This is a genomic window from Bacillus sp. 16GRE42 (assembly GCF_019837435.1).
GTDB lineage: Bacteria > Bacillota > Bacilli > Bacillales > Bacillaceae_G > Bacillus_A > Bacillus_A wiedmannii.
On sequence record NZ_JADAXF010000002.1, the window covers coordinates 345,248 to 402,918 of the forward strand.

General features: G+C 36.4%; 61 protein-coding genes, 1 tRNA gene, 1 pseudogene and 2 other annotated features (2 of these 65 running past the window's edge). Of the genes and pseudogenes, 21 read left to right on the forward strand and 42 right to left on the reverse strand.

The window, feature by feature from the left end; translation table 11 throughout:
- From ILS93_RS14090 to inhA1, 8 genes are all read right to left on the reverse strand, one after another.
- Positions 1-1,165, reverse strand: partial view of an MMPL family transporter gene (locus ILS93_RS14090; RefSeq protein ID WP_222660710.1) — the 5' portion only. Its footprint begins 1,028 nt before the window's first position; the window shows 1,165 of its 2,193 coding nt (coding positions 1-1,165); it begins with the start codon at positions 1,163-1,165; its stop codon lies beyond the left edge, outside the window.
- A 109-nt stretch (positions 1,166-1,274) separates the two neighbouring features.
- Positions 1,275-1,922, reverse strand: a complete 648-nt coding sequence (locus ILS93_RS14095) for a phosphatase PAP2 family protein (RefSeq protein WP_222660712.1) — start codon at positions 1,920-1,922, stop codon at positions 1,275-1,277.
- Between the two features lie 59 nt (positions 1,923-1,981).
- The gene (gene potD / locus ILS93_RS14100) at positions 1,982-3,031 is read right to left on the reverse strand and encodes a spermidine/putrescine ABC transporter substrate-binding protein PotD (RefSeq protein WP_222660714.1); all 1,050 of its coding nucleotides are present in this window, start codon (positions 3,029-3,031) and stop codon (positions 1,982-1,984) included.
- Positions 3,032-3,069: 38 nt separating this feature from the next.
- Positions 3,070-3,870 carry a spermidine/putrescine ABC transporter permease PotC gene (potC, locus tag ILS93_RS14105; protein ID WP_064476751.1) on the reverse strand — a complete coding sequence of 267 codons (801 nt, stop codon included), beginning with the start codon at positions 3,868-3,870 and terminating at the stop codon, positions 3,070-3,072.
- Between the two features lie 6 nt (positions 3,871-3,876).
- Positions 3,877-4,725, reverse strand: a complete 849-nt coding sequence (gene potB / locus ILS93_RS14110; RefSeq protein ID WP_000715495.1) for a spermidine/putrescine ABC transporter permease PotB — start codon at positions 4,723-4,725, stop codon at positions 3,877-3,879.
- Positions 4,722-5,705 carry a spermidine/putrescine ABC transporter ATP-binding protein PotA gene (gene potA, locus ILS93_RS14115; RefSeq protein WP_000720323.1) on the reverse strand — a complete coding sequence of 328 codons (984 nt, stop codon included), beginning with the start codon at positions 5,703-5,705 and terminating at the stop codon, positions 4,722-4,724. Before potA ends, potB begins: the two co-directional genes overlap by 4 nt.
- Before the next feature lie 236 nt (positions 5,706-5,941).
- Positions 5,942-7,309 carry an aldehyde dehydrogenase gene (locus ILS93_RS14120; protein ID WP_222660717.1) on the reverse strand — a complete coding sequence of 456 codons (1,368 nt, stop codon included), beginning with the start codon at positions 7,307-7,309 and terminating at the stop codon, positions 5,942-5,944.
- A 171-nt stretch (positions 7,310-7,480) separates the two neighbouring features.
- Positions 7,481-9,868, reverse strand: coding sequence for a M6 family metalloprotease immune inhibitor InhA1 (inhA1, locus tag ILS93_RS14125; RefSeq protein WP_064476753.1), 2,388 nt, complete (start codon positions 9,866-9,868; stop codon positions 7,481-7,483).
- 342 nt (positions 9,869-10,210) lie between these two features.
- Here inhA1 and ILS93_RS14130 point away from each other — a divergent pair, with 342 nt between their 5' ends.
- Entirely contained in the window at positions 10,211-10,345 is a 135-nt protein-coding gene (locus tag ILS93_RS14130) for an anti-repressor SinI family protein (protein ID WP_000276217.1), read from the forward strand.
- A gap of 79 nt (positions 10,346-10,424) precedes the next feature.
- The gene (locus tag ILS93_RS14135) at positions 10,425-10,748 is read left to right on the forward strand and encodes a helix-turn-helix domain-containing protein (RefSeq protein ID WP_000578867.1); all 324 of its coding nucleotides are present in this window, start codon (positions 10,425-10,427) and stop codon (positions 10,746-10,748) included.
- A gap of 74 nt (positions 10,749-10,822) precedes the next feature.
- Here ILS93_RS14135 and calY read toward each other — a convergent pair whose 3' ends face one another.
- Together calY and ILS93_RS14145 are read right to left on the reverse strand one after the other, a co-directional pair.
- The gene (calY, locus tag ILS93_RS14140; protein WP_064476754.1) at positions 10,823-11,416 is read right to left on the reverse strand and encodes a biofilm matrix protein CalY; all 594 of its coding nucleotides are present in this window, start codon (positions 11,414-11,416) and stop codon (positions 10,823-10,825) included.
- A 401-nt stretch (positions 11,417-11,817) separates the two neighbouring features.
- Positions 11,818-12,666, reverse strand: a pseudogene (locus tag ILS93_RS14145) (DUF4047 domain-containing protein).
- A 208-nt stretch (positions 12,667-12,874) separates the two neighbouring features.
- Between ILS93_RS14145 and ILS93_RS14150 the strand changes: the two are divergent.
- From ILS93_RS14150 to ILS93_RS14160, 3 genes are read left to right on the forward strand one after another with little or no spacing between them, the layout of a single operon-like run.
- Positions 12,875-13,171, forward strand: coding sequence for a transposase (locus tag ILS93_RS14150; RefSeq protein WP_222660719.1), 297 nt, complete (start codon positions 12,875-12,877; stop codon positions 13,169-13,171).
- An 8-nt stretch (positions 13,172-13,179) separates the two neighbouring features.
- Positions 13,180-13,545, forward strand: a complete 366-nt coding sequence (locus ILS93_RS14155; RefSeq protein WP_098101846.1) for an IS3 family transposase — start codon at positions 13,180-13,182, stop codon at positions 13,543-13,545.
- Complete coding sequence (locus ILS93_RS14160) at positions 13,520-14,041, forward strand: IS3 family transposase (RefSeq protein WP_222660721.1); 522 nt, start codon at positions 13,520-13,522, stop codon at positions 14,039-14,041. Before ILS93_RS14155 ends, ILS93_RS14160 begins: the two co-directional genes overlap by 26 nt.
- Before the next feature lie 71 nt (positions 14,042-14,112).
- On the opposite strand, the gene ILS93_RS14165 is transcribed toward ILS93_RS14160, so the two are convergent.
- The 4 genes from ILS93_RS14165 to ILS93_RS14180 all read right to left on the reverse strand — a co-directional run bounded on the left by ILS93_RS14165 (position 14,113) and on the right by ILS93_RS14180 (position 17,194).
- Positions 14,113-14,700, reverse strand: a complete 588-nt coding sequence (locus tag ILS93_RS14165) for a CalY family protein (RefSeq protein WP_064476756.1) — start codon at positions 14,698-14,700, stop codon at positions 14,113-14,115.
- A gap of 62 nt (positions 14,701-14,762) precedes the next feature.
- Positions 14,763-15,332, reverse strand: coding sequence for a signal peptidase I SipW (gene sipW, locus ILS93_RS14170; RefSeq protein ID WP_064476757.1), 570 nt, complete (start codon positions 15,330-15,332; stop codon positions 14,763-14,765).
- Between the two features lie 193 nt (positions 15,333-15,525).
- Positions 15,526-16,812, reverse strand: coding sequence for a D-alanyl-D-alanine carboxypeptidase family protein (locus tag ILS93_RS14175; protein ID WP_064476758.1), 1,287 nt, complete (start codon positions 16,810-16,812; stop codon positions 15,526-15,528).
- 154 nt (positions 16,813-16,966) lie between these two features.
- Complete coding sequence (locus tag ILS93_RS14180) at positions 16,967-17,194, reverse strand: hypothetical protein (RefSeq protein WP_000251865.1); 228 nt, start codon at positions 17,192-17,194, stop codon at positions 16,967-16,969.
- Positions 17,195-17,629: 435 nt separating this feature from the next.
- Here ILS93_RS14180 and ILS93_RS14185 point away from each other — a divergent pair, with 435 nt between their 5' ends.
- Both ILS93_RS14185 and ILS93_RS14190 read left to right on the forward strand, forming a co-directional pair.
- A complete protein-coding gene (locus ILS93_RS14185; protein WP_063260295.1) occupies positions 17,630-17,854 on the forward strand; it encodes a hypothetical protein in 225 nt (74 codons plus the stop codon).
- Between the two features lie 189 nt (positions 17,855-18,043).
- A tRNA-Val gene (locus ILS93_RS14190) sits at positions 18,044-18,116 on the forward strand.
- A 438-nt stretch (positions 18,117-18,554) separates the two neighbouring features.
- On the opposite strand, the gene ILS93_RS14195 is transcribed toward ILS93_RS14190, so the two are convergent.
- From ILS93_RS14195 to ILS93_RS14240, 10 genes are all read right to left on the reverse strand, one after another.
- Positions 18,555-18,743 (reverse strand): hypothetical protein, encoded by a 189-nt coding sequence (locus ILS93_RS14195; RefSeq protein ID WP_064476759.1) that lies wholly within the window; start codon positions 18,741-18,743, stop codon positions 18,555-18,557.
- Positions 18,744-18,782: 39 nt separating this feature from the next.
- Entirely contained in the window at positions 18,783-19,031 is a 249-nt protein-coding gene (locus tag ILS93_RS14200) for a DUF4176 domain-containing protein (protein ID WP_098101843.1), read from the reverse strand.
- A complete protein-coding gene (locus ILS93_RS14205; protein WP_001255351.1) occupies positions 19,032-19,229 on the reverse strand; it encodes a hypothetical protein in 198 nt (65 codons plus the stop codon). It abuts the gene before it with no gap.
- A 13-nt stretch (positions 19,230-19,242) separates the two neighbouring features.
- Complete coding sequence (locus tag ILS93_RS14210; protein WP_222660723.1) at positions 19,243-20,118, reverse strand: WXG100 family type VII secretion target; 876 nt, start codon at positions 20,116-20,118, stop codon at positions 19,243-19,245.
- Positions 20,119-21,218: 1,100 nt separating this feature from the next.
- A complete protein-coding gene (locus ILS93_RS14215; protein ID WP_222660725.1) occupies positions 21,219-21,764 on the reverse strand; it encodes a hypothetical protein in 546 nt (181 codons plus the stop codon).
- Positions 21,765-21,845: 81 nt separating this feature from the next.
- Positions 21,846-22,115, reverse strand: a complete 270-nt coding sequence (locus ILS93_RS14220) for a hypothetical protein (RefSeq protein WP_222660727.1) — start codon at positions 22,113-22,115, stop codon at positions 21,846-21,848.
- 18 nt (positions 22,116-22,133) lie between these two features.
- A complete protein-coding gene (locus tag ILS93_RS14225) occupies positions 22,134-22,493 on the reverse strand; it encodes a hypothetical protein (RefSeq protein WP_222660729.1) in 360 nt (119 codons plus the stop codon).
- Positions 22,494-22,618: 125 nt separating this feature from the next.
- Positions 22,619-22,801, reverse strand: a complete 183-nt coding sequence (locus ILS93_RS14230; protein WP_064476764.1) for a DUF3976 domain-containing protein — start codon at positions 22,799-22,801, stop codon at positions 22,619-22,621.
- 28 nt (positions 22,802-22,829) lie between these two features.
- Positions 22,830-23,207 (reverse strand): permease, encoded by a 378-nt coding sequence (locus ILS93_RS14235; protein ID WP_222660731.1) that lies wholly within the window; start codon positions 23,205-23,207, stop codon positions 22,830-22,832.
- 2 nt (positions 23,208-23,209) lie between these two features.
- The gene (locus ILS93_RS14240; RefSeq protein WP_064476766.1) at positions 23,210-23,419 is read right to left on the reverse strand and encodes a helix-turn-helix transcriptional regulator; all 210 of its coding nucleotides are present in this window, start codon (positions 23,417-23,419) and stop codon (positions 23,210-23,212) included.
- A gap of 824 nt (positions 23,420-24,243) precedes the next feature.
- Here ILS93_RS14240 and odhA point away from each other — a divergent pair.
- The 5 genes from odhA (at position 24,244) to ILS93_RS14265 (ending at position 34,053) form a co-directional block, all read left to right on the forward strand.
- Positions 24,244-27,111 (forward strand): 2-oxoglutarate dehydrogenase E1 component, encoded by a 2,868-nt coding sequence (odhA, locus tag ILS93_RS14245; protein ID WP_098275482.1) that lies wholly within the window; start codon positions 24,244-24,246, stop codon positions 27,109-27,111.
- A 133-nt stretch (positions 27,112-27,244) separates the two neighbouring features.
- Entirely contained in the window at positions 27,245-28,504 is a 1,260-nt protein-coding gene (gene odhB, locus ILS93_RS14250) for a 2-oxoglutarate dehydrogenase complex dihydrolipoyllysine-residue succinyltransferase (RefSeq protein WP_222660733.1), read from the forward strand.
- Positions 28,505-28,629: 125 nt separating this feature from the next.
- Positions 28,630-30,549 (forward strand): putative thiazole-containing bacteriocin maturation protein, encoded by a 1,920-nt coding sequence (locus ILS93_RS14255; RefSeq protein WP_098101837.1) that lies wholly within the window; start codon positions 28,630-28,632, stop codon positions 30,547-30,549.
- A complete protein-coding gene (locus ILS93_RS14260; protein ID WP_098101835.1) occupies positions 30,546-32,495 on the forward strand; it encodes a TOMM precursor leader peptide-binding protein in 1,950 nt (649 codons plus the stop codon). The genes ILS93_RS14255 and ILS93_RS14260 overlap by 4 nt, the downstream gene beginning before the upstream one ends.
- Before the next feature lie 16 nt (positions 32,496-32,511).
- On the forward strand, positions 32,512-34,053 hold the full coding sequence (locus ILS93_RS14265; protein ID WP_222660735.1) for a SagB family peptide dehydrogenase: 1,542 nt from the start codon (positions 32,512-32,514) through the stop codon (positions 34,051-34,053).
- Between the two features lie 30 nt (positions 34,054-34,083).
- Here ILS93_RS14265 and ILS93_RS14270 read toward each other — a convergent pair whose 3' ends face one another.
- From ILS93_RS14270 to ILS93_RS14280, 3 genes are all read right to left on the reverse strand, one after another.
- Positions 34,084-34,494 carry a DUF3908 family protein gene (locus ILS93_RS14270; RefSeq protein ID WP_222660737.1) on the reverse strand — a complete coding sequence of 137 codons (411 nt, stop codon included), beginning with the start codon at positions 34,492-34,494 and terminating at the stop codon, positions 34,084-34,086.
- A gap of 146 nt (positions 34,495-34,640) precedes the next feature.
- Positions 34,641-35,129 (reverse strand): GNAT family N-acetyltransferase, encoded by a 489-nt coding sequence (locus ILS93_RS14275; protein ID WP_064476773.1) that lies wholly within the window; start codon positions 35,127-35,129, stop codon positions 34,641-34,643.
- Positions 35,130-35,228: 99 nt separating this feature from the next.
- Entirely contained in the window at positions 35,229-36,563 is a 1,335-nt protein-coding gene (locus tag ILS93_RS14280; RefSeq protein WP_222660738.1) for an FAD-dependent oxidoreductase, read from the reverse strand.
- 199 nt (positions 36,564-36,762) lie between these two features.
- On the opposite strand from ILS93_RS14280, the gene ILS93_RS14285 reads away from it, so the two are divergent.
- On the forward strand, positions 36,763-37,194 hold the full coding sequence (locus ILS93_RS14285; RefSeq protein ID WP_064476775.1) for a hypothetical protein: 432 nt from the start codon (positions 36,763-36,765) through the stop codon (positions 37,192-37,194).
- A gap of 45 nt (positions 37,195-37,239) precedes the next feature.
- Here ILS93_RS14285 and ILS93_RS14290 read toward each other — a convergent pair whose 3' ends face one another.
- Positions 37,240-38,475: a TcaA 3rd/4th domain-containing protein gene (locus ILS93_RS14290; RefSeq protein WP_064476776.1), complete on the reverse strand. Its 1,236-nt coding sequence runs from the start codon at positions 38,473-38,475 to the stop codon at positions 37,240-37,242.
- 19 nt (positions 38,476-38,494) lie between these two features.
- Positions 38,495-39,280 (reverse strand): zinc ribbon domain-containing protein, encoded by a 786-nt coding sequence (locus ILS93_RS14295; protein ID WP_064476777.1) that lies wholly within the window; start codon positions 39,278-39,280, stop codon positions 38,495-38,497.
- Between the two features lie 196 nt (positions 39,281-39,476).
- On the opposite strand from ILS93_RS14295, the gene ILS93_RS14300 reads away from it, so the two are divergent.
- Positions 39,477-40,310, forward strand: coding sequence for a hypothetical protein (locus ILS93_RS14300; RefSeq protein ID WP_088048338.1), 834 nt, complete (start codon positions 39,477-39,479; stop codon positions 40,308-40,310).
- Between the two features lie 14 nt (positions 40,311-40,324).
- Here ILS93_RS14300 and ILS93_RS14305 read toward each other — a convergent pair whose 3' ends face one another.
- The 10 genes from ILS93_RS14305 to trpE all read right to left on the reverse strand — a co-directional run bounded on the left by ILS93_RS14305 (position 40,325) and on the right by trpE (position 49,510).
- Entirely contained in the window at positions 40,325-41,008 is a 684-nt protein-coding gene (locus ILS93_RS14305; protein ID WP_064476779.1) for a DUF2278 family protein, read from the reverse strand.
- 90 nt (positions 41,009-41,098) lie between these two features.
- Positions 41,099-42,598 carry an L-lactate permease gene (locus ILS93_RS14310; protein ID WP_222660740.1) on the reverse strand — a complete coding sequence of 500 codons (1,500 nt, stop codon included), beginning with the start codon at positions 42,596-42,598 and terminating at the stop codon, positions 41,099-41,101.
- A gap of 109 nt (positions 42,599-42,707) precedes the next feature.
- Complete coding sequence (locus ILS93_RS14315) at positions 42,708-43,067, reverse strand: DUF4029 domain-containing protein (RefSeq protein ID WP_222660742.1); 360 nt, start codon at positions 43,065-43,067, stop codon at positions 42,708-42,710.
- Between the two features lie 74 nt (positions 43,068-43,141).
- Complete coding sequence (trpA, locus tag ILS93_RS14320; RefSeq protein WP_222660744.1) at positions 43,142-43,918, reverse strand: tryptophan synthase subunit alpha; 777 nt, start codon at positions 43,916-43,918, stop codon at positions 43,142-43,144.
- A gap of 3 nt (positions 43,919-43,921) precedes the next feature.
- Positions 43,922-45,115 (reverse strand): tryptophan synthase subunit beta, encoded by a 1,194-nt coding sequence (trpB, locus tag ILS93_RS14325; protein ID WP_222660746.1) that lies wholly within the window; start codon positions 45,113-45,115, stop codon positions 43,922-43,924.
- A complete protein-coding gene (locus ILS93_RS14330) occupies positions 45,112-45,726 on the reverse strand; it encodes a phosphoribosylanthranilate isomerase (protein WP_064476783.1) in 615 nt (204 codons plus the stop codon). The genes trpB and ILS93_RS14330 overlap by 4 nt, the downstream gene beginning before the upstream one ends.
- A complete protein-coding gene (gene trpC, locus ILS93_RS14335; RefSeq protein ID WP_064476784.1) occupies positions 45,723-46,484 on the reverse strand; it encodes an indole-3-glycerol phosphate synthase TrpC in 762 nt (253 codons plus the stop codon). The genes ILS93_RS14330 and trpC overlap by 4 nt, the downstream gene beginning before the upstream one ends.
- A gap of 1 nt (position 46,485) precedes the next feature.
- A complete protein-coding gene (gene trpD / locus ILS93_RS14340) occupies positions 46,486-47,511 on the reverse strand; it encodes an anthranilate phosphoribosyltransferase (RefSeq protein WP_064476785.1) in 1,026 nt (341 codons plus the stop codon).
- Positions 47,508-48,095 carry an aminodeoxychorismate/anthranilate synthase component II gene (locus ILS93_RS14345; RefSeq protein ID WP_064476786.1) on the reverse strand — a complete coding sequence of 196 codons (588 nt, stop codon included), beginning with the start codon at positions 48,093-48,095 and terminating at the stop codon, positions 47,508-47,510. Before ILS93_RS14345 ends, trpD begins: the two co-directional genes overlap by 4 nt.
- Positions 48,092-49,510, reverse strand: a complete 1,419-nt coding sequence (gene trpE, locus ILS93_RS14350) for an anthranilate synthase component I (RefSeq protein WP_222660748.1) — start codon at positions 49,508-49,510, stop codon at positions 48,092-48,094. The genes ILS93_RS14345 and trpE overlap by 4 nt, the downstream gene beginning before the upstream one ends.
- A 52-nt stretch (positions 49,511-49,562) precedes the next feature.
- Positions 49,563-49,806, reverse strand: a binding site (T-box leader).
- Between the two features lie 42 nt (positions 49,807-49,848).
- Positions 49,849-50,086 (reverse strand) — a binding site (T-box leader).
- 306 nt (positions 50,087-50,392) lie between these two features.
- On the opposite strand from trpE, the gene putP reads away from it, so the two are divergent.
- The gene (gene putP / locus ILS93_RS14355; RefSeq protein WP_048561494.1) at positions 50,393-51,871 is read left to right on the forward strand and encodes a sodium/proline symporter PutP; all 1,479 of its coding nucleotides are present in this window, start codon (positions 50,393-50,395) and stop codon (positions 51,869-51,871) included.
- A gap of 157 nt (positions 51,872-52,028) precedes the next feature.
- Entirely contained in the window at positions 52,029-52,427 is a 399-nt protein-coding gene (locus ILS93_RS14360; protein WP_088048334.1) for an Ig-like domain-containing protein, read from the forward strand.
- Positions 52,428-52,451: 24 nt separating this feature from the next.
- Here ILS93_RS14360 and ILS93_RS14365 read toward each other — a convergent pair whose 3' ends face one another.
- On the reverse strand, positions 52,452-52,847 hold the full coding sequence (locus ILS93_RS14365; RefSeq protein ID WP_088048333.1) for a PH domain-containing protein: 396 nt from the start codon (positions 52,845-52,847) through the stop codon (positions 52,452-52,454).
- Between the two features lie 87 nt (positions 52,848-52,934).
- Between ILS93_RS14365 and ILS93_RS14370 the strand changes: the two genes are divergently transcribed.
- Positions 52,935-53,606 (forward strand): DUF4386 domain-containing protein, encoded by a 672-nt coding sequence (locus tag ILS93_RS14370; protein WP_088048332.1) that lies wholly within the window; start codon positions 52,935-52,937, stop codon positions 53,604-53,606.
- Here ILS93_RS14370 and ILS93_RS14375 read toward each other — a convergent pair.
- Positions 53,596-54,171: a Crp/Fnr family transcriptional regulator gene (locus ILS93_RS14375; protein ID WP_064476791.1), complete on the reverse strand. Its 576-nt coding sequence runs from the start codon at positions 54,169-54,171 to the stop codon at positions 53,596-53,598. The two genes, ILS93_RS14370 and ILS93_RS14375, sit on opposite strands and share 11 nt — an antisense overlap.
- A 69-nt stretch (positions 54,172-54,240) precedes the next feature.
- On the reverse strand, positions 54,241-55,152 hold the full coding sequence (locus ILS93_RS14380; protein WP_064476792.1) for a DMT family transporter: 912 nt from the start codon (positions 55,150-55,152) through the stop codon (positions 54,241-54,243).
- Positions 55,153-55,355: 203 nt separating this feature from the next.
- On the opposite strand from ILS93_RS14380, the gene ILS93_RS14385 reads away from it, so the two are divergent.
- From ILS93_RS14385 to ILS93_RS14400, 4 genes are all read left to right on the forward strand, one after another.
- A complete protein-coding gene (locus ILS93_RS14385) occupies positions 55,356-56,087 on the forward strand; it encodes an alpha/beta hydrolase (protein WP_064476793.1) in 732 nt (243 codons plus the stop codon).
- Between the two features lie 92 nt (positions 56,088-56,179).
- Positions 56,180-56,698, forward strand: coding sequence for a YjcG family protein (locus ILS93_RS14390; RefSeq protein WP_222660750.1), 519 nt, complete (start codon positions 56,180-56,182; stop codon positions 56,696-56,698).
- Between the two features lies 1 nt (position 56,699).
- Positions 56,700-57,122, forward strand: a complete 423-nt coding sequence (locus ILS93_RS14395) for a GNAT family N-acetyltransferase (protein WP_046957039.1) — start codon at positions 56,700-56,702, stop codon at positions 57,120-57,122.
- Between the two features lie 99 nt (positions 57,123-57,221).
- Positions 57,222-57,671: the beginning of an ATP-dependent helicase gene (locus tag ILS93_RS14400; protein ID WP_064476794.1), read on the forward strand. The gene runs 1,617 nt beyond the window's last position; only the first 450 of its 2,067 coding nucleotides appear in the window; the start codon lies at positions 57,222-57,224; the stop codon falls past the right edge of the window.

Sequence of the window (57,671 nt, forward strand, 5' to 3'; positions counted from 1 at the left end):
ACTGCAAATTAGCTGTACGTAACGGTAATAAGCAAATAACAATAAATGTTGTAACAACAATAATCATCGCAATTGGATGTTTCATTACAAATTGTGCAAACTTACGCCACGCCTTTGCCGGCGTATGCGCTACTTGATTCTTTTTTAATATTCGTTCCCCAATTAATGACAATAACGCTGGAAGAAGTGTGAGTGAGAATAAAATACTCATAATCACAACAATCATTCCACTAATTGCGACAGACTGAATATAATCGATTTTAAAGAAAAACAAGCCGGATAATCCAACAAATACACATAATCCTGAAAATACGATAGCGCGCCCTGCTGTTTGATATGTAATTGCTATCGCTTCTTTTACCGTTCGCTTTGCAACTTCCTCTCGAAAGCGATTTACAAATAATAGTGCAAAATCAATAGATAGCGCAAGTCCGATCATCGGTGCAACATTTAACACAAAGATAGATAGTTCCTTATCGCTACCTATAAAGTATAATATGCCCATCGTACTAATAACACTAAGTGCTCCATTTACAATTGGTAAAATAGATGCCAAAAGGCTACCAAATGAAAATAGTAATACGAGAAATGCAATTGGTAACCCAATCATCTCTGCTACTTTTAAGTCATTTTGCGTTCTTTCATTAATCTCTTGATTAATTTTTGGAAATCCTGTTGGCGTTACTTTTAACGCTGCATTACTTTCCTTTTCGACTTTATCAGCAAATTGTAACGTCTTTTCCATTCGTTCCTTATTTGTTTTCCCGGAAAATAAAATTGTCGCATAGCCAATATCATCTTGTAACATTTCTTTATTTTGTATCGGGTGATGGAAAGATTCATAAGTCTCTTTCTCTTGTACATTCTTTACAATTTCCTCTACTTGCTTTTGAAATTCCTCATGTGAAACACCCTTATTTTTTTCAAAAACGAGTAGCAGTGTGTCTTGAGACCTCTTAAAATCTTTATCTAAAATTTCTTTCGTTTTTTGATAGTCCCCTTCCGTTTGGAAACCATCACCACCTAATACTCCCGGCAGCTTTGGAGCGAAAATACCAAGTGCGATCGCAAGCAATAGTAATGCTACAATTACTGTATAACGAAACTGATACAAAAAAGCGCCTAATTTCCCCCACTTATCTACTTTATTTACATTTGTTTTCACACATTTTCACCTACTTTAAATAATTCAATTGTCATTTATACTGTATCACATCTTCGTACAAACAAAAAACGTCTGGAAACACTATATTGATAGTTTTTCCAGACGTTTTTTATCTCTCTTTATTAAGTCCCAATCTCTCCGTAAGTAAACGATGGCAGTAAATCGCTATAATTAGCAAAATACCACCTACGCAATAACCAGCTAAAATATCAGTTGGATAATGTACATTTAAAATAACTCTACTTAATCCAATCGATACAATTACGATTCCCATCAAAATCGTTATAACATATTTCCCCGTTACACTCTTCAAATTTGCCGCAATGATATAAGCAAGAAATCCGAATGTCATAATAGATAACATTGCATGCCCACTAGGAAAGCTATATCCAAGCGCATCCAACGCTTCATTTAACGACGGACGCTCTCTTTTCACAATTTCTTTTATCCCTTTATTAACAAGATGTGTTATTAAAATGCCCATTGGATACACGATCATCGCAGCATAATAACGTTTTCTCCAAAAAACAAGTAAACTTATAGCCAGCGTAGTTACAATCCCGATAGCAGAACCTAATTTTGTATAGTGTGAAAAAAATGTAAGCGAACCTTCTGTTTGTAATCCTTTTACTAATGCTCGGACATATGTATCCATCACTGTAACGCCACCCGCATGTACGCGCCAAGCAACAATGCCAAATATAGCAAGTAATAAAACGATACATACTACCTCATATTGATGCAACTTCTTTTTCAAGCGATTTCCTCCTACTATGAAAAAATGCGATTTCTACTTTAGAAACCGCATTTCCTTACTTATTTACCTTTTGTTTTTAACTCTGTCCAGTAACGATCATAGTCTTTTAGCTTATCGTCTACATCAACAAGCCATTCCGTACGATCTAATTCTTCTTTCGTTAAGAAGATCATATGATTATCACGATATTCTTTACTATGAAGAGGATGAGCTTTTTCATTAGGATTACTGTATCCAATTGACTCGTAGTTTTTCACACTTACTTTTTCATCTAATAAGTAGTTCATAAACTTCTCTGCAAGCTCTTTGTTTTTCGCACCTTTTGGAATTGCTAACGTATCAGCCCAAATTGTGCCGCCTTCTTTTGGTACAACATACTCTACATCTTTATTATCTTTTGCGATAAATGCTGCATCTCCAGACCAAACTGTTCCGATCCAAGCATCTTCTGTAATGAATTTTTGTTTAATATTATCTGTATCAAATGCTAATAAGTTTGGAAGCAGCTTCTTTAAATCATCTGCTGCTGTCTTTAACTGTGTATCGTCTTTCGTGCTGTTTGAGAATCCATGCTTTTTAAGACCCATTCCTAACACTTCACGAGAATCATTTAATAAAGTTACATGCCCTTTATATTTTTCATTCCATAGGTCAGCCCAGCTTGTAGGAGCTTCTTTCACATACTTTTTATTGTATGCAATACCTGTTACACCCCAAGTATATACTAAAGAATATTTATTCTCTGAATCAAACGCCGGTGTTTTGAAGTTAGAAACCATATTTTCGATATTCGGGATATTCTTTTTGTCTAACGGCGCTAATAAATCCATTTTCGCCATTGTTTTAACCATGTAATCAGACGGCTGAATTAAATCATACTTCGCGCCACCTGCTTGTAATTTCGCAAGCATTTCTTCATTACTTGCATACTTATCATAGTTAATTTTCACGTTATATTTCTTTTCAAAATCTCTTAGCACTTGCTCATCAAAATTGTCAGCCCAGCTATAAATATTTAACTCTTCTTTCTTTTCACCACAACCAGCAAGTACACCAGCAACAAGGCTAAAGCTAATTGCTGCGCCGGCTAATCTTTTTATTAATTTCATCGGTTTATTACCTCCTCGTACTTTCTATATCGTTCGTATTATAAAGGAAGGTGTCCTCCAGAGTTTTCTTCACCATCTGCACCTTTGTTACGGAAGATTTCAGATAGAACCATTAATCCTACGATAGCCACAATTAAAATTGTAGAAAGTGCATTAATTTCTGGTGATACTCCGCGCTTAACCATACTGTAAATGTATAATGGCAATGTTGTTGATCCTGGTCCTGATACGAAGAAACTAATTACAAAATCATCAATTGATAATGTGAATGTTAATAATGCGGCTGAAACAACTCCTGGTGCAATTGCCGGGAACGTTACATAACGAAATGTTTGCCACGGCGTTGCTCCTAAATCATTGGCAGCCTCTTCTAAATCACGTCCCATTCCAGAAAGACGTGCTGCTAAAATAACGACAACAAATGAAATACTAAATGTAATGTGCGCAATAATAATTGTTGTTTTGCCAAGCTCCATACCTAATTGACTAAATAAGATAAGTAAAGATAATCCCATTAAAATATCAGGAATTAAAATTGGTAAATACACAAGACCGTTAATAGCCCCTTCATAACGATATTTATAACGATGTAATGCAATCGCGAAAATCACACCAAGAACTGTCGTTACAACCGTCGTTACGATCGCAATCGTCATACTATTTACAAACGCATCAATAACATCTTGCTTTTGAAATAAATCTGTATACCAATGGAATGTAAAACCTTCCCATTCCGCATTAATGCGAGAATCATTGAAGGAATATACCATTAAAACCATCATTGGAAAATACAAGAACAATAAAATTAACCAAGAATAAGAAACTAAAAACTTCTTCATCTTTGCCTATTCCCCTCCGTTTCCATCATATTTATATACTTTCGTTGCACGATAATATAAGTAAATTAACAGAACAGAGAATAGAACAACAATCATAGATAACGCAGATCCAAACGGCCAGTCACGCGCTCCTAAGAATTGATTTTGAATTACGTTTCCGATTAATGCTACTTTCGATCCACCCATAACGTCTGATACAACAAACATTCCGATAGAAGAAACAAACACTAAAATAGAACCAGTAGCAATCCCTGACATCGTCATTGGTACTGTTACATTCCAAAATGCCTTTGCTGGTGTTGCTCCTAAATCATAAGCTGCTTCTAGCTTACGCTTATCAAGCTGCTCAATCGCTGCATACACCGGTAAAATCATAAATGGTAATAAAGAATAGACCATTCCGAGTATTACAGAAGGTGTGTTATATAGTAAATTTAAAGGTTCACTTATAATACCTAGTTTCAATAGCAATGTGTTTACAAGACCTTGTGAACGTAAAATAACAATCCATGCGTATGAACGAACAAGGAAGTTAATCCAAAACGGGATCGTTGCCAATAATAAAAGAATGGAACGGTATTTGCGATCAACAATTGTAATTGTATAAGCAAATGGATAACCAATTACTAAACAGATTACTGTTGTAATAACTGCAATCTTAACAGTTTCCCATAACGTTCCCATGTATAGTGGATCAAACACACGAGCTATATTCTCTAACGTAAATTGCATTTCCACTGTCCCATATGCCCCGCGCTGCATAAAGGCAAATGCCAATACAAACAGAAGGGGAATTAGGAAGAAGATTAACAGCCACGCGACTGTCGGTAGTGCGAGTAATTTCCCTTTTTTCAATTTAAGGTCACCTCGTCCTCTTGCTCCCAGCCTACGTATACATTATCTCCAATGCTCCACTGCGCTGCTTCTTCAGCAGTTTGATATGCCATTAGTAATTCTGATGTTTTCTCGTCACGTACATACAGCTTTTCCATATTTCCAACAAACTCAACGTCTTCAATATGTCCAAGATGGTATTCTTTTAAAATCGGCTCTTCAACCGAACGTACCTTTACGTTTTCAGGGCGAATTGCTACATAGCCTTCCCCGTTTTTCACAATATTATTTTCACCGATAAATGTCGCAACGAACATTGTTTTCGGCTTATTGTAAATTTCTTTCGGCGTTCCAATTTGCTCAATATGTCCTTTATTCATAACGACAATACGATCACTCATGCTCATCGCTTCTTCTTGATCGTGCGTTACGTATATGAATGTAATTCCTAAATTACGTTGTAAGTTTTTCAATTCACGTTGCAAATCTTTTCTTAACTTAAAGTCTAACGCCCCAAGTGGCTCATCTAGTAATAATACACGCGGGTTATTTACAATCGCTCTCGCAATTGCTACACGCTGTTGCTGTCCACCAGAAAGCTTTGCAGGTTTACGATTACGGAACTCAAGTAACTGCGTTAAACGCATTGCCTCTTCAGCACGCTCTTTCTGCTCTGCTGCCGGTACTTTCTGCATTTTCATACCGAAACAAATATTTTTCTCCACATTCATATGTGGGAATAGCGCATAATGTTGGAACACTAAGTTCATATGACGCTTATATGGTGGCAAATCGTTAATCTTTTCATCATCTAATAAAAGATTCCCTTTAGTTGGCGTTTCAAAACCTGCGATCATGCGAAGTAACGTTGTTTTCCCGCAACCACTCGGCCCTAAAATCGTTAAAAATTCCCCTTCTTTAATGTCTAAAGAAAGAGGTGGGATAATCACTTGATTTCCAAAATGTTTTTCTACTGCTTCAACTTTAATAATCTTTTTCATTTTCCCGTCCTATCTACCTTAAATTTTAATTTTTATATTCATGAATAAATATTTATGTTCTATAGACTATTTTTTGTTTCGATCCAAACAAAAATGGTTGTTTAGCAGCGTTCTCTTCTATTCTTTATGTAGTATGTTTGATTCATTTTTGCATGATACATATGTCGAACAGAAAAACCCCTTCCATTGCGAAGGGGCTATTATCATACGGCTACGCCTACTGATAAACACCATCATCATTTTAACAACTTTCGTATGAATTTTAAAGCACTTTTTGTAGAAGAGTAACGAATTTTCATATCGAATGCCGTAGATTGGGCTAAAATGCTTTTATAATGTGAAAAAGTCCGAAAACTTTCTTCCCCATGATAACTACCTAATCCACTACTTCCAACACCACCAAAAGGTAAATATGGCGTTGCAAGATGATAGACAACATCATTAATACAGCCTCCGCCATATGAAATATTACTCGTCACTTTCTTTTGTACTTCTTTATCTTCAGAAAATACATATAACGCTAACGGCTTTGATTGTTGCTGAATTGTTCCAATTACCTCTTCTATGTTGTCATATTCTACAATTGGTAAAATCGGACCAAAAATTTCATCTTCCATAACAGTACTTTGCCATGTAACATTCGTTAACACTGTTGGTTCTATATGTAAAGTTTCTTTTTTATAGTTCCCGCCGATTACCGTTTTACCATCTTTCAAAAATGCACATAAACGTTCAAAATGACGTTCAGTCACAATTCGTACATAATTGTCATTGTTTAGTGAATCTTTTCCATACTGCTCCGCAATTTCGTGTCGTAATGCCTCGATTAACTGTTCTTTCACCGAAGCATGCACATACATATAATCAGGCGCTACACACGTTTGCCCTGCATTTAAAAACTTCCCCCACACAATTCGTCTTGCTGTTACATCTATTTTTGCATCTTTATGTACAATACATGGGCTTTTTCCCCCAAGTTCTAACGTGAGTGGCGTCAACCGTTTCGCCGCTGCTTCCATCACAACTTTTCCAACACCGACACTACCTGTAAAGAAAATATAATCAAACGGTTCCTTTAACAATTCCGTACTCTTTTCTACACCGCCTTCTACTACCGCTACAAGCTCTTCTTGGAATAATTCCTCTAACATCCTCGTAAGCACTTTGGAAACGTTTGGCGTTAGCTCTGATGGCTTTAAAACAATTGTATTTCCAGCCGCCAACGCTCCTACAAGAGGTGCAATTGCTAATTGAAATGGATAGTTCCATGGTGCAATAATAAGTGTCACACCGTACGGTTCAGGAACTACTTTCCCCTTTGATCCAAAATGAGTGAGTGCTGTTCGAACCCGCTTCGGTTTACTCCACGATGAAATATGCTTCAATTGAAAGGAAATTTCTTTTAATACATATCCAACTTCCGTTGTAAACGACTCATGAACTGACTTATTTAAATCTAATTTCAATGCCTGAAATATTTCTTCTTCAAAACGCTGAATGCCTTCATAAAGCTTCTTCAAATTATTCTTTCTCACTTCTACACTTCTCGTATGGCCATTATAAAAATATGCTTTTTGTTTATTTACAATAGAAGAAACACTCATTCATTCACCTTCTCCCACTATTTTTATCCAATTCTTTCATTATTTATATAGACTTCATATATAATAAATTTCTATTCGTAAAGTTACATTATATATAATTTCTTCTTTTATATAAAATTCATTGCTCACAAAAAAACTACCGAAAGAAAATCTCTCGGTAGTTTTACTGTATTAACGATATAAGCGAACAGCACCTGCAGAATTATCATCAGCTTGTCCTACTACTTCAAACTTTAGGCCAAGGTTCGGTAAAATACGTCCTGCATCTGGAATCTGTTGATTAATATACGTTTTTGAATCATCAAACTTCGACACACCTGCTAAGCCGTTATACGTATACGTTCCACGAGTTGGAGATACAACTTTCCATGCTGGCGTTTTATCGAATGAGAACGCCGCATCAGCGATTTGGAATCGTGTACTACTGTCAATTGTCGGTTTACCATTTAAAGTTCCTACAATTGCTTCTGGATGAGAGTCAACTACACCAAGGAAACCATGTCCTGGATGTAAACCAACCCAGTTATCTGTGTAAGCTGAGTCTGCATACCATACAACCATACCAGAGTTATATTCTGGACCGCGAGCAAATTTCAATGCGCTATCTGATCCAGTATGATTTCTCCACTCTACATAGTAGTTATGTTTTTTCTTCTCAGTTCCGTTAGAAACTGCGAAACCATCTAATTTAAATTGTGGTGTACCTTCTGCATCATCAGAGAATACTACTTTGCCATCTACTGTTAATGAAGCATTATCAAGTAGGAAACCGTTTAATGCTAAACCACCATCTGTAATGTATTCAAATGTTAATTTTACTTTCTTACCTTTGAATTGGCTTAAATCATATGATTTATCAACCCATTTTCCATTTGTCGAATGTGCATTTCCACTATTTGCTTTCTCACCAAGTTTTTCAATTAGCGTTTTTTGCCCATCTTCTGTTACAGCATGTACTTCAAGGAAATCATACTCTGCTTCGATTTCATATAACGATTTGAAATCAAATTTCGCATTCGTTGCATTCGTTAAATCGAACAATGGTGTTTCTAACGTTGTATGAAGATTGTCACCTTTTGTGCTGTAGTAGTACTGCTTACCAAATGCTGGAGCAATCGTTTTTATATCTTTATCAGGTAAGTTTACACGAATCATACCTGGACGGTTCGTTTTCGTAACACTTTGGTCTAAATATGTTGCTAGACCGATACCTTTATTTAATTTCTCGTAATCTACTTCTACGATATTCGCCCAGTTACCACCAATTGTTTTTTGGAAAAACTCTTTATTTTGTGGTGAGAAACTCGTTGGCGTTGTTCCTGCAATCTTACCAGCCCAGCTTCCGCCACTCATAACAGACCAAGCTTGAATTGGCTCACCATGACCAGTATAGTCTGTATCATACTCATCTGGAAGGCCTAAATCATGACCATATTCATGCGCGAATACACCAACTGCGCCATCTTCTGGCTCAATTGTATAGTCGAATGCCGCTATCTTTCCGCCCCAATATGGAACTTTCGCTTGTGTACCTTCAATTGGGAATGGTTTTGGTCCAACTGTCCAGCGATGTGACCAAATTGCATCGTCACCTAATTTACCACCGCCCGCTTCTTGTCCAACACCTGCATGAATAATCATTAAGTGATCAATTAACCCGTCCGGTTGCTTTTGATTTCCATCACCATTTACATCGTATTGATCGAACTGATCAAACTCAGATAAATCAATACCGCTATCTACAGCTGCTTTTAATGCATCTTTTACTAAATCACGTGGTCCTTTTGGTCCTTTATTATCATGACCTGTAGCAGCATCCGCACCGTAATCAGCAGCTTTACCAGGAACTGTTAACCATTTTGTAACCGTTCCGTCTACTGTGTAACTACCACCAGATTGCTCTTCATAATATTGTTTAAACGTTTCGATTTTGCTTCCATCCTCTAACGCAAATGGCTCATTACCGAATAACATTTTTTCATAATGTTCTTTGTTAAAGTCTTCCGAATACATATAGCCAGGCTCTTTATCGATATTGTTATGTTTAAAGTCAGCGTACTCTACAAGTAAAACGAGTACTTTATCTTTACGAACTTCACCGTTATATTCTTTTCCCTTTGCTGGAGATGTTGGTACTTTACCATTTAGACCACCCTTAACTGGGCCTGTCGCTGCAGGTGTTCCTGTTGCTGGTTTGTCTAACTTTTCTTTCGTATCTGCTTTTGCATCTTTCACTTTCTTTAAAAAGTCAGATGCTTCTTTCGTAAGTGGGTCCCCATTTGTTACTTCTTTCCCAGGATTTTCACCCTTTTTGTTCTCTACGTATTTTTCGACAGCTTTCTTTGTTTCTTTCTCTGAAGCCTTCGAATCAATTACCCCACGTTTTTTTAGCGCATCCGCTAAACGTTCTTCTGGAATTAAATGATCATCAACTGGGCTCGTAGCTGTCTTATTCACAGGCGTTTCAGCATATGCAGATTGAGTACCAGCTCCGAACGAAAGACCTAATACAGCTGTCAAAGCGATTGATGACAAAACTTTGAACGGTTTCTTGTTCATCCCTTATTTCCTCCCCTAATAAATAATATGTATTACAAATTGAATTTTATTAAAAATTCAATATTTTTTCAATATTTAGTCATATTATGTAATGTTTTTAATACATTTGTAAAAATTCCATAGTTAGCATACGAATATATCACAATTCAACAATATTTTCTGAAAATATTGAAAATACTTGTCAGAAACTTTATAATTTCCATAGAGGGAATTTAATGGGGATTTTATCTTTGTTTTATCTACAAAATATTTGATAATTCACTATATAAAACACAAAATGCGATTGCATTATCATATATTCTGTAGCAGCAGTTATGACCGATAATTAGGGAGGAATTACATTTGTACAAAGATAAGACTGACGCACTGGACCAAGAATGGATTGATTTAATACTTGAAGCTCTAGATGCTGGTATCGCCCTGCAAGATATCGAACATTTTTTCCAACGTATGAAGCCATCCAGTCAGGCTCAATAGGCTTGTTCTTTTTAACGAAGTTTATGTTATAATAATGACATCATAAGACGACTACATATTGATAGAAAGGTGCGCAAATATGATTGGAGAACGTATAAAACGCCTTCGCTTACAAAAAGGTATTTCATTAACTGAACTTGCCGAAAAAGCTGGTGTTGCTAAATCTTACATTAGTTCTATAGAACGAAATTTACAAAAAAACCCTTCCATTCAGTTTCTTGAAAAAATTGCAGCAGTTCTACAAATTCCAGTTGATACTCTACTTCATGATGAAACAGCAAAGGAAAATCACTTAGACTCCGAATGGACACAACTCGTTAAAGATGCGATGAGCTCAGGTGTCTCCAAAGAACAATTTCGTGAATTTCTTGAATTTACAAAATGGAAGCACGATCAAAAATAATAAATAGAAAGAAGTGCTTACAACCAGCACTTCTTTTTTCTTTATAAAAAAAGCGGGGAATCCCCGCTTTTTAATTATTTTTCTTCGCCAGCTTCTTGGTTAGCATTGAATGTCCATTCTAAATTCAATGAATCACCTTGGAAGATATTTTGTTCTTTCCCATTATCTACAAATTCAAATTGTACCCACAGATAATCCTCTGTGCCTGCTTCTAATCCACCCTTTTCTCCCCACTCAGGAGCAAAGATGTCTTTAGCTAAAAGATCTGGATCAGCATTTTGTAAATCTGCTAAAGTTGTTTCATATACAGGCTCACTTTGTTTATCCCAGTTCCAAAGGAATTTCACTTTAACGTGCTTACCAAAGTCTTCACCAGCATTATCGCCTTTTGCATCTTTCACAGTATACTTTGTTGCTAGTTTAACGTCTTTAATTGTTAATGTACCGCTATTCTTTAATAAGAACTCTTTCTTAATAGAATCCCCTGGTTTTAAATCTTTAATATCTACAAGCGTTTTAGGGTCTAATGTAAGATCTAACGTCCCAGCTGCAAATGTATTGTTAGATACTTCTTTATCGCTAAAGTAAGCGAATGTTCCTCCACCAATTAAAGATAACCCCAATGCTGCTGATGCAACTCCCATACCTAATTTCTTTTTCAGACTCACAATCAATTCCCCCTAGCTGTTTTTTATATTTTTATTGCTATCTCTTATTTAAAATAAGAGATGTAACTAAAACTATATTAGCTTAGCTAATATTTGTTCTTTTTTAAAAACCTTATGTTCATTATAACGAACAAACCTATATAAATACAACACATATTTATTAATATTTTCAGTTATTTTTATTTCTCAATATTATTTTGATTTTTCAGTAAAATATCAAGAAATCAAGAAAAGATTTTGTTGATTTCTTGACCTATCTCCACTAATTAGTATCCCTCATCCATCTAACTACCTCTAGGTGGCTAAATAAGATGAGAAGGATACGAAAAATAGGCGAGTGATAGTGCCCTCCTCACCTATTTGTTTTATAATCCCTATCTGCTCTGGAATGTTACTATATTTTACTTGCTATCTTTATTTTTCTGTTCTTCTTGTTTCTTCTTCTCTTCTAGCTTTTTTGTTTCTTCTTGTTTCTTACTCTCTTCTAACTTTTTCGCTTCTTCTTGTTTCTTACTTTCTTCTAACTTTTTCGCTTCTTCTTGTTTCTTACTCTCTTCTAACTTTTTCGCTTCTTCTTATTTCTTACTTTCTTCTAACTTTTTCGCTTCTTCTTGTTTCTTACTCTCTTCTAACTTTTTCGCTTCTTCTTGCTTCTTCTCTTCTAATTTTTTCGCTTCTTCTTGTTTCTTACCCTCTTCTAGTTTTGCTGTTTCATCTACTAGTAACTTCTCAAAATCTTGAATTTGTTTATCAATCACCTGTAACTTTACCTCTTTATCAACATACTCACAATTGTCTTTCACTATATGGAAGCCCGCATTCACATACGAGAATACTTGCTTATTCGATTCGGTTGTATTACTTTTTAACTCTTCTTGCACTTGATTATAAAAACTCTCTATTGATACATATACTTTTTGTAACAATTCTCTTTCCGCAACTATTTTCTCACGCCCTTGCTTCCACGTAGTAAGCACCTGCTCTAACTCTTGAATGGAAGTAAAGGTTAATTTCAATTTCATCCCTTCATACTCACGCAAAATAACTTCCTTATGTTGCTTAGCTTGTTCTGTTAATTGATCAACTGTTTTTGGAAAAATACTTGCTGTAGAAATGGTAGCCGTTACTTTCGTTTCATGAACGAAAGCTGCTTCTGTATAAGTCATCATTTGAGAGCCTAAATAAAAAGTAATAGAACATAAACATGGCAATATAAGCATCTTTTTGAAATTGCTAGGTGGCTTCAGCATTTTAATCTCTCCTATCGAACAACTTGTTCTTTATCAAGAACTATATCTTTATTATAATAAAGTGAATTACAAAATGATATAAAAATTATGCTTCTTTTTACATTTCTCTTTTAACATAAAAAGAGACTACCTCTTTTGATATGATCTCCTTATAGTAGACAGGAAAAAGAAAGAACACTAACCTGTTTACTATGGAGGGGATTTTTTTATGGGAAAAATTAGAGTCACTTACGATGTAGAATTTAAGAAAAAAGCTATAGATTTATACTTAAAAGAAGGCATGAGCTATAAAACCATTGCGAAAGAATTAGGTATTCATCACTCGGTTGTAAGTCGTTGGGTGAAATACTTTGAAGCTGAAGGAATCAAAGGACTAGAAGAAAAACGCGGTAAAGCGAAAGGACCAGGTTTAGGTAGACCAAGGCTTAGACCCGAAGATTCTGAAGCTAAGATCCGACGATTAGAAGCGGAAAATGAAATATTAAAAAAGCTCTTAGGGATGTAAAAGGAGGAATGAAAGTCGTATCCAAAACGAAAAAATTCGAAGTTATCCATGAAATGAAAAAAACAGGTTATACAGTGACCATTCTATGCAATATTGCTGGTGTAACCAGAAGTGGGTACTACAAATGGATAAAACGGCATACGACGCCTTCAATAAAACAATCCGAGGATATCGAAATTAAGAAAAAGATATTGAAGTGTCATAAAAAATTAAGAGGAATTTATGGATATAGAAGAATACAAGTGTGGCTGAAAGCCACATATAACCTTCATTTGAATCATAAGCGCATCCAAAGATTGATGAGTGAACTAGGTATCAAAGCCGTAATTAGGAAAAAAAGAAGCTTATGTGATTTCAGAGAACCATCTAAATAGGGAGTTTCAAGCTTTAAAACCGGATGAGAAATGGGTAACCGATATTACCTATTTGATTTTCAATGGACAGCGCTTGTACTTATCCGCTATTAAGGATTTATATAATAATGAAATTGTTGCCTATGAAACCAGTCGTAGAAACGACTTAAAACTTGTGTTAGATACACTTAAAAAGGCAAAGAAAAAACGAAATGTAAAGGGAATCCTCTTACATAGTGATCAAGGGTCCCAGTATACATCTCGTCAATATAATCAATTACTTAAAAAATATCAGATGAAGGCAAGTATGTCTCGAAGAGGCAACTGTTGGGATAATGCTTGTATGGAAAACTTCTTCAGTCACTTTAAGGCAGAGTGTTTTCATTTACACTCCTTCCGTAAAGCGAATGAGGTCAAACTTGCCGTGCGTAAATATATGTACTTTTATAATCATCAAAGATTTCAAAAGAAATTAAATAACCTGAGTCCATATAAATATAGAACTCAGGTTGCTTAGTTGCGCTTTTTTAATACTGTCTACTTGACAGGGATCACTGCACTTTTGATAGTCTCTTTTTATTGTCCTTATTATTTTGCTTCAGCATCGCCTTGTTGTGCATCAAACGTCCAAGTTAATTGTAGTTTATCACCTTGGAATTCATTTTGATCTTTTTTATTATCAACGAACTCAAATTTCACTTTGAATTTATCAGATTTACCTGCAGAAATACCTTTTTCATCCCAGAACCAAGCAGCTAAATCATTATCTACTGCTGTAAGTGTATCACCCTTCAATTTATCTAATGTAGTTTGTTTCACAATCGTCTCATGCTTATCTACATTTTTTAAGAATGTTACTTTAATATGTTTACCAAAATCATCTTTATTATCTTTCTTCGTATCTTCTACACTATAGTCTGTTTTTAATAGAACTTTTTTAATATCTAATGTACCTTTATTTTCTAATTTAAATTCTTTTTCAACTGTATCACCAGGTTTTAAATTCGATACATTAACAACTGTTGATGGATTTAATGCTAAATCAAGCGTACCAGCCGCAAATGTATTGTTTGATACTTCTTTATCGCTAAAGAATGCAAATGTTCCTCCGCCAACTAATGCTGCTCCTAATACTGCTGATGCAATACCCATCCCTAATTTTTTCTTTAAAGTCATGTCCATATCCCCTTAATCTATATATTTGTCAACTTCCTAAACGGAAAGTATAACCAAAATAACTAGACGGATTGTTCTACTTTTTTCTCTTTCTTTTCTCCGTCAATGCTACGAATAGCGCTAAAAATAGAAATCGCGGAATAGCCTAGCAAAAAGACTCCTGGAATAATAAGAAGCAATGCCGCTCCCGCTTTTGAATTCGCATAATTTAATGCATACCCTGCATAAGGTACTGTTATATCCGCATATTTACCAATAACATTGTCCGCAAGCACCGGTTCTAAGTCTGGTCCGTTGTTGTTATCCCCTTTTGTTTCATACATTACTTTTCCATTTATATCTTTCACACCGATAATACGGTGGGTGATAATTTTTTCATCTTTCTCTTTAAAAGTAATAACATCACCTTTTTGATATTTAGAACCATCTTTCGTCGGCTCTATTGCAATGATTGATCCTGTTAAAAATGTTGGTTCCATTGATCCTGAAAGTACGCTCTTAAATTGATATCCCAGCACTGTTGGATCACCACCACTCGCTTTTGAAGAAATAACTATAAAAGCTAAACAAACCATCAACGCAAATAAAACGAATGAGATAACGTTGCTAATCACCTTCCAAATTAATTTCATCGTCTCTCTCCCTCTCCGTTGTTTTATATTATTTGAAGTATGCAATATTCACTATTGTTCTTTAACAAGAACACAAGTAAATAATATAACGAACAAAACAGAAATGCAATAAGAAAATTTACAATTATTAGTTATTTTTAATATATAAAAAAAGACTGTGACAAAGTCTCTTCACAGCCTTTTAACTAGTAATTTATTTTTCTTCTGATTTCATTCCTGTTGTATTTCGGCGTAGCACTACAAATAAAATAGCTCCAAATAATAGAGCGGCACCTATCCCAATGCTTATTATTTTTACATTTGATTCGTTTACTTCAGGCGTAGCCGTATCTTTTTTAGGCATCGCAAAAGTAACATCTTCTTTGGAAAGAACATTTATCGTCGCAATTGTTTGATTATTTTTCGTAATATCAACTGCACCAACTACCTCACCACGATGAATTCCTTTATGATACAAAGAATCTTTATCTAATGAGGCTGTACGGAAAATCGTCCTCACATTTTTCCCTTCATCTTTCTTAAGCATAAGTTCTGCACTTTTTTCAAGTTCGCTATCAATATTTTTATTTAAATACGTTGTCTTTTGATGCCAACTATGTTTATCTAGTACAGTTTGCTTTACAAATTGACCGAAAGAATAGTCCGCCATCTGCTTCAAATCTTCATAAATTTCAGGTCTTTGAGAAGCCATCACTACATTTATAATACGATTTCCATCCTTCTCATTTAATAAAACGAGCGTATTGCGCGCTTCATTTGTAAAACCCGTCTTCCCGCCAATGCTATATGGATTTTCAAAATAAGTAGACTTATTAAAAATAGAAACCGTCTGGCTAGATGTCGTAACCGTCGTCCTTTTCGTATTCATCGCTTGTAAAATCTCAGGATACTTTTGTACACCTCTCGTAATCATAGCCATATCATACGGCGTTGTATAATGGTTCGGATCATGCAATCCATTTGGCGTTACAAAGTGACTATCTGTAGCACCTAATTGCTTCGCTTTCTCATTCATCATATGAGCGAAATTCTCAACACTTCCGCCAATACGCTCCGCAATCGCATACGACACATCATTCGCACTCAGCACCATTAAAATCATAAGCGCAGTATTTCTATTAATCGTCTCACCAGGTTGAAACTCAATTTGATAATTACTCTTCTCTTGATCTAATGCTAATTGTGAAAACGTAAATTGATCCTCTGGCTTCGTATGCTCCATAAGTAAAATTGCTGTTAACACTTTCGTCATACTAGCTGGAAATGCACGATGATGTGCGTTTTTGTCATACAAAACATCTCCAGTTTTCGCATCAATCGCAGTTGCAAACTGACTAAAAACATTTGGCCCTTCCTTAGGTGGTGGTGCCACTTGCTCCGGATTCACTCCAATATTCGTCTCAGCACGTAACGTCATAGGTGTCAAAAAAAATAAACAAATAACGGTAATAAAAGCCAAAATTTTCTTAAAATTTACCATATGACTCTCCCTTTTCCTATACTCTCACAGTCTAAAAACTGAATCTACCAATCCATACGTAATTTGTATTAAATTGGAAGAAAGTTCACTGTTTTTTACTATATCATACTTTTACGATAAAGAACATAAATATACAATAAAAAATAAGAAAGAATTATTCTTTCTTATCCTTCTCATCAATTAATGAATCTATTAAATTTTGACTAGCTTCCTCAGGTGTAATCTCATCTGTCATCCCCATAAACGACCAACCTTTAGAATCGACCCACTCAACAAACTCTTGTAAAAACTCATCATGTGTAACATCCACATCAAGAATTGATCCATTAATCGAAATCGTTCTATTTCTAGATACACGCATCTTGAACGTTTTCCTTACCATTACAATAATTCTCCCTCTACTCTTGAATATTTATAAAGTGAAACTTTAATCCGTGGGGGTTTTCTTCATCTCCCACGGATTATTAGTTGAACCAATCGGGCTTTTACGGCAGTTAATCTCCCACCTAACTTCTTCGCTTTCGCTGAATTTTGAGCAGGGATCTTACTGCCCGTTAATGCGGGGTAAAATAATCTTGTATCTCTGTTATACATGATTTTAAGTAAATTGTAAAAAGGATATATTGGCCAGTTTGCATATTGAATCCAAAAACCTATCATCCTGCAAAAATATCAAACGATATGTAAATGATCATAAATGACTAAATAAATTCACATAAAAATAAAACAACTTACATTTTATCACACCAAATACAAATGACTTTCTTACAATAGAATGGAATATAATGGTAGAAAACTTAACATGAGGAGGAACTCTATGGCGCGTTGTACGTATTGTAAAACGAAGTGGACAATAAAAGATGTATGGTCAATACTCGTGACATTTGAAAAAGATTGTCCGTATTGTTTCGGAAGGCAGTATCTATCAAAGAAAACATTGAACGCTATGCCAGAACTTATTAGCTTACCTTTACACTTCTTATTCCCTTTTCTTGTTGATTTAAGTGATGAAGGTCCTTTAGATTGGTATCGAAAAAAATAATATAACCACTTTATTCGAATCGACTTTTCATTACATTCTCTACTTATATATTCCTTAATACACGACTAGCATCATTCCAACTACTTTCCCTTCAAAAGTTTAATATAAAAATATTGTAAAATTTCAGTCAATTATATATAATTACTTTAGCATAAAGATTAAAGTTGCTGGTACATACGCATTTTTGAAGATCCCGTAGCTCAGCAGGGAGAGCGCCACCTTGACAGGGTGGAGGTCGTGAGTTCGAACCTCTCCGGGGTCATAAAACCTAATAGTATCAAGGCTTGAGAGGGTATTCTCAAAAGCTAAAACTGTGGAGGTCTCCATCAGACACCACAAGTTAACAGAGGACTACTTCTAGTCAGCAAACAAGCTGGCTCAGGGGTAGGCCTCTTTTTTTGTTTCCATAAAACTGAGAAAGGACTGACAAGAAAATGCTACTTAAGTTTGTATAGTAATTAAAATTATAGTTTTTACACTCTTTGAAATCAGTGAGATAACTCTTAAGACTACTGTTTATTTAACTCAGATTCCCAGTTTCATCTACAGTAATCCCCCTCAGATATCCTAATTTAACGATACTCTACTTAGTAATTCTATACAAAAAATAAAGCAAGGATTTCTCCCTGCTTCTGTTAGCTTCTTTTATTGAGAAGATTAACCACCAATATTCTTATCTGCCATTCTATACAGTTTATATCTATTTTGCCCTCTTCTTTTTTCGATTTCTAAATATTACCTCTAACACTACTACTGCGATGAATCCTACAGTTAGTTGTAAACCTGTAAACAGAAGTTTAACATTTAGAGGAATGTCAGGTGCACTCCACATTAACGCTGGAGGAATAAGGATACCAATAATTACAATAATTCTCATTACCTTCCCCATTTTTTTCTCCTATCATATCTTTAAGATTTACGTTTCTTTTTACAATTCTACTAATTTCTCACGTAGAGCCAATTCACTCTCAGTCATATACCCTCTATGCATTTCTTCCACAATCTTATCGTGATTAAAGCATAATACTTTTTCCTCACCCAAATAGCCAACTGGATAAGGAACACCTATATAATCGAACTCACGATTATCCGCTGAAGTAACCATTCTTCCAATAATCATCACAAATTGTTCTATATCTTCTAGCTTCACAACTGTTCCAATCGGTAAAAGTTTCATTTATTTATTCCCCCTTTTTTTATTGACTTTTTCCATAAGATTTATAACAAATGAGTTCCACACTAGAGAAAATCCAGTAAATATAAGAACAGCCAGCGAAATAACAATTTTATCTTTCCACGTTTCTCCATTTATCATAGCTAGTGTAATTAATAGTACCGCTGCAATACATATTACTACTTGTGTGACTCTACGCATTTTAACCCCATCCTCACTCTTCCTTCTTAAATTTAAATGCGAATCCTCCACCATAACCATTAGGTGCTGTTGCGGAAAATCCTGATTCTTCACCTGCACGGATTTTATAACCATATCCACCCAGTATGATTTCACCTTTAACATCTATATCATAGTCACCTAATACAGGGATATAATCAGGGATCTTAATCTTCGTAATTTCCGCTTCGTATACTTGTAAAGCTATCATGTTTTCACTTTTAAAAGAAAATCCCTCAATCCCCTGTACATAAGAAGCTACTCCTTGTTTGCTAGTAAGAGTTAATTCCTCCCCAAAACCTTTAGAAGAATTATATTTATAGGCTATCGTCTCTTCTGCAACAGCGCCTTCTATTTTTACCCCTATAATATTTCGTTGTAAAACATCTTCTTTAGCAGCCTCGACCGTATATGGTATGTTGAATTCTGCTGAACCTTTTAATGCTTTAAAGGTAAAGTTTGCATTATCAAATAACTCATGTTCGGCATTCATCACAGTTCCACTACCTTTAATTGACACTCTACCATCACCAAAATTCGCGTCCATACTACCTTTTAAATATTCTACATTTTTTTGGGACTTCGCCTTCGCAATCATATAATTCATTTGATCTGCTTCACGGAATTTCTTAGCAGAATGTTTGAGTTCTTCTGAAATTTTATCCAATAGATTATTAACTTCAAAAATCTTTGGTTTAGCTTCATTAAACATTTGATAGAAATTCTGACTGGTTGCACCTGTCCACTGAGACGCTATGTACTCTGTTTGATTATAAAGATCTTTGTGCATATTGTCTAAAGTTTGTTTAACATCTTGTACCAACTTAGCTGACTGATCCAAACGTTCTGGAGTAATTTTTATTAAACCCATAGGCCCTTCCCCTTTTTAATTTTCATATAGAATATTTTATATAATCTTAAAAATCAGAAGTCTTTTTCTCCTCAGGGTTATCCTTATGGCACTTGAAATTATAACTTATGCATTCGTGCTATCTCTGTAATATCATCTAGTCAGATTATACGAAATTATTTCTACTATAAATATCTACTATCGGATACGTAGACCTACCCCCACCTTATCTCTCTAGGTAAAATTAAAGAGGTAGCTTGAATTACTACCTCACGAGACACAACCATCCAGTGTGATTTGCTGGAGGAATCTCAATTCAGCATCCTCCTCAGCTCTACCCGCTCGGTATTCTAACTCACTTACCTCAGTAACATTAATCCCCTCGAGGTAGACTAACTTATCAAACCGATTACTAAACATGTGTAACACATCATTTTTACCTTGCTGGAAATGCTCCTCAGGTGCCAACTCTCTATAGTGTGCCTGTTTGTACATTTCCCCCTCAGGTTTAAACTTATAAGCAACAGCTACTTTAATATATTTGTTTATATTAGCTTCCTCTCTTTCTATTCATCTCTTTTATTTTGTTGTGCGGCTTAAAGGCTTCTCTTTTGTATTCCAGTTCACTAATCTCCTTAACAATTACACCTAGTACTTTGCCCCCTATGTGCTTATCAACTGTTTCCTGCATAGTATCTCTATACAACTATTTCGTTTTCAAACTCATTTCAATCAAAATATAACAAGCTGCTACTAGTAACGATCTATATCTGCAAATCTTGTAAACTTTGAATTTTGTTGTTTTTCTACAGTTATTTGCAAGCCTAATGTTAAAGTTAATACTGTTATCATTCTCACCTTTCTTCAAAAGGGTCTTTAAATATTTTAAAATCAAAACCCATTATGAACTTGTTTTATATATTCATAATTACGTACATAACCCAAAAAATAAAAACAACCGGTATATGCCAAAACAATTACTCTCAATGATTTAACCGACAGAACTGGTAGCAAATGATAATAACTTTCGTATTACTACATTCTATTTCATTAAAGAATTTAAAATCTTCTTTCCCAAAAGACAAAGAGCCTTGTAATATTTCTGCAAGGCTCTTTGTCTCTCAATCCGTATCCGTAGCACAAACTAACCACATTTTCTGCTCCTTACTATCTAACACCATCCAAGTAAGATCCCACGCAACATCGTAAAACCAATCTGTCCAAGGGCGATAGCTTTCGAACACTTTAATATCTTCGTATCGATCTTGGAACACATATTGACATACATTGACTGCTAATTGCTTTGCGATAACTGGTCGCTCCTTAAACCCTTCATATGCGCCGCCCCACAAAATTTGAGCGGCAATGCTACCATCAAGCATGACTGCCAGCTGCTCTTTAAAATAAAACTTATATTTTTCTGACGTATGTATTTTTAACTCTTCTAAGCTATGTATTATATCTAAAGAGTTAACGATTCTTCTAAAGAAGTGTTCATGTCCCTCTTTCGAATGTGGTATTTCTTTGAAAAAATTTTCGTTATGTACTTTAAAACAGCTTATAACCGCTCCACCAATTACGTTTTGTTCCTTAAACGTGTTTATAAGTTGCTCAACAGATGAGTCATTCGTTTCTATTTTTTCAAACGTCCCCTCTTTCCATCTCATAACGCTCACTACTCTCTATTAAAAATTTGTTTCTTCATTATAAATAGCAAAATAAAAACCAGCAACTCTAAGGTTGCTGGCTTATCTATTATTCATATTCGAAAAAACAATAACAATTGCTCCAAGTACATAATGCCCTGCTACCATCCACATACTCCGATCAAAGATCATAAGTGATAACCAAAGCGATATATTAATAGCAGCAAATAATACATATAAAATGAAGTCTCTCTTTTGTAGTGCTTCTCTATTCATCAAAATATAAATTGCACCGATTGGCGGAAGGATGAAGCAAAGGAAAAAAACAAACATTTTTCTTAACGACCATGGATATGAAGTTACTGTCTGCATATGAGTCTCCTTTTCACTTTATAGTACATGTAACATCGGTCTTACTACTCTATATTCGTCACTATCATGCTCCTTTATGGTTAAAGGTGAGTGAGGATTTTTTTCTTCTTCTATCGTTGTGAATACTTCTGCTTTTTCTTGTAATATGTTGGATTCACTGTTTTTAGTAGTTTTTTTACTCGTTTCGATTTTCTTCGTTACTTCTCCGAGCCTTTGCCCGACTTCTTCTGCTTTGACAGGTTCATTCGTAACATAGTATTCTTGATCCTTCCATACTAACATCGGTGGCACTTGTTCTCGTTTGTTACATATTATATAAGTAATACTAGCTATAAGTAGTAGGCATGTTAATAAAAAGAAGATAGTTTTTTTATTCATATACTATGCTCCCTACCTATCATTTTATTAAATTATATAATACCCATTATATGTAGTAAATGGATATAGTGGGAATTTTCGGATTTTATATCAAAAAGAAAAACCTTACTCAAGTAAGGTTCATTCTATAGTGACTGATTTATTAAAACGATCATTACGATAATCGCTATAAACATAACAACTAAACAGCCGATCATTTTATAAAAGCCTCGTTTCGTTAACGTCCCACCTTGAACGTCTTTCCGAATAAATAAGAATACGGCTAAAAATAATACAATCCCAATGCCAAAAGCATACATCATTTGCATATATTAATCTTCCTTTCTCTCTTCCATCTTAATATCTTTTCGATAAAACAACAAATGAGATAAAAACTGTACTCATCGTAAGTGCCATTAGTATGTTTAATAGTTCAACCGCAGATAGTTTAATTACGTGTAGATTTAAACCGAAAGAGAAAAGAAGGTAATATGCCGTTAGCGCAAAAAAGCTGAAGAACATTCCTTTATAACGAATGAGTTTCATTCGCTCATCTTTTTCTTTAAATTGCGGATGTAAGTAACTTAAGCAGAAACACATAATCATCATCGCAAGTACTGTATACGTTGGAGCCGGTGGTGCGGAATGCGTCATTATGCCCGCTAATATCATGGTTCCACTCATAATAAAGAAAATAATTCCCATAATTAAAAAGTACTTTTGTGAATAATTCATCCCTATTCCCCCTCTACTTTTCCTGCATAAATAAATACATGTTCTATCGTTGTCTGAAATGTTTTCGCTATTTCAAATGCTAACGGAAGTGATGGATCGTATTTTCCCTTTTCAATTGAAATAATGGTTTGTCTGGAAACTCCAAGTTTCTCAGCCAATTTTTCTTGAGATAGTCCAAATTTTTTTCGGTATTCGACCATTTTATTTTCCAAGGAAATTTCTCCCTCCTCCCTTATCTCGAGTATATATGTAAAGCAAACTTTACATCAAGTTTCCTTTACATTTATTTTGTTTATTTTTCGTTCTATTTATATAGAAGAAACTTTTTCATTTTCAGCACGTCTATTTTGAAATGAAACATGGAACACTGTAATGAACCGTTACTATATCTCCTCCTCTCTATTTTTAAAATTTAATATCTCCCTATTTGTTTTATCCTTTTAAAATATTTCATTCATCTCTTTATTCCACGAAATGCGTTATTGGTTTTACGGTGTTTTTCGTCATATTTATAGAAACTAACTGTTTATGAAGCATTTTTTATGTTTAGCAACTTTTTTTGTAGAAATCCTTCACTTTCCTTTCAATATTTAACACTATCTAAATAAAGTTTACGATAAATTCATAATTTTTTATTTTTTATACTATATTCCGTTATATTGTTGTATAATATAAATGAAAGCGCTTATTATTTCAATATACATAATTCGAACTCGTTTTTATCGAAACATTCTAATTATTATACTTATATTTACATGCAACAATTTTAGTTATTCGTGTAGGTATACCAAATATATCCACCCCATTTTTCTGTAAAATTACTTTATAACATGAAAGATTAACTTGGGTGATAAGTTATTGTGAATGTTTTTTTACAAAACAGATAAGTAATAGTGTTTGGTATTATGTAAATTATTGTAATAACATAAGAGTAAAGAAAACATTTACATTGATTATTGGTTCATCAATTATTGAAAAGAGCAAAATGCACCTTTTGTATGGAAAAAGGATTATATGCATTGGGAGGTTTAAACAAATGACGAGGAAGAATACAACGACAAACCCTTGGGCCAAGTTCCATGGTCCGAACCTTGGTTATGTTATTGAGCAGTATGATCTTTACGTAACTGGAGCAGGTTCTGTTGATCCGGAATTACAAGAGCTTTTTGAAATTTTTGGAGCTCCTTCGTTTCAAGATGATGTCGTAACAGGGGACAACACAGCAACACATTTTTCTCCTCAAAACACAGGGAACATTGAAAAAATTCTTAAAGTCGTTCAGCTTGTTGAGCAAATTCGTTCATTCGGGCATACGTTGGCTCACATCAATCCGATGGAAGATGCTGCTAATGGACAATCTCTTCTTGAGAAAGCAATGAACGAACTGAGCGATGCTGACTTGAAAGCGATTCCAGCAAAAACAGTATGGCAAGATGCACCAGAAGGTATTCACACTGCACTTGATGTAATTCATAGATTAAAAGACGTTTATACAAAATCTTTAGCTTATGAATTTTCTCATATACAAGATAGTGAAGAACGCGCGTGGTTGCATCAAATGGTGGAATCAAATTCATTGCGTCAACCACTATCAAATAAAAAACGAACTGCTCTTTTAAAACGTTTAACAGCTGTTGAAGGTTTCGAGCAATTCTTGCATAAAACATTCGTTGGGCAAAAGCGTTTCTCTATCGAGGGCGTTGATATGCTTGTACCTGTTCTAGATGAAATTGTTCTAGAAGGTGCAAAGGGCGGCGTAGAAGATGTCATGATTGGTATGGCTCACCGCGGTCGTCTAAGCGTACTTGCACACGTATTAGAAAAACCATATAGTCACATGTTTGCTGAGTTCAAACATGCAAAAATAGAAGGCGCAGTGGCAAATTCTGGCTGGACTGGCGACGTGAAATACCATTTAGGTAGAGAACAAGTCGTTAGTAACGAAGAAGTTAGCACTCGCGTTACATTAGCAAATAACCCAAGTCACCTTGAGTTCGTTAACCCTGTTGTAGAAGGTTTTGCACGTGCGGCTCAAGAGAATCGTAAAAAATCTGGTCTTCCAGAACAAGATACTTCAAAATCATTCGTAATTTTAGTTCATGGTGATGCTGCATTCCCTGGTCAAGGTATTGTATCTGAAACGTTGAACTTAAGCAGATTGAACGCGTACCAAACAGGCGGAACAATTCATGTTATCGCAAACAATGCAGTTGGTTTTACAACTGATAGCTATGATTCTCGTTCTACGAAATATTCAAGTGACCTTGCAAAAGGTTTCGATATTCCGATTGTTCACGTGAACGCTGATGATCCAGAAGCTTGTCTTGCTGCTGCTAACCTTGCGATTCAATATCGTACATTGTTCAAAAAAGACTTCTTAATCGATTTAATTGGTTACCGCCGCTACGGTCATAACGAAATGGATGACCCAGCAGTTACGCAACCACAAGTGTACAAAAAGATTAAAAATCACCCAACTGTAAGAGCGATTTATGCAGATCAATTACAAGCTGCCGGTGTTCTAAATGCAGATGAGGTTGAAACAATGACTCAGTTTATACAAGAGCAATTAAAATCTGACTATGCACAAGTACCGCCAGCTGATACGAGCGCTGCAACAATTCACGTTAAAGTGCCAGATGTTGTTGCAAAAGGCATTCAGCCAATTGATACTGGTGTTGAGATTGACTCACTTCGTGCAATTAATGAAGGTCTACTATCTTGGCCAGAAGGCTTTAACGTATATCCGAAAGTGAAGAAAATTCTTGAGCGCCGTAAAGATGCTCTTGAAGAGAACGGTAAAATTGAATGGGCACTTGCTGAGTCATTAGCATTCGCTTCTATTTTACAAGAAGGTACGCCAATTCGTTTAACTGGTCAAGATTCACAGCGTGGTACATTCGCGCACCGTCATATCGTATTACACGATACTGATACAAATGAAACATATTCACCATTACATCGCTTACCAAACATTAATGCATCCTTCTCTGTTCATAATAGTCCGTTATCAGAAGCTGCTGTTGTTGGTTACGAGTATGGTTATAACGTATTCGCTCCAGAAACTCTTGTTATGTGGGAAGCGCAATATGGTGACTTCTCAAATACTGCGCAAGCATTATTTGATCAATATGTTTCAGCAGGAAGAGCAAAATGGGGTCAAAAATCTGGTTTAGTTCTTCTATTACCGCACGGTTATGAAGGTCAAGGACCAGAGCATTCTAGTGCACGTCCAGAGCGATTCTTACAGTTAGCTGCTGAGAATAACTGGACAGTTGCAAACTTAACGAGCGCGGCACAATACTTCCATATTTTACGTCGTCAAGCATCTATCTTAGGAACAGAAGCTGTTCGACCATTAGTATTGATGACGCCAAAGAGTTTATTACGTCACCCACTTACGCTTTCAACTGCTAGTCAGTTAAGCGAAGGACGTTTCCAACCTGCTCTAGAACAAGAAAACCTTGGTACAAAACCAACTAAAGTAAAACGTCTTGTTTTAAGCACAGGTAAAATGGCGATTGACTTAGCAGCAGAAATTGAGTCTGGTAAACATGAGTATAACTTAGATGAAGTTCATGTCGTTCGTATTGAACAGCTTTACCCATTCCCCGCTGAGAAAGTTCAATCTATTATTAAACGCTTTAAAAACTTAGAAGAAATTATTTGGGTTCAAGAAGAACCTCGTAATATGGGCGCATGGCATTACATGGCTCCAATTCTGTTCGAACTTGCTGGAGATAAAGTGAAAACAGGTTATATTGGACGCCCAGATCGCTCTAGCCCATCTGGTGGCGATCCATTCGCTCACAAAGCTGAGCAAGAACTAATTGTTGCACACGCTTTAGATGTGAAATATAACTTCCGTCAAGATAAACAAGAAATTGAAGTTTTCAGCAACTGAAAGTAACAATGAAGGTTTCTAGCCTGCTCCCCGGACAGATATTCTGCCCGGGGGGCAAGCTAACAAATGGAGATTACCGAAGACAAAAGAAGAAAAAACACACCGTTAGGCAAATAAGGGGAGGACATTTAAAATGATCGAAATTAAAGTACCTGAGCTTGCAGAATCTATTACTGAAGGAACTATCTCACAATGGCTTATCAACGTAGGCGACAAAGTTGAGAAAGGTGGCAGCGTTGTTGAGCTTGAAACTGATAAAGTCAATGTAGAAATCATTGCAGAAGATTCAGGTATTGTATCGAAGTTACTAGGCGAACCTGGGGATACAGTTGAAGTTGGTGCAACTATCGCAATTTTAGATGCAAACGGAGCACCAGTTGCAGTAAGTACACCTGCACCGGCTGCTGAACAGCCAAAACAAGAAACAACTGAAGCACCGAAAGCTGCGGCACCACATGCTGAGCAAACTACAACTTTACAAGGTTTACCGAATACGAACCGTCCTATCGCATCACCAGCTGCTAGAAAAATGGCTCGTGAATTAGGTATCGACTTAAACGATGTACGTAGCACAGATCCACTTGGACGTGTGAGACCACACGATGTACAAGCTCATGCTGCGGCACCAAAAGAAGCACCAGCTGCTCCAAAAAGTCCAGCTCCTGCTCCAGTTGCAAAAACGGAATTCGAAAAACCAGTTGAGCGCGTGAAAATGTCCCGCCGCCGTCAAACAATTGCAAAACGCCTTGTAGAAGTTCAACAAACATCTGCAATGTTAACAACATTTAACGAAGTTGATATGACTGCAATCATGGAATTACGTAAAGAGCGTAAAGATGCTTTCGAGAAAAAACATGATGTACGTCTTGGTTTCATGTCATTCTTCACAAAAGCAGTTGTTGCAGCATTAAAACAATTCCCATTATTAAATGCTGAAATTCAAGGCGACGAGCTTATCATAAAAAAATTCTATGATATCGGTATTGCAGTAGCAGCTCCAGATGGATTAGTTGTTCCAGTTGTACGCGATGCTAACCAATTGAACTTCGCTGAAATTGAAAGCGAGATTCGTAATTTAGGTATGAAAGCACGCGATAACAAACTTTCATTAAAAGAGTTACAAGGTGGTACATTCACAATTACAAACGGTGGTGTATTCGGTTCTCTAATGTCAACACCAATCCTAAATAGCCCACAAGTAGGTATTCTAGGAATGCATAAAATCCAAGTACGTCCAGTTGCGATTGATAACGAGCGTATGGAAAACCGTCCGATGATGTACCTTGCACTATCTTACGATCACCGTATTGTTGATGGTAAAGAAGCAGTTAGCTTCCTTGTTGCTGTTAAAGATATGCTTGAAGATCCAAAATCATTATTATTAGAAGGTTGATAGATTAATAATCTATTAAAGGCTGTAGAATGAATTATTCTACAGCCTTTTTTTATTGCATTCATACGGGACAAATTTCATAACATAAGCTAATAATGTATGCCTAAAACGTAAGGAGGATTAAAATGAATAACCTTCCAATTGATGCAAAACTTAAAGCCAATAAGGATACTTTTTTCCTTCCCGACTCAAACGGGGGTGTCTATTTTCGAAATAATGCCAGTTCATTTCGTATGGACGGTGATGGAATTTACAACTGGATTGAAAAATTAATGCCAATGTTTAACGGGAATTATTCTTTAGCAGAAATAACCGATGGTCTCCCTCTCCCCTATCAAAATCGTGTATTTGAAATTGGAGAGATTTTATATGAAAATGGTTTCGTTCGGGATGTAAGTCAAGATGCACCTCATGCATTAAATAGCGCATTACTTGATAGATACGCTTCACAAATTGAATTTTTAGAAGCTGATTCTCATTCAGGCGCTCTAAAATTCGAAACGTATCGCGCGGCAAACGTCCTTATAATTGGTTCTGGAGATATGCTTACTTCCTTAGTTTCTTCTTTATTAGAATCAGGATTACCTACCTTTCATTACCTTGTTACAGATTATGAGGAAACAAATTACGATCGCATTCATGAGCTAGTAGAACTTGCACATGAAGTTGATGATCATGTCCTTGTTCAGGAAATAGATACGACAATTGATCGTCCCCTGCATGAAGTGTTCGAGCCTTTCGACTGGATTTTGTATGTTTCTCAAAATGGAGATATTGAAGGCCTAAGAGCAGTTCACACGATTTGTAGAGAAGTAGGAAAGAACTTCATACCTGCCGTCTGTTTATCAGCACTTGGTATAGCCGGCCCTATCGTAATAGCTAATCGTGAAGAATGCTGGGAATCCGCATGGCATCGGCTACATGAAACGACTTTACAAAATGAACATTCATCAGCATCATTTTCACCACTTCCATCTGCAATGTTAGCAAATATAATCGTATTTGAATTACTTAAACATGTCGCTGATGATTCTTACCGGGAAAAAGAACCACAATTCTTTTTATTAAATTACGAAACACTCGAAGGAGCATGGCATCCTTTTATAAAACATCCTCTCGCAACTGATGAAAGTTTTACAATTGATACGATAGAAAACCTTTCTGAACAACTTGAGCAGCGTTCCAACCAACATACCTCAACTGATTTATTCCGCTTTTTCGACTCATTAACTTCTAAAGAAGCTGGTTTATTCCATGTATGGGATGAACAAGATTCATATCAATTACCGTTATCACAATGCCATATTCAAGTAGCTACTCCACTATCAGATGGCCCTGCTTCCCTCCTGCCTCTTATGACTTGTGGTGGTTTAACTCATAATGAAGCGCGCCGAGAAGCTGGTTTAGCAGGAATTGAAACATATGTAGCGGAAATTATGCACCGCCTTATTCCTGAACATAATGATATCGGTATTGGCGCTGGAGAAACGATGACAGAAGGTGTATACCGGGCGCTACAACAACATTTAAATAATAAATTGTATGAGCGGCAGTCACATATGCTAGAAGAAATTACGACGATTGATTTAACTGAAATTCATGATAAACATTGTAGATTTTATTACGATGCTCTCTCTACAATTCATGAAACACCTAAAATAGCAGTAAGCGAAGAGATTCTCAGCTTCCCTGTCGTTTGGGTCGGTATAAATGATCGCTGGTACGGTGCATCTAATATTAATATGACGTTAGCCTTACGAAACGCACTACAACTATCACTTCTTCATATTCAAAATGAAGAGACTCCTTACAGAGCTAATATCTTGCCTGAATCCTCTATTATTTTATATGACACGGATTCTTTTAGAGTGGAAATACAAGCGGAAGAAGAAGTTCCAGGTGTGCAATCTGTGCGGCTTGCCTTGCAACATTTAGAAGAACATAATTTTTATCCATTCGTGTTTGATTTAGCCATTGAATCATTTTTGAAAGAAAACTTAGATGGTGTGTACGGTGTATTAATTGCAAAGGAGGACAGTCTATGACTCAAAATATATTGCTTATAGGAGATGGCTTACTTGCAAACTATGCACATGATCAACTATGCAAACAATATTCTATCATTCGCCAACATAGCCTTACAGAAGAACTCCCTGAAAATATTCATCTCGCTCTCGTATTACATGATGGCTCTCCTTCTACTATTCATCATGATGCCGAGCTAATGTTTCGGTCAAATCATATTCCATGGCTACGTGCATTCACTTCATTTGGTGAAGGTATTATCGGTCCTTACATTCATCCTCTTGCAACTGGCTGTTCCAACTGCTCTGATGGACGCCGCTTTATCGCCGGCTTTGATCAACAAGAAATGTGGGAACTACAGCGGAAATATACGTTAAAGGCAGATAATGTAACAAGGCGTGATGTACGTGCCACCCAAAATGGTATGTTACAAATGTGCCATCTTATTCGTGCAGAAACAGAGAAAATATTAAATCATAGCCATTCTTCTTTAGAAAATGAACTCATTTTACTAAACTTACAAACACTGCAATGTACACGGCATTCTTTTCTTCCCGATCCGCTCTGCCCTGTATGTAGCAATTTGCCTGATGATACGGCGGATGCAGCAGCGATTTCGTTACAACCGAGCTTAAAAGCAAGCGAAGCAGCATATCGCTGTCGTTCCATTCATGAACTAAACACATTTTTAACGAGAGATTATTTAGATTATCGCGTCGGTATGTTAAACGGAAAAATGCAGCACTCTTTATTACCATTTGCTGACGTTATTATAAACATGCCATTAATGTTTGGAAATGAAGGTGTTGCAGGCCGAACTCATTCATTTGCAATAAGTGAAGCGACTGCTATTTTAGAAGGTTTAGAACGATATTGTGGTATGTCACCTCGAGGAAAAAAGACAAATGTACACGGCAGTTTTCATGAGTTAGAGGATCATGCACTTAATCCCCTCTTACTCGGTGTACATACAAATGAACATTATAATCGTAATAGTTTTCCGTTTAAACCGTTTGATCCTGACTATGAACAAAACTGGGTATGGGGCTATTCTTTATTACAAAACCGACCACTTTTAGTTCCTGAATCAATTGCTTATTATAGTCTCGGTCATCGAGATGCTTTCGTGTATGAAACATCAAATGGATGTGCAATTGGTGGTAGTTTAGAAGAAGCAATTTTTCACGGCATTTTAGAAATTGTAGAGCGTGACGCCTTTTTGCTCACTTGGTATGCCGAATTACCTCTCCCCCGCCTTGATCTTAGTTCAGCAAATGATACGGAATTACAATTAATGATTCAGCGACTGTACACGATTACTGGGTATGAGTTACATGCTTTTAACGCAACGATGGAACACGGTATCCCAAGCTTATGGGTAATTGCGAAAAATACGCGTGAAAATGGAATGAACGTTGTTTGTGCGGGAGGCTCTCATTTAGATCCTGTCCGTGCTTTAAAGAGTGCCATCCATGAAATAGCTGGCATGTTACTAATAGCAGACGATGAACTCGAACAAAAAAGAGAGCACTACGAAAACTGCTTACACGATCCTTATCTCGTTAATAAAATGGAAGACCATAGTATGCTGTACGGATTGCAAGAAGCAGAAGAACGGCTTCACTTCCTTTTACGTGACGATGCCCCTGTGCAATCGTTCCAAGAAATGAATGCATTACAATCAGTTAATATAGATTTAACATCCGATCTTCATCAACTTTTAAACCGTCTGCAGCAATCTGGACTTGAAGTAATCGTTGTAGATCAAACAGTACCTCTTATAGAAAAAAACGGATTACATTGTGTAAAAGTCATTATTCCAGGCATGCTCCCGATGACGTTCGGTCACCATCTCACTCGGGTTACAGGACTAGATAGAGTGTATACTGTACCGATGACACTTGGATATAGCGCTGAGCCTTTAACGAATGCACAATTAAATCCACATCCGCATCCGTTTCCATAGTAAAGGAGGGGATTCTATGCAGCTGGATACTTTTTTACATCATCTCCATTTTTCTATCGATGAAATTATGCCGAATCATGAAGTGGACTGGGCAGATGCACCACTTCCTTATAAATTATATCGAAATGTACCTGTCATCCCTCTCTCTTTAGAAATTTCATTATCTTTACCTAACTCTTCTACTACACCTACTTTAAAGAAGATTGGTCATTACCTTGGGTACTCATTCGGTTTAACTCAGTTATGTCAGCTAAATAGCGAAAAAATTTTATTCCGAAGATCTATCCCTTCAGGTGGTGCTTTATATCCGAATGAATTGTATATATATTTAAAGATTGACGATTATCCAGACGGCATTTACCATTACGATGCCGCGCATCACCGGCTTGTTTTACTTCGTGAAGGAAATTTCGATTCTTATCTTTCGGAAGCACTTGGCAACCGTTGTAACATACAGTCTTGTTTTGGCGCTGCATTCGTATCCACTATGTTTTGGAAAAACTTCTTTAAATACAATAATTTTTCGTACCGGCTTCAAGGCTTAGATAGCGGTGTTCTCATCGGACAATTACTTGCATGTGCCAAACAATTTGGCTACACAAATGGCGTATATTTTCAGTTTTTAGACCGCGCAATCAATCATTTACTCGGACTGCCAGAAGGCGAAGAAAGCGTGTATGCTGTTGTTCCTTTAAGTACAGAACCGCAAACTGGTTGGTTTCACAATGATTACCATGAAAATAAAACAGTTACTTCTCATGAGTTGTTGCAACAAATTCCGCCGTTAGCACACGAACATTTCGTTCGATCAAAGCAAGTAGATAAACATCCTATGATAACCAAAATAAATGAAGCTTCTATGATCGAATCGACAGCACACTTCCACACACTACATCATGAAGAGCACTATCAACATCATGCGCACGCTGTACAGTTGCCGCAAGTAGAACGGTTATCGTATGATTTCTTACAACTTTGTAAAGAACGGTATTCCCCTGATGCTGACTTTACTTTCACGAAATGGGATGCAGCCGAGCTCGCTACTTTACTACAAGAAGCGCGCCTCTCCTTCCCTTATTACAACGACCTTGATGGTCAGTATGTAAATGAAAATGCGCGCGTCTCCTTATATGGATGTTTTTATAACGTAAAAAATATAGAAAACGGTGCTTACGCTTATAACAGTAAAACGCATTCCATACAACCACTTCGATATGGAGACCTTCGTTATCCCCTTCAATCTAGTATGACGATGGATAACGTGAATCTTTTTCAAGTACCGCTTTGCCTACATGTAGTCGGAAAGAAAGATTACTATACACGTGCATTAGGCTATAGAGGGTACCGTATTCACCAAATGGAAGCTGGCATACTCGTCCATAAACTCGTTTTCGCCGCAACCGCGATGGGGATGGGCGGTCATCCATTACTAAGTTTTGATACAAATTCATGTGATCAGTTATACGGGATAGATACTGGAAATGAAACGTCTCTTATTCAAATTCCTGTTGGGGCGTATCGAGCGCGGAATTGGTTAAAAGGGGATTTGCGTAATTAGAAGCACGCCGGTGGACGGCGTGCTTTTTTACTAGATTAATTTAAAAATACTCTTAATTTGTCTAGCAAATAACCAATTTTTCGTACCGTAGTTATCATTTAAACTATCTAAATTAATAGATTGTCCGTTAGCAAACTTTAATTCTAACGTTGTATTTTTGTCATTTGTTTTTAAATTACTATTTGTAATGGCATCATACTTTAATTTTTCAATCTCAATATATTCGTCTTTTTCTTGTCCGATCACGACATGGTCTTGGAAGAAGAACAATACTTCTACTTTCTTACCGAAACAAAATACATTTTTCGTATAAATTAATGTCGCATTATCAAGTCCGACGCATACTTCTTTCATCTCTTCAACAACGTTTCCAAAGTCTTCTTCCTGTCTTGCGTTTGATTCAGCAATCCATTCTTCGATTGTTTTCATGTTAATTGCCATACTGTGCCCCCTGGTTCGTTCAATGCTTTATTAAAAAATAAATACTATATGAAAATATAAGCGATAAGTACTATGTTTTCAAGGGTGAACGGTATATTCAAAATAAAGTTAAATTTCAAAGTAATATACTAGGAGCATCGATTTCATTATATTTTAAACGTTTGAACGAGACATTCTTCATCATCAATTAACTGTGTTTTCTCATCAAATGTGATGTTTAGCTCCCTATATACTTTCTTCCAAAAAGAAACAGCTGGTACATTTTTCACAAGTTCGATAACGAAATACTGCCCTCGTTTCTCTTTTAGTACATTCGCAATAACTTGTTTACCGATTCCTTTCCCCTTGTACTGATTCAATATGAAAATGTCATTTATACCAAAGTCGTTTTCCTTCTTCAAAAAAGGACGTTCCAGTAGTAATAAAAATCCTACAATCTCATTATCACTTTTAATAAAATACGGAGTGATTCCGTCATTTTCCCAAAACATGTGCAAATCTTCGTATTCAAAAAATCCATTTGCCCCAATCTTTATATTAGGAGTGAATGTAGAGAGATCATGAAGATATAGTGCGTACAGATTACGTAATATTTCTTTTTCAGATTCTTGAACGGTTTGAAGTGCTACAAACATTTTTAATAATCCCCTTCCCTATATGTAACTGTTTCTCCCTCTTTATTATTCGCTAAAAAAGTTTACCTACCTTTGCAAAAAAATAGCACTTAAAAAGTGCTATTCCGCTCGTCTTGCCGCTTGCTGAATTGGATCCCAAACGCTGTTATATGGTGGTGCGTAACTTAAGTCGACATCTTCTAAATCGTGAATGCTCATTTTATTGAAAAGCGCCATTGCAATCACATCAATCCGTTTATCTACACCTTCTTCTCCAATTACTTGTCCGCCTAATAATTGTTTCGTGTCAGAACGATATAGTAATTTCAAATAAAGTGGTTTCGCATTTGGATAATAGCCCGCCATATTTGTTGAATCTACTTTGACTGTTTTATATGGGATATGTAGCCCTTTTGCTTCTTTTTCATTTAAGCCTGTTCTTGCGAGCGTCAAATCCATAAATTTAATAATACCTGTACCTAACGTACCCTTAAATGCTCTTCGCTTATCAAGCATATTCAGTCCAGCAAGTCGCCCTTGTTTATTTGCAGTCGTTCCGAGCGGGATATGATCATGAATTTCCTTTATAACGTGGTAATGTGTTGCGCAATCACCAGCTGCATATACGTCCTGCACATTCGTTTGCATATATGTATTTACTTCGATTGCCCCTTTATGATTTGTACGTATATTTGTTCCTTCAAGAAAATCAGTATTCGGCTTCACTCCAACAGATACTAAAACAAGATCCGCTTTATACGTACCTTTATCCGTTTCAATTTGTTCCACTCTTTCGTTTCCTTTAATCGCTTTTACATTTTCATTTGTTAAAATTTCAATATGATGTTTATCTGCTTCTTTATGTATATACTCCGCCATATCTGCATCATAAATTGTACCGATATGATCATTTCTCTCAATCATTCTTACTTTCTTACCAAGTTCGACGAATGTTTCTGCCATCTCAAGTCCAATTGCACCGCCGCCAATAATCGTTACATCTTCAACTTTATTCGTCTCTAACGTTTTTAATATGCGCTCAGCATCCGGAATTGTTTTTAAAAGATGAACGCCTTGTAAATCTCGTCCTTCCCATTCCGGCATAACAGGGCGTACTCCAGTTGCAACTAGTAAACGGTCATATGGAAATTGAAAAATATCTTTCGTCTCTGTATGCTCTGCGTACACCATTTTCTTTTCCGTATCGACTTTCGTTACTTCATGACGCACTTTCGCATCAATTCCGTATTTATCACGAAACGCCTTTACATTGCGCGCGATTAATTTTTCTGTTGAAGCGATAGCACCACTAATGACATACGGTAATCCACACTGCGCGTACGAATAAATTTCACCTTTTTCTAATGTTACAACATTTGCATTTTCATCGTTTCTAACAATTTGCATAGCTGCACTCATACCAGCTGCATCTCCACCAATAATGACATAGTTCACTTTACCACTCCTTATTTTTTACATACTCTTTACGTTTTCCATATTTTATAGAAATAACACCTACTCCCATTGTAAAGAAAGAGAATTCCATCTTCAAATTTGGTGCACGAACCTATGCCTTAATAGGTAATCGTCGTGTCTTAAAAACAACATGTTTAATATGCTATAACAGTTACTATTGAAAGTAGGTGAAACATACATGTGCGCCGGCCTTCTCGCCCAGCTTCCAGAGGAACCACAAGAACCAAAAGAACCGAAACCCGCTCTCTCACTTGACCAAGAATTTTCCATTAATGCAACAATATATAGTGCCCGTGCTTGGTTATCTAACGATGATACGTTTGCGCAAGATATTTGGAAAGCTACCCAATTCGCTTCAGCATCACATGCTGGCAAGTCCATCTTTCCAGTCGGTTCTGTTAAAATTATGAACTTTTCTGATGATACAATAACCGTTACTGCCTCACCAGAATCAGATCATGCGCTCAAAATAGTCGTGCCACCCCATTCCGAGGCAGCTCTAACGTCTGGTCCTTTATCCCATATACAAGCTAGTACATCAGGAGGATCAAGCAAAGTCACATTTCTCTTTCACATCTTTTTCTCAAGGGATCCTGGTTCAGATAAATAACCATAAAAAAGGTACAGTTATGCACTGTACCTTTTTTCACGTGTTCTATTCTCTTGATTTGATGAGTTCAACATTATAAGATTCAATATCTGTTAGCTTTCCTGTAAAATACGGATTTTCTCTATACCAAGACTGTTTTGAGAAATACGCTTGCATATCTTTCGTTTGAAACATGTGTCCATGTCTTGCGTATATTTCATTTCTCGCTATTTTCAATTGTTCTTTCGATAAATATGTTAAGTCTGCACTCGTTAGTTTTCGAATATCACTATCCGGTAAGATGAAACCATTATATACATACCGAGTCGCGGAGGGAGGAGTAACATTATAAACAACTGTTTTTTCTGTACTCTTCTTGTGGAATGGAAGATTATAAGACGGTAGTGCCGTTACCGTTTCTACCTTCGTCGTCTCCCTTCCATTTTCTCCATTTCGTTCTAAATAAATCGTCGTACTTCCATCAGTTGCTACCGGTCCCCACTTAATTTCTTCTCCAGCCAGAGCTGTAACTGGCTTTTGATTCACATACAATGTTGCACCAGGTGCATTCGTTTGGACAGTAATATATTGCCCTTGCAACGTTAAATCTATCGTTACATTATTTTGACCTTGTTTTATAAGTACAACCTTTTCTTCACGTGATAGTTTTACATAGTCATTTTTATATTCTGCTTGAAACACTTGAGCCCCTGGAAGAAACGGTCCATATTGCTTCTCAAACTTTTTGTCATCAGACTTATCAATTTCTTTTCCGTTCATTTTTAAAGATGTACCTTTTTCATTTGTAAGCACCGTCGTATAATACGTCTTCGCTTTCAATTTATACCGATCAAAGATAAAGAAATACTTTCCGTCTTTCGTTAACGAAAAGTCTGCTCTTTCAATTCCATTCCCTTGTTTTTCACCTATCCTCAACTGTTCTTTCAATTCATTCAAGTAAGATGGATTTTCTTTTATATACGAAAATAGCGGCATTAGACTCTCTCTCGTTGCAATAACTGATGGATCATCTGCCGTGACGATTTCAGCTAACTTCTCCCCGTCCCTCTCTTGTACAATAGTAATCATTCGATCTACTTGTGCCGCCTGCTTATAATACGATGATCCGTACAAATACAGTCCCACAATCACTACAGCAAGTAATGTTAAGAGTGTAATGCCAAATTTTGTACCGCTGCTCATTGTCTTCTTTACTACAAGACTTTCCCTCTTCTGACCGCAGTTTTGACAAAATTGCACACCGTCTTCAAAATGAGTCCCACACTTTGTACATACATTCATCCATTCAACCACCTTTTCTTTAGAGGCCAGTTAATCCCTGAGTAATGGTTTGAATTATCGTGCTAATGTAAGACCAAAGTACAATGAATGTTGCGATTCCAATTAAAACATTTGCGATAATAAGTGTGTAAACAAGATCTAATCCGCCGTTGTCTAATTTTAATATGGCAACAGTTACACTAATCCCTATATAAGTTGTAGCTACAGATAATAATATTGGTAAGAAAAAGATTAATAGAAAACTAAAAAGAAAAGTAAGAACTAATATAGCGATAGCCGGCGTTGCTATCGTTCCCCATACGCCAAATACTTCAAGAAATGAAAAAGAAGATTTCATCATCTTACCACTTACAAAAATAATAAATCCGACAAACAAAGTTAAAATCAATAAAAAGAAAAAGACCGTTACAGCTTCTCCAAAAAATGTAAGAGTAGAAACATCTGGCACTAACGTTCTCGTAACTGCTGCCCCAGCACTCATCATTCTATAAAAAATACATGCCCCTAAAAAACAAATAAGAACAAGACTTACAATTCCATTTCGTACTTCAACCTTGCCGCTTTTCATAATCGCTGTCGGTGCTTTGAAAGCATGTTTAAAGAACTGAAAATAGCCACTTGCAAACCGCTTCGCTTGCTCTACTGTTTCATTTTGTCGAGTTTCCTTTTTTGGTGCTACGCGTGCTTGTTGCTCACCTTCTTCTTGTGCACCACTCGCTACTGCTTCCTCCGTCAACGAATGTCCACACTTTCCGCAAAATTTTGCCTCTGCTGCATTTTCCGTCTGACACGCTGGACATTTCATTCTCTCATTCCCTCCTTAAGCAGATACCATATAGGGTGTTACAAGTTCAATATATGACTTTGTACATAAAACATGACTACAAGAAAAAGATTATGAAATCCTTCTTTCAAAAGAAATATATGTGCTAGCAATCTTGAAAAATAATGCTATTATGAAACAGAACAAATAACATTTTTAACAGATTGGATGACTGGCAATGGAATTGGTAAACTCAATTTTTCAAATACTCCTTACAAGCGTAATCCAATTATTTTCTTTAATTGGCGTTATCATTGTAATTGGATTTCTATTAGGCTATTTAGAATCTCTCACACGCATGTATTGGTCGAGAGCTTTCGGAAGAAAAGGATTCCTTTTAACGGCGTGGATCGGTGTTCCTATTCATGAACTTGGACATGCCATTATGTGTGTACTATTTCGTCATAAAATTGTAGCAACGCAGTTTTTCCCAACAGATACAAGTCAAGGTGCTTTAGGCTACGTACAGCATCAATACAATCAAAAAAGTGTATATCAACGAATTGGGAACTTCTTCATTGGAATCGGTCCTATTATTTCTGGTATTACTGCACTAATCCTTTTAATGCGCTATTTCGTACCAAATTCATATTTCTTATTTAGTACCACTCTCGAAAAAACAATCGCTTCTACTTCTATTAATATAGAAATGGTTCAAAACATGCTCTTGTCGACGTTCGTATTATTGAAAAGCTTATTTACAATAAGTAATTTATTGAATCCTTCCTTTTGGCTATTTTTATTTATCGCCATTTGTATTTCTGCACATATCGCTTTAAGTAAACCAGATATTAAAGGATCAATAGACGGTGTCATCGTCATGTTTATCGTATTATTTTTATTCAACATAATCGCAGGACTATTTCAGTACGACAGTAACCAGCTAATCGGCAAAGTGATAAAGTATAATATGTACCTCATCGCATTTTCTAGTGTGGCACTACTGTTCTCTTGTCTTTCTACACTTGTTAGTTTTGGGTTTTATAAAATAAGAGGAGGGCGTTCTTTTTGAACGCCCTCCTCTCATCACTTATTGTTCTTATAATCACAATGCTCAACCGGAACACGAGCGTGCCCATCTTCATCTGTACACCATGACTGCGACTGGAAGGCAAGAAAAATACCGATCCATGATTCTTCCTTTTCGAAGTGAATGAGTATACCTCCGTCTTGCCATATACCATTATCACCTTTCCATTTCTCTACATTCCCTTGGTTCATATGAATATCGTGTATACCGTTTCCTGGTTCGAAATGGAAGTAAGAATCCGGTGTATTTTCTTCTGGCCCCCATCTTTCACCAAATGCGTAAATAATCGCTTTTTCTTCTATCGCTCGTTTTATATAACGTTCTATTTTTTCATTTAAATCATTATCAACACCTGCTTTTTCAGCAGGTAAAGGAATCATTTGTTTCGATTCAAATACATTACCTCTTACGTAGTCTAAAGCTACTTTCGGTTCATTGTTTTTTATTTCTGTAAAACCGAATGGTAATGTCGGTAAAATATTAATTGCTTCTGACCGAATATTGTCGCTCGCAAAATATAAAACTTCTGACGGATAACTTTGCGATTTGACGTTAATTGCAATACGATAATCTACTTCTGCTTCACCTTGTAAATGAACTTGATAATGAGGTGTTTTCCCTTTTCCAATCTTTGATTGTATAACTGTACCTTTTAACACGCCGTAGTTTTTTAGGGGCATACATTTCATCTCCTATTCATTTAGTAGAAGCTTTTCATATTTAAAACATTATCCAATCATAAAGAAAATCCTCCTATGTTAGGAGGATTTTTAATTTCTCAACATATACCAAACAATAACCTCTACCACTACTAGCAAAATTGCACCAAAGATCATTAACGTCGTCTTCTTTAACAATTCATTTTCACGATAAGGAATGTTACATAAATACGCCCCTAGTGTAATCCGTGACGGGCAAGCGATTGTCGCTACTGACGATGCGGTGTTTTGCAGTGTTGTGACGTATTGCCACGGAAGCGCTACGTTTTGCGCAGTTTGCATTTGTAGTTTTATAAACATCGCATTTGATCCGGCGTTACTACCTGTTAAAAAGCCACCGATTCCGCCGATAAACGGGGCAACGAAAACGAAAAACGTTCCAAATGTTTCACCAGCTGTTTTTGCCAGTAATGAATGCATGCCAGATGCACCCATTAGTTCTGAAATGGCGATAAACATCGTCGTTGTAATCGCAAAAGGAATCCATTGTTTTATCGTTTGCGAGAGTGATTGTTTAATAATATGAGATGGAATACGGAAGAAGATAATAGTAAATAAGCATGTCATACCGAGCCAAAATCCTGGTGAATATAGTAGCTCTAGCTTGTAAGAGTATGATTTCAAATCAAGAACGGCATATGATCTGAATACATCATGTAATGCTGGTACGAGGCGAGAAAGCAAAATACAAACAGTTAAGAATATATAAGGGCTAATAATTTTTATAATAGATACTTCTATCTCCGTTGCTGCAGCATGTTCTGTTATTAAATTTTGCTCACTTTTTCCTTTTAATTTAATGATAAGAAAGCCAAATGTAATTGTAACGATAGAACTTAATATACCTGCTAGTTCAACACTTACGTATGCGTTAGAAAGATAGATTCCGAGAGAAAATAATAGAAAGAAACCGAATCCTTCTTTCCACTTTTCAATTACGGCCCGCCAGCCACCAACAACGTGTAAAGAAAGAATGACGAAATAAGCAAACATCGGAATACTTAGTAGTGCCGTATTTGCACCAAGTGTTGTAAGCGGCATATTTATTAGCTGCGAACCGATAATCGTACCAGTTGCCATTGCGCCCCACGAACTAGCTAGTAAGCCGATAAATGAAAGCAGTACAGCCTGAAACGGTTTATAGCCCAATGATAGAAAGATAGGTGCTGCAACCATGAAGCCAATTCCGAACCCACTTACTGATTCGATTAGCGGACAAATACCAAAACACATAAGGAGCATTTGTAATAAACGATCGTGCGTCACTTCTTCTAAAAAACGCGCTACTTGATCGATGTACCCCATTTTGTTCATGAGGTGAAATAAAAAAATACCGAAAAACAAAACGTACCCAACAATAAAACAAATTAACCAACCTTTAATCGTTGCGTGCACAGTTTCACTTATCCCTAGTTGAAACGTTGGCGAGAGTAAAACGATTCCAACAGACACAACGTAAGCAATTAAAGAGGATCTTAATGACGTTTGTTTAAATAAAAATAAACAAATGAAAATCATCATAATTGGGATAAGTGCCAACAATATGGCCATGTTATCATCTCTTTTCATTAAAAATACAATTTTTAACTATTATATAACAGATGTCATAATTTTCAATTGTTTTTACAACAGGTTCAAAAAAGGAGCCAAATGGCTCCTTTCACTCCCATTTTCTTTTATCCTGAAAAACGCTCTGCTGTCTGACTATTTTATCTAACAAAACAAACACAATATAAGCACATATTACTTGCAATACAACATTTCCAAATTTCATTAATTCAAATGAATGGATCCATCGAAATAATTCGTTTAATAATACAATCGAAACGATACTAAATAGTTCTATACTAATCGAAAATATACATATTTCTAAAATAGATTGCTCTTGAATGCGATTTAAGTTGGAAAAGATAAATACATATCCTATAAATAGAGCCATCAATTCTATTTTCGTCATGCTAATGAGCCAAGCGTATAGTGGTACAGTTAAAAGAAGATATAGTAGTTTTCGTCTTAGCATGCTTTCTCACCCTCTAAGTTATATGTATTTTCTGTATATTTTAACATTTATTACGTAAAACAAAAAGAAGAGACTTATGCCTCTTCTTTTTGTTTTGTTGCCTGTATTAATTCACATATTTCTTCTCGCTTTTCATTTTCTAACAGCTCAATGACTTTACTTCCAACGACTACTCCATCACATATTGTAATCATTTCTTCTACATGTTCCTTCGTTGAAATACCGAACCCTGCCACTACCGGTAAATGCGTATGTGATTTTACTTTTTCTAAGTAACTATGAATCTCACCTTTAAAGTTTTGACGTACTCCTGTTACGCCTGCTACTGTAACGGCATAGACGAATCCTTCTGATTCACTCGTAATTTTTTCGATTCGCTCAATTGGGCTCGTTACGGTAACGAGTGGAATTAGCGCAATGTTTGCCTCTCGAAGTAACGGAGCAATAATATTTTGCTCTTCATACGGTAAGTCTGGAACGATGATGCCGTCTACACCTGCTTCTATACAGTTTTCGATGAATCGTTCTTTTCCGAATGCGAGTACTGGATTTAAATATGTCATGAGTACAAACAGAATTTGCACTTCTTTCCTTACCTCTATCAATGCTTGAAAAATACCTTTTACTGTTACACCGCTATCTAGTGCTCGTTTCCCTGCTCTTTGAATCGTTGGACCGTCTGCGACTGGATCTGAAAACGGGATGCCAATTTCAACGATGCTCGCTCCTGCTTCATCTAGAAAACAAATTCTTTCTTTTAATTTTTCAAGGCCACCATCTCCGCCCATTACGTACGGAATAAATGCTTTCTTACCATTTTCAAACGCTGCTTTAATTTTTTCTACTCCCATTTTTTACACCTCTTCCATATAACGTTTTATACTCTCTACATCTTTATCCCCGCGACCAGATAAACAAATGACAAGTCCTTTGTCTTTCTTCATTTGCGGCGCTAATTTTAATGCGTATGCGACAGCATGTGAGCTTTCTAACGCCGGAATAATCCCTTCTTTTTTCGTTAATAATTGAAATGCTTCTAACGCTTCTTCGTCTGTTATTGAATGATACGAAACGCGTCCAATATCTTTTAGCAAGCTATGTTCTGGCCCAACACCTGGATAATCGAGTCCCGCTGAAATAGAATGCGCTTCTTGAATTTGTCCTTCTTCATTTTGCAGAAGGTACATCATTGATCCGTGTAAAACACCAACGCTTCCTTTCGTTAAAGTAGCTGCGTGCTTTTCTGTATGAACACCTTTCCCAGCTGCTTCTACGCCGTAAAGAGCGACTTCTTCATCGTGTAAGAACGGATAAAACATGCCCATCGCATTACTACCACCACCAATACATGCAACGACTGCCTCTGGTAATTTCCCTTCTAACGCTTCATATTGTTTTTTCGTTTCTTTCCCAATTACACTTTGGAAATCACGAACAATTTGCGGGAATGGATGTGGTCCAAGAACGGATCCCATAATGTAGTGTGTATCGTGTACATGTGAAACCCAGTAGCGAAGCGCCTCGTTTACCGCATCTTTTAATGTACGGCTACCTGCCGCTACGCTTTCTACTTTCGCTCCGAGTAATTCCATTCGGAACACATTTAATTTTTGACGTCTCACATCTTCTTCTCCCATAAAGATGACGCATTCTAATCCGAGTAGGGCACATACAGTAGCTGTTGCAACTCCGTGTTGTCCTGCTCCTGTTTCAGCGACAACTTTTTTCTTGCCCATTCGTACTGCAAGTAGTGCCTGACCGATTGTATTGTTAATTTTATGAGCTCCTGTATGGTTCAAATCTTCACGTTTTAAATAAATCTTTGCACCGCCGCAATACTTCGTCATATTTTCAGCGAAATAAAGCGGTGTTTCTCTTCCAACGTACGTTTTTAAATAATGATTTAATTCCTTTTGAAACGCTTCATCTTGCATCGCTTCTTTATACGCTTCTTCTAGTTCTAATACAGATTGCATTAACGTTTCTGGAACGTATCGTCCTCCATATATACCGTAGTGACCTTTTTCATCTGGATATGCGTAGTTCATTTGGAACACTCCTTCGCTTTTATAATAAATTGTTTTATTTTCTTTAGATCTTTCTTTCCTTCTGTCTCTACTCCGCTACTTACATCGACCATGTATGGCTGAATAGTTCGAATCGCTTCTTCTATATTAAGTGCATTTAATCCACCAGCTAATATCGTTTTCTCTCGCAACTCTTTTGGCATATGCACAAGTAGTTCCCATGAAAATTTCTTTCCATTTCCTCCGTGAAACTTTTCTTTCGGGCTATCAAACAATATATAATCCGTTTCATATGTTTGAGCATCTTTCATATCGTCCTCCGAAGTCACTCCGAGAGCTTTTATAGACGGAATATTCAATCTTCTGATTTGGTGATTATCTTCATCCCCATGTAGTTGCACATGCGTTAACCCGCATTCATCTGCAATTTTCTGTATTTCTTCTACTGATTCATTTACGAAAACACCGACCTTTAACACGTTTGCTGGAATCTCCTCAATGATTTCTTTCGCTAGCCCTGGAGTGATTTTCCGCTTACTTTCTGCAAAAACAAATCCGAGTGCATCTGCTCCGTATTCACAAGCACGCTTTGCTGTTTCAACATCAGTGATGCCGCAAATTTTCACTTTCATATGTTCACCTTACAGTCTTCGAAAAAGGTACTTATAGAAGATGATGTCATAATTGCTTCTCCAACTAATACACCTTTTGCTCCCGCTTTTTTAACACGGATAATATCTTCCTTTGAATGGATCCCGCTTTCACTAATCCAAAGTAATTTCTCCTCGTTTAATCGTTTTCCAAGCTTTTCTGTTTGGCTTAAATCAACTTCGAATGTTTTTAAATTACGGTTGTTAATACCGATAACGTGCGGATTTAATTGGATTGCAATTTCTAATTCCTGTTCATCATGAACTTCAACAATCGCTTCTAATCCTTTTTCTAGTACGTAGCTGTACAGCTCTTTTAATTTTTCTTTCGTTAACGCCGCTACGATTAGTAAAATAATATCTGCACCAGCTTCATACGCTCTATCAATTTGAATCTTATCGATTATGAAATCTTTACATAAAAGCGGAATGTTACTTTCTCTTCTTGCCGTTTGTAAATCATGAAACGATCCTTTAAAAAATTGACCGTCTGTTAAAACAGAAACTGCTCCTGCGCCGCATTCTTCATATGTTTTCACTTGTTTTCGTACATCAACGTGTAAATTAATATCTCCTTTTGATGGTGATGCTCGCTTTACTTCTGCAATGACAGTAAACTGCTGTAACGCTTCTACAAGTGAATGTGTCTTTCTAATTTCTTTTAATGGTGTATACGTTTCATATAATGCCGCAACTTCCTTTTTCTTTTGGTCTACAATTTTGTCTAAAATCGTCCCCACTTTAATTCACCCTTTCTAATTTTTCATTGCTTGCTGCAATTAATAAGTTTAGTTTGGCTAATGCTTTTCCAGAGTCAATGCTATGTGCCGCTAGTGTAATTCCTTCTTCGATCGTTTCTGCTTTTCCATTTGCGAAAAGGGCTAGACCTGCATTGAATAAAACTGTATCGCGGTAAACACTCTTTTCTCCTCTTAATACGCCGAGCGTAATCTTTGCATTTTCTTTCGAATTCCCGCCTCTAATCTCTTCATTGTTCACTATTGAGAAACCGTATTTCTCGGGTTCAATACTCGTTTCTACTATTTCATTATCTTTTAAAATGACAACATGATTTTCTCCTTGCAATGATGCTTCATCTAAAAATCCACTTCCGTTTACAACAAGCGCCTGCTTCCTTCCTAGTTTCTGTAATACTTGCGCAACTGGTAGTAACATATCTCGTTTATAAATGCCGACAAATTGTGTTTCTAAATTCACCGGATTTGTTAAAGGGCCAATTAAATTAAAGATCGTCGGTACATTTAATTCTTTTCTTATTTTCATAATGCGCCTTAATGCTGGATGCATAGCTGGTGCGAATAAAAATGCAATGCCGACATGCTCTAATAAATAATCAATTTCGTTTGGCGTACTGCTAATATTTACACCGAGTTCTTCTAATAAATCGGCACTTCCTGTTTTACTAGATACAGCACGGTTACCATGTTTTGCAACCTTTACGCCAGCTCCTGCCAGTACAAATGCCGATGTTGTACTAATATTAAACGTTTGTGCACCGTCACCACCCGTTCCGCAATTGTCCATTGCTCCTTGTATATGGTTCGAAAACGGTAATGCCTTTTCGCGAAGAGCTCGAACAAGGCCGTATATTTCTTCTGCTGTTTCACCTTTCGCTTTCAGTAATACTAAGAAGGCTGCAATTTCACTTTCCAATATGTTTTCATTTAATAAAAGAAGCCCTGCTCTATACATTTCCTCTTCTGTTAAATGTTGTCCCTCCACTAATTTACGAAGATAGTTATTCATACTCTTTCCTCCTCCTTCACTTCTGTTAAAAAGGCACGTATTAACTTTCCGCCTTCTTCTGTCGCGATTGATTCTGGATGAAACTGTAATCCGAATAGCGGATAATAATTGTGACGAACTGCCATAATTTCTCCGTCGTCCATCGCTGTCGCTAGTATGTCAAAACACTCTGGCAAACTCGTTTGTGCTGCAACAAGGGAATGGTAGCGCATCGCTGTTAGCGGCTGGGTCACGTATGAAAAGATTGACGTTCCATTATGTTTCACACGAGATGTTTTTCCATGTTTAATGCGCTCCGCTCTAACAATTTCTCCTCCAAATGCTGATATAATCGCCTGATGTCCGAGGCAAATACCTAGTATGGGAACGTTCTTATAAAAATGACGAATCACTTCGATACAAATGCCAGCATCCTCTGGTTTTCCTGGTCCTGGTGAAAGCACAATTCCTGTTGGATTCATCCCTTCTAGCTGTTCTATCGTTATTTGATTATTTCTTACGACTACAATATCTTCTTCGTATTCACCTAACAGCTGATACAAGTTATATGTGAATGAATCATAATTATCAATTAGTACAATCATTTCATTACCTCCAATAGCGCTCTCGCCTTATTTAACGTTTCTTCATATTCAGCTACTGGGTCTGAATCATAAACAATTCCCGCTCCTGCCTGAACGTATGCTTTTTCATCCTTTACGACCATCGTTCGAATGGCAAGTGCCATATCAAGATTTCCAGAAAAACTAACATACCCAACTGCACCGGCGTATACATTTCTTTTTTCATTCTCTAGCTCATTTATAATTTCCATCGCTCTAATTTTCGGAGCACCTGACACTGTTCCTGCTGGTAGGCAATACGCTAATGCATCAAATCCACTCATTTGTTTTCGCAATATTCCGTAAACTTCAGATACAATGTGCATAACGTGAGAGTATTTTTCTACTTTCATATATTTATCTATCGTCACGGATCCAATTTCGCTCACTCTGCCAATATCATTTCGCCCAAGATCTACAAGCATCATGTGCTCCGCTCGTTCTTTCTCATCTTCTAACAGTTCTTTTTCGATTTCCGCATCTTCCTGCTTTGTTTTCCCTCTCGGCCTCGTACCCGCAATTGGATTCGTCATCACCTTATCTTCTCTAACTGATAACAAGCTTTCCGGCGAAGAACCGAGTACAATATAATCTTGAAAATCGATATAAAACATATACGGTGACGGGTTTGCAATGCGAAGTTTTCGGTATAGCGCGAAAGGATCACCAATACATTCACTTTGCAAACGCTGTGACAGTACGACTTGGAATATGTCCCCGGCTCTTATATGTTCTTTCGCCGTTTCTACCATCTCACAAAACTCTTTTTCCGTTATAGAAGAAGTGAATGATAATGTTGACCTTATTTGAATTACTTCCACTGCTTCTCCCTGTAACACTTCCTCTTTGTATACTTGCAACCTTTCATATACTTCTTCATAAGAAGCTGAATCGTCTTCCCTGCATACATATACAAATGATATTTTTTGGCGTAAGTGGTCATACACGATAAACTCACGGTACAGTAAAAGGTGTACTTCTGGAATATTCAATGGATCGTGTAAATCTGTTCCAATGTTTTCATATTGCCGAATGACGTCATAACCAATATAACCAACTGCTCCTCCGCAAAATGGGAATGGACTGTCTACTTGCGCTGACTTGATTACTTCTTCTAACACTTGTATTACGTTACCTTGCAGCTTTTCTGTTTGGCCATAAATCGTTCGTTCCACTTCCGTACCAACGCTTTTCACTTCACCATACGGGTTACATCCTAAATATGAATAGCGTCCTTTATCTTGATGAAGCTGGGAGCTTTCTAATAAAAACTTTTTCTTTCCCTTCATACGTCTATATAAAGAAATTGGCGTAATGCTATCTCCTTCTTCTTCAGCGATTACTACAAATGTTCTTCCCTTTTCTTTTTGCTTCATAAATTCCTCTTTTGTCATCATGCCTTTCACCTCAATCTGAAAAATAAAAAAGTCCTCTACATATCGAAAATATGTAGAGGACGATAAATTTACCGTGGTACCACCTCATGTTGGACGCAAAAGCATCCGCTTTATTCAGGTACAAAATATATACCTTATCCTTGTAACGGCGGAACCCGGGTTGCCTACTGAAAATAATTGTTCAGCATACCTCTCGTAAGCCCATTCCGTATATGGCACCGCACCGGGCTCCCACCTATCCCCGGCTCTCTGTAACGTCTCCAATATACGTACTCTTCTTACTTCAACGATTTCATTTATTTAATTTTTTGTACACAAAAAGGGAGTACTCATCCTATAGAAAGGACGGGTACTCCCGTGGTGCCACCTTAATTCGTTACAAATGTAACGCACTTTACCGTATCAAAAACAATACGTGTCTCTTGTATCGATGAGATCATGTCGCCAAAGCCTACTTCTTTCGTTTCGGTTTGGAAGCTCCGAAGCCCATTCCACATCAATCCCATACTGATTCGCACCAACCATCAGCTCTCTGACATGTTCATCATGTGTACTCTTCTTCATCAACGCTTGCATTTTTTTAAGTTGCACTCATTATAGACCTAACTTTTTTCATAAGTCAATACTTTTAAAAGAATTTTATTTTTCTCTCCTTTCAATATTATATTGACAAAACAACCTCTTTTTATGTAAATATAATAAATACTCTATTAAAAATAAGGTTTTTTGCATGAATATTATATATTAAAAAAGTAAAATGATGTCAAAAAACGCTTACATTTCTGAAAATTCATATTTCTGTATGGATTTTTCAGAATAATCATGATAGATTATAAATATGCATAACGCATCAAAAGACATGACAAAAGGAAGGGGAACTACATGAGTACGCAGATGTTAACTTTAACTTCTATCTCTATTTACATGCTCGGGATGTTAGTAATTGGCTATTTCGCCTACAAACGAACATCCAACTTAACAGATTATATGCTTGGCGGGCGTACACTAGGCCCCGCAGTAACAGCATTAAGTGCTGGAGCAGCTGATATGAGTGGTTGGCTTTTAATGGGATTACCCGGTGCAATGTTTAGCGTTGGATTAAGTAGTAGTTGGATTGCGATCGGCCTAACATTAGGCGCATACGCAAACTGGATCTATGTCGCTCCTCGCTTACGTACCTACTCTGAAATTGCAAACAACTCTATTACTATCCCAGAATTTTTGGAACACCGTTTCCACGACAAATCCCATATGCTACGCCTAGTATCTGGACTTGTTATTATGATATTTTTCACGTTTTATGTAGCTTCAGGATTTGTCTCTGGCGCTGTATTATTTGAAAATTCATTTGGACTCAATTACCATGTTGGTCTTCTTATCGTTGGTGGAGTTGTCGTAGCTTACACATTATTTGGTGGTTTTTTAGCTGTAAGTTGGACAGACTTCGTGCAAGGAATCATTATGGTAGTCGCTCTTATTCTTGTTCCAGTCGTAACAATTATGCACGTAAATGGACTTGGTCCAGCATTTGAAACAATTAAATCTATCGATCCGGCATTATTAGATATTTTTAAAGGTACTTCTGTATTAGGAATTATTTCATTATTCGCATGGGGCCTTGGTTATGTTGGACAACCACATATTATCGTACGCTTTATGGCAATTTCTTCTGTAAAAGAAATTAAAAGCGCACGACGTATTGGTATGAGCTGGATGATTTTTTCTGTTGTCGGAGCTATGTTTACTGGCCTTATCGGTATTGCATACTATTCAAAAGCAGGTTTAAAACTTTCTGATCCAGAAACGATTTTCGTTGAACTTGGCACTATTTTATTCCATCCACTTATTACTGGATTTTTATTAGCAGCTATTTTAGCAGCGGTTATGAGTACAATTTCATCTCAGTTACTCGTTACTTCGAGTGCTATAACAGAAGATTTATATCGTACATTCTTTAAACGTTCTGCTTCTGATAAAGAACTTGTATTTGTCGGTCGTATGGCTGTTCTTGTTATCGCTTTAATTGGATGTGCATTAGCACTTAAACAAGATGATACGATTTTAGCTCTTGTTGGATACGCTTGGGCTGGATTTGGTTCTTCATTCGGACCTGCTATTTTATTAAGCTTATATTGGAAACGTATGACGAAGTGGGGCGCACTTGCTGGTATGATTTCTGGTGCCGCTACAGTAATTATTTGGACTCAATTCAAATTCTTAAAAGAATTCTTATATGAAATGATTCCTGGTTTCACTATTAGTTTACTAGTAATCGTAATTGTTAGTTTACTAACACAACCTTCAAAAGAAGTTGAAGAGCAATTTGAGGATTTCGAAAAACAACATAGTCATAATCTATAAAAAGAAAGCTCTGCTGTTATGATAACAGCAGAGCTTTTTTACAGTTCGACAATCTTCTTCTCAAATTTAACAAATTCTTTATGTTTCGTTAAATTTAACATAACACTACTCCTTTATAGTATGAATATCAGCACTTATACAGAAAGGGGACTTCAACATGTTAGCAGCTTTTCAGCGACAACACACACGAAAATTTTCACCTATCACAAATACTTCTACCTCTTGTTTGAACATACAACCTAATCCACCTAAAATTTCAATTGCTCCTTCTGTTATTTCAGTCATCGGTGTTCATATGGAAAAAAATAAGTTAAAGGTAAGAACTGGACAAAGCACTGAGCTATCAGCTTCCGTTTTACCAATGCAAGCGACGAATAAAGAACTTATTTGGACAAATATGAATGCTGATGTTATCACAATGTATCCAAAAGGTGATACGGTAACGATTACTGGAAAAAGTGCAGGAAGAGCAGTAGTAATTGTCACAACTACTGAAGGAAAGTTCCGTGACCTATGTATGATTCATGTACAACCTTATATGACAAATCCAAAGTAAAAGAGTGGCTTCCTAGCCACTCTTTTACTTCATTTCAATGTTTGAATTTTTACTTGTAACAAGATTGATGAATTGGTCTTTATCTTTAGGAGAAATAACTTCTGTTTTATGTGCACCGTAAACAATTTCAAGTCGTTCCAATGACAATGCATGAGCAGCTATTGGATTTTTCGTATTTGAAATTTGTTTTATATCTCGTATAAATATGCGTTTTTTAACGAGACCTGATCTAATTGTAATTGTTTCTTCTCCGACGATGTATTTTGTCGAAAACCAACTCCACATAAATAATATTGCTAACGGAATTGTAAAAAATAAAAGAAAATACTCTTTTCCTGCAAATAGAGGAGCAAAACACGCTCCAATGACAACGAAAAAAATCGGATATAACCATATATCTTTTTTTGATGGAAATTCCATTAAACTTCCCCTCTCTTGATTTAAGTCAATGAATCTCCTCCTCTTCCCTATTACAATGAAAACAACATTAGAATAGGAGGACGTATTATGACTGAACGAAAGTATGCTTTATTTGCTGGCTTTTCTCTTCTTGTTATGGCATTCATTGCATTTTTTTCTTACGGTTTTGTTCATGGAAATCTCGTTGTACAAGAAGATGCGAGCGCGACATTCCATAATATCCAAACTTCAAATTCACTTTTCAAAGCGGAAATCTTCGGTTGGATTATCATTTTCATTACTGATATTGTCGCCGCGTGGGCTCTTTATTTCTTTCTAAAACCAATTCATACTAGCCTCTCATTACTAGCTGCCTTGCTTCGTCTTATGTATACAGCGATACTTGGAATCGCCATATTCAATCTAATATTGGCATTGCTACTTTCAAAAAGTACGATTGCGAATCCAGAAACATATGTGATGTTGTCTCTCAGTGTATTCGAATACATTTGGTCTGTAGGATTAATCATTTTCGGCTTACATCTTTTCTTTTTAGGTTATGTAGCTTTTCTAGCTAAACATATACCGAAATGTATTAGTATACTACTATTCTTCGCGTCTATCGGTTATATCGTAATTCACGTCATGAATACGATGTTTTCACAATACGATACGATGTTTTCAATCATACAAACACTGTTCCAACTGCCAATGATTGCAGGTGAACTCGGATTTAGTATATGGCTATTGATTAGAGGTGGAAAAAACGCTACTGTTTGAGTCTTTTCTTAATTCTACTTAATGATTCTGGCGTAATACCTAGATAACTTGCCAATTGATATTGAGGAACACGATTGATTAAATGAGGTCGTTTTTGTAATAATGATTTGTAGCGCTCTTCTGGTGTCGATGCAATAAATAATGAAAGTTCTTCTTGTATCTCACCGAAATTGTATTCAATCATTTGGCGTGTCATTTCTTCTAATTGTGAATATTTCTTATACACGTCCTTTTCACTATGCAGGTCGCCAATTACAACTAGACAGTCTTCTAGGCACGTTAACGTATGCGGGGATGATTTATCTTGTTTATGATGATTAAAATTTGTGATTGCTTGTTCTTCTGTATAAAAATTTGATGTAACCTCTTTCCCTGTTTCATCTATACGATGTTGCCTAATGCATCCCTTTAATACAAAATAACATTTCGAAGGGACATCTCCTTGCCTTAGGAGCACTGTTCCTTTTTTATATTCTCCAATTTTTAATTCACTGAGAATCATGTGTTGCTCTTCTTCACTTAGTGTTGTAAGGTTTTGCATATACTTCTTTAATATTTCTTCCATTCCCTTCCTCCCCTATATTTCTGTAAAACAAAAAGAGAAGTATCACAACTTCTCTTTTCTTCTCTAACATTATATTTCCTGTGTATACGCCGGCTCGTTTACTACATTTTTTGCTGTTCGTTTTTGTTGCTGTAGTAAGAAAACAGATACACCAAACAATACGAGCATGCTACCGATAATTTGCATTACATTTAGTCTTTCACCGAGTAAGAAGAACGCTAGTATAGATGCTCCAACGGGTTCTCCTAAAATACTCATTGAAATTGTTGTTGCATTTACGTAGTTTAATAACCAATTATTAATGACATGTGACACTGTCGGCACAACTGCAAGTAAAAGAAAAACGGTCCAGTCCCACTTCGTATAACCTGTAAAAGGCACTTGCAATACTATATTATAAATCCCCATAAAAATACCTGCGAATGCAAAAACTGTAAAGCTATAAATCCAGTGTGATACTTTCTTTACTGTTGTTTGCCCGATAAATAAATAACCGACAACCGCTATGACACTTAAAAAGGATAATATATCTCCATAAATTGCTTGTTCACTTAGCCCTAAATCTCCCCACCCAATACACATGACGCCTAGTATTGCAATTCCCATTGTTGCAATGGCTGAGTATGTTGTTCTTTCTTTAAATAAGAAAAAACCTCCAACTAAAGATACAATTGGTTGAAGCGCTAAAATAATCGTCGAACTAGCAACTGTCGTATGCTTTAAAGATTCAAACCATAAAAGAAAATGCAGCGCTAAAAAGAAACCAGATCCAATTAAAAATCCCCAATCTTTTATTTGAATCTTACTAAACTCTTCCCGTTTTTTCCAAACGATAGGCAGCATAATAAGTACGATAATCCATAATCGATACATACTTAATATGGAAGATGGTGCTGAGGACATCTTTACAAAAACTGCTGCGAATGAAATGGCTATAATGGAAATTGCTAATGGTAGTGCGATTGATCTTTCTTGTTTCAAATTCCGTCTCCCCTCTCACCTGTCAAAAATCCCACTTCATTATATCCGTTTTCTTTCACAACTTAAATACTAATTTTTTAGATTCTTCGTACCATTATGGTAAAATAGAAACGAAAGCACCTATTAGTGAATATTTCTTTCTTTTTCACTACAAGCGTCGCTCTTACAATCATTACAGTAAATTTTTATTTAGGGGGATCTACATGAATCAAACAATAGGGAGAATTGAAGAAATTTCATTTTATAGCGCATCACTTCAAGAAGATGTTACACTTCTTGTTTACTTACCGGTAAATTACACACCACTGCACAAACATACAGTTGTAATTGCACAAGATGGTAGAGATTATTTTCAGCTTGGTAAAGCGCACCGTGTAATTGAGCGCCTTCGTGAAACTGAAGAAATTGACCGTACAATTATTGTCGGTATTCCATATAAAAATGTACACGATCGTAAAGAAAAATATTTTCCAAACGAAGTGAAAAACGCTGCGTATATTCGTTTCCTTGCTCATGAACTTGCACCATATATCGATGAAAATTATCCAACTTACCAAATGGGAAAAGGTCGTGTGTTAATTGGTGATTCTCTTGGCGGGACAGTTTCCTTCATGACTGCACTTATGTATCCGCATACATTCGGTAAAGTCATTATGCAATCACCATTTGTGGATGAAACAGTGATGAGCTTAGCAAAAGACTTCAAAAATCCGGAGGCGCTAGACCTTTATCACGTCATTGGGACAGAAGAAACAGCCGTAAAACGCACTGATGGACAAGTTTCTGATTTCGTACAACCGAACCGTGAGCTCAATACGCTTCTGACAGATAGAAATTTCATCACGCATTACGAGGAGTTTGAAGGTAACCACACGTGGAAATATTGGCAAACTGATTTACCGAAAGCTTTCTCTCATATTCTATCAATGAAATAATAGAGAGCAGTATTCAGAATAATTTGATATAATAGATTAAGAGATTTATTTTCTCAAAATCTAACTAGACTTACAAAGGGAGGAATTGGAACATGAAATTAGGCATTGTAATTTTTCCATCTAAAATGATTCAAGATAAAGCGAACGGATTGCGTAAACGTTATGATCCGCACTACGCATTAGTTCCGCCACATATTACATTGAAAACACCCTTTGAGACGCAAGATGAACAATTAGAATCGATTGTAAAAGAGTTACATACAATCGCAAGTAAAACGAACCCTTTCACCCTTCATGTCGGAAAAGTTGGTTCATTCGCACCTGTTAATAATGTTCTTTATTTTAAAGTAGAAAAAACACCTGAACTTACTTTCTTAAATGAGGAAATGCATAGCGAATTCTTTATACAAGAACGCGAGTACGCTTTCGTACCTCATTTAACAATCGGACAAGGCTTATCAGATGCAGAGCATGCTGATGTATTAGGTCGATTACGTATGAAAGATTTCTATTATGAACAACCAATTGATCGCTTCCATCTTCTATATCAATTAGAAAACGGAACGTGGACTGTATACGAAACATTCCACCTTGGAAAGGAGAACAACTAATTTGCACGCACAGATCGTACAAACGGACGAACAACTAAGAGATGCATTCTCTGTACGTAAGCAAGTATTTGTGAATGAGCAACAAGTTTCTGCTGACGAAGAGTATGATGAGTTTGAAGAAACTTCAACACACGTTGTTATATATGATAATGATGTTCCAGTTGGTGCTGGTCGTTTTCGCATACTGGATGGAATAGGAAAAATGGAACGTATTTGCGTACTAGCTTCCCATCGTAAAAAAGGCATTGGAAAAATTGTTATGGATGCACTTGAAGCATATGCGAATGAAAACTCGCTACCAAAATTAAAGCTGCATGCCCAAACACATGCTGAAGATTTCTATAAGAAACTTGGATATGTAACGCATTCTGATGTATTCATGGAAGCAAATATTCCTCACATCGTTATGATAAAAGAATTGTAATTTGAAAACAGGAGGTATCCCCTCCTGTTTTTTACATTGCTATTTTCTTTTTCTTCCGCTAAAGTTAAATGTTGATGCTATAGTTTTGAAGGTGAATATATGACACAAGAAAAATTTTCACAAAAATCATTAACGCACGCTGATATTCCGCGTGCAACATACCATATTCCAAAAACATCTACCCATTTAATTATGGAAGAAGATGCTGATGCAGCGTATTTCCGCGCTCTCGAGCAACAAAATGTATTTTTAAATGAGAAACAATTAGAGGCCGTGCGAACGACAGAAGGTCCTGTCCTTACATTAGCTGGTGCCGGAAGCGGGAAAACCTCTGTTTTAACAACCCGCGTAGGTTATTTAGTAAATGTAAAACAAGTTCATCCACGCAATATTTTACTGCTTACATTTACACAAAAAGCAGCTGAAGAAATCCGAAACCGTGTAGCAAATTTACCTGGTATGAATCGTGCTGCAAGTAGCTACGTTGTTGCTGGTACGTTCCACTCCGTCTTTTTAAAATTGCTTCGTAGTCAAGGATATAATCAGCAA

Excerpts from the sequence above, each read along its gene's own strand:
- ILS93_RS14180 (WP_000251865.1), bottom strand. The coding sequence starts at position 17,194 with ATGGTAAGGAAAACGTTCAAGATGCGTGTATCTAGAAATAGAACGATT.
- ILS93_RS14175 (WP_064476758.1), bottom strand. The coding sequence starts at position 16,812 with ATGGTAAATTTTAAGAAAATTTTGGCTTTTATTACCGTTATTTGTTTA.
- ILS93_RS14225 (WP_222660729.1), bottom strand. The coding sequence starts at position 22,493 with ATGAATAAAAAAACTATCTTCTTTTTATTAACATGCCTACTACTTATA.
- ILS93_RS14375 (WP_064476791.1), bottom strand. The coding sequence starts at position 54,171 with ATGGAAGAAATATTAAAGAAGTATATGCAAAACCTTACAACACTAAGT.
- trpB (WP_222660746.1), bottom strand. The coding sequence starts at position 45,115 with ATGAACTACGCATATCCAGATGAAAAAGGTCACTACGGTATATATGGA.
- trpD (WP_064476785.1), bottom strand. The coding sequence starts at position 47,511 with ATGAATAACTATCTTCGTAAATTAGTGGAGGGACAACATTTAACAGAA.
- ILS93_RS14165 (WP_064476756.1), bottom strand. The coding sequence starts at position 14,700 with ATGACTTTAAAGAAAAAATTAGGGATGGGTATTGCATCAGCAGTATTA.
- ILS93_RS14260 (WP_098101835.1), top strand. The coding sequence starts at position 30,546 with ATGACTCAAAATATATTGCTTATAGGAGATGGCTTACTTGCAAACTAT.
- ILS93_RS14230 (WP_064476764.1), bottom strand. The coding sequence starts at position 22,801 with ATGCAAATGATGTATGCTTTTGGCATTGGGATTGTATTATTTTTAGCC.
- ILS93_RS14215 (WP_222660725.1), bottom strand. The coding sequence starts at position 21,764 with ATGAGATGGAAAGAGGGGACGTTTGAAAAAATAGAAACGAATGACTCA.
- ILS93_RS14195 (WP_064476759.1), bottom strand. The coding sequence starts at position 18,743 with ATGGGGAAGGTAATGAGAATTATTGTAATTATTGGTATCCTTATTCCT.
- ILS93_RS14310 (WP_222660740.1), bottom strand. The coding sequence starts at position 42,598 with ATGGCCATATTGTTGGCACTTATCCCAATTATGATGATTTTCATTTGT.
- ILS93_RS14120 (WP_222660717.1), bottom strand. The coding sequence starts at position 7,309 with ATGAGTGTTTCTTCTATTGTAAATAAACAAAAAGCATATTTTTATAAT.
- ILS93_RS14150 (WP_222660719.1), top strand. The coding sequence starts at position 12,875 with ATGGGAAAAATTAGAGTCACTTACGATGTAGAATTTAAGAAAAAAGCT.
- ILS93_RS14370 (WP_088048332.1), top strand. The coding sequence starts at position 52,935 with ATGACTGAACGAAAGTATGCTTTATTTGCTGGCTTTTCTCTTCTTGTT.
- ILS93_RS14385 (WP_064476793.1), top strand. The coding sequence starts at position 55,356 with ATGAATCAAACAATAGGGAGAATTGAAGAAATTTCATTTTATAGCGCA.
- ILS93_RS14210 (WP_222660723.1), bottom strand. The coding sequence starts at position 20,118 with ATGGGTTTAATAAAAATTACTCCAGAACGTTTGGATCAGTCAGCTAAG.
- odhA (WP_098275482.1), top strand. The coding sequence starts at position 24,244 with ATGACGAGGAAGAATACAACGACAAACCCTTGGGCCAAGTTCCATGGT.
- ILS93_RS14220 (WP_222660727.1), bottom strand. The coding sequence starts at position 22,115 with ATGCAGACAGTAACTTCATATCCATGGTCGTTAAGAAAAATGTTTGTT.
- ILS93_RS14285 (WP_064476775.1), top strand. The coding sequence starts at position 36,763 with ATGTGCGCCGGCCTTCTCGCCCAGCTTCCAGAGGAACCACAAGAACCA.
- potA (WP_000720323.1), bottom strand. The coding sequence starts at position 5,705 with ATGAAAAAGATTATTAAAGTTGAAGCAGTAGAAAAACATTTTGGAAAT.
- ILS93_RS14300 (WP_088048338.1), top strand. The coding sequence starts at position 39,477 with ATGGAATTGGTAAACTCAATTTTTCAAATACTCCTTACAAGCGTAATC.
- potC (WP_064476751.1), bottom strand. The coding sequence starts at position 3,870 with ATGAAGAAGTTTTTAGTTTCTTATTCTTGGTTAATTTTATTGTTCTTG.
- inhA1 (WP_064476753.1), bottom strand. The coding sequence starts at position 9,868 with ATGAACAAGAAACCGTTCAAAGTTTTGTCATCAATCGCTTTGACAGCT.
- ILS93_RS14270 (WP_222660737.1), bottom strand. The coding sequence starts at position 34,494 with ATGGCAATTAACATGAAAACAATCGAAGAATGGATTGCTGAATCAAAC.
- ILS93_RS14295 (WP_064476777.1), bottom strand. The coding sequence starts at position 39,280 with ATGAAATGTCCAGCGTGTCAGACGGAAAATGCAGCAGAGGCAAAATTT.
- ILS93_RS14305 (WP_064476779.1), bottom strand. The coding sequence starts at position 41,008 with ATGCCCCTAAAAAACTACGGCGTGTTAAAAGGTACAGTTATACAATCA.
- ILS93_RS14265 (WP_222660735.1), top strand. The coding sequence starts at position 32,512 with ATGCAGCTGGATACTTTTTTACATCATCTCCATTTTTCTATCGATGAA.
- ILS93_RS14235 (WP_222660731.1), bottom strand. The coding sequence starts at position 23,207 with ATGAATTATTCACAAAAGTACTTTTTAATTATGGGAATTATTTTCTTT.
- ILS93_RS14205 (WP_001255351.1), bottom strand. The coding sequence starts at position 19,229 with ATGCGTAGAGTCACACAAGTAGTAATATGTATTGCAGCGGTACTATTA.
- ILS93_RS14185 (WP_063260295.1), top strand. The coding sequence starts at position 17,630 with ATGGCGCGTTGTACGTATTGTAAAACGAAGTGGACAATAAAAGATGTA.
- ILS93_RS14275 (WP_064476773.1), bottom strand. The coding sequence starts at position 35,129 with ATGTTTGTAGCACTTCAAACCGTTCAAGAATCTGAAAAAGAAATATTA.
- potD (WP_222660714.1), bottom strand. The coding sequence starts at position 3,031 with ATGAAATTAATAAAAAGATTAGCCGGCGCAGCAATTAGCTTTAGCCTT.
- ILS93_RS14200 (WP_098101843.1), bottom strand. The coding sequence starts at position 19,031 with ATGAAACTTTTACCGATTGGAACAGTTGTGAAGCTAGAAGATATAGAA.
- trpE (WP_222660748.1), bottom strand. The coding sequence starts at position 49,510 with ATGATGACAAAAGAGGAATTTATGAAGCAAAAAGAAAAGGGAAGAACA.
- ILS93_RS14290 (WP_064476776.1), bottom strand. The coding sequence starts at position 38,475 with ATGAATGTATGTACAAAGTGTGGGACTCATTTTGAAGACGGTGTGCAA.
- putP (WP_048561494.1), top strand. The coding sequence starts at position 50,393 with ATGAGTACGCAGATGTTAACTTTAACTTCTATCTCTATTTACATGCTC.
- trpA (WP_222660744.1), bottom strand. The coding sequence starts at position 43,918 with ATGGGAGTAGAAAAAATTAAAGCAGCGTTTGAAAATGGTAAGAAAGCA.
- ILS93_RS14345 (WP_064476786.1), bottom strand. The coding sequence starts at position 48,095 with ATGATTGTACTAATTGATAATTATGATTCATTCACATATAACTTGTAT.
- ILS93_RS14135 (WP_000578867.1), top strand. The coding sequence starts at position 10,425 with ATGATTGGAGAACGTATAAAACGCCTTCGCTTACAAAAAGGTATTTCA.
- ILS93_RS14365 (WP_088048333.1), bottom strand. The coding sequence starts at position 52,847 with ATGGAATTTCCATCAAAAAAAGATATATGGTTATATCCGATTTTTTTC.
- sipW (WP_064476757.1), bottom strand. The coding sequence starts at position 15,332 with ATGAAATTAATTTGGAAGGTGATTAGCAACGTTATCTCATTCGTTTTA.
- ILS93_RS14390 (WP_222660750.1), top strand. The coding sequence starts at position 56,180 with ATGAAATTAGGCATTGTAATTTTTCCATCTAAAATGATTCAAGATAAA.
- odhB (WP_222660733.1), top strand. The coding sequence starts at position 27,245 with ATGATCGAAATTAAAGTACCTGAGCTTGCAGAATCTATTACTGAAGGA.
- ILS93_RS14155 (WP_098101846.1), top strand. The coding sequence starts at position 13,180 with ATGAAAGTCGTATCCAAAACGAAAAAATTCGAAGTTATCCATGAAATG.
- ILS93_RS14360 (WP_088048334.1), top strand. The coding sequence starts at position 52,029 with ATGTTAGCAGCTTTTCAGCGACAACACACACGAAAATTTTCACCTATC.
- ILS93_RS14330 (WP_064476783.1), bottom strand. The coding sequence starts at position 45,726 with ATGAAAGTGAAAATTTGCGGCATCACTGATGTTGAAACAGCAAAGCGT.
- ILS93_RS14315 (WP_222660742.1), bottom strand. The coding sequence starts at position 43,067 with ATGCTAAGACGAAAACTACTATATCTTCTTTTAACTGTACCACTATAC.
- ILS93_RS14255 (WP_098101837.1), top strand. The coding sequence starts at position 28,630 with ATGAATAACCTTCCAATTGATGCAAAACTTAAAGCCAATAAGGATACT.